At 71.0% G+C, this 51,387-nt stretch carries 41 protein-coding genes and 1 tRNA gene (1 of these 42 running past the window's edge); 9 read left to right on the top strand and 33 right to left on the bottom strand.

What is annotated here, in order from left to right; all coding sequences use genetic code 11:
• Nucleotides 1-120 precede the first annotated feature (120 nt).
• The 5 genes from AB0N84_RS09235 to sufB form a co-directional block, all read right to left on the bottom strand.
• On the bottom strand, nt 121-450 hold the full coding sequence (locus AB0N84_RS09235; RefSeq protein ID WP_069710842.1) for a metal-sulfur cluster assembly factor: 330 nt from the start codon (nt 448-450) through the stop codon (nt 121-123).
• The gene (sufC, locus tag AB0N84_RS09230) at nt 450-1,217 is read right to left on the bottom strand and encodes a Fe-S cluster assembly ATPase SufC (RefSeq protein ID WP_182047419.1); all 768 of its coding nucleotides are present in this window, start codon (nt 1,215-1,217) and stop codon (nt 450-452) included. Before sufC ends, AB0N84_RS09235 begins: the two co-directional genes overlap by 1 nt.
• 61 nt (nt 1,218-1,278) lie before the next feature.
• Complete coding sequence (locus tag AB0N84_RS09225) at nt 1,279-1,608, bottom strand: non-heme iron oxygenase ferredoxin subunit (protein WP_363545466.1); 330 nt, start codon at nt 1,606-1,608, stop codon at nt 1,279-1,281.
• Complete coding sequence (gene sufD, locus AB0N84_RS09220; RefSeq protein ID WP_182047420.1) at nt 1,605-2,906, bottom strand: Fe-S cluster assembly protein SufD; 1,302 nt, start codon at nt 2,904-2,906, stop codon at nt 1,605-1,607. The genes AB0N84_RS09225 and sufD overlap by 4 nt, the downstream gene beginning before the upstream one ends.
• Nucleotides 2,907-4,325, bottom strand: a complete 1,419-nt coding sequence (sufB, locus tag AB0N84_RS09215; RefSeq protein ID WP_069710839.1) for a Fe-S cluster assembly protein SufB — start codon at nt 4,323-4,325, stop codon at nt 2,907-2,909. It lies immediately after the preceding gene.
• A 255-nt stretch (nt 4,326-4,580) separates the two neighbouring features.
• Between sufB and AB0N84_RS09210 the strand changes: the two genes are divergently transcribed.
• Entirely contained in the window at nt 4,581-5,567 is a 987-nt protein-coding gene (locus tag AB0N84_RS09210; RefSeq protein ID WP_182047421.1) for a COX15/CtaA family protein, read from the top strand.
• Nucleotides 5,568-5,849: 282 nt separating this feature from the next.
• Here AB0N84_RS09210 and AB0N84_RS09205 read toward each other — a convergent pair whose 3' ends face one another.
• Nucleotides 5,850-6,794: a heme o synthase gene (locus AB0N84_RS09205; RefSeq protein WP_069710838.1), complete on the bottom strand. Its 945-nt coding sequence runs from the start codon at nt 6,792-6,794 to the stop codon at nt 5,850-5,852.
• Between the two features lie 371 nt (nt 6,795-7,165).
• Here AB0N84_RS09205 and tkt point away from each other — a divergent pair, with 371 nt between their 5' ends.
• The 5 genes from tkt (at nt 7,166) to pgl (ending at nt 14,040) form a co-directional block, all read left to right on the top strand.
• A complete protein-coding gene (gene tkt / locus AB0N84_RS09200; RefSeq protein ID WP_182047422.1) occupies nt 7,166-9,259 on the top strand; it encodes a transketolase in 2,094 nt (697 codons plus the stop codon).
• Nucleotides 9,260-9,414: 155 nt separating this feature from the next.
• Complete coding sequence (tal, locus tag AB0N84_RS09195) at nt 9,415-10,527, top strand: transaldolase (protein WP_363545439.1); 1,113 nt, start codon at nt 9,415-9,417, stop codon at nt 10,525-10,527.
• Between the two features lie 196 nt (nt 10,528-10,723).
• Entirely contained in the window at nt 10,724-12,262 is a 1,539-nt protein-coding gene (zwf, locus tag AB0N84_RS09190; protein WP_182047424.1) for a glucose-6-phosphate dehydrogenase, read from the top strand.
• Entirely contained in the window at nt 12,259-13,203 is a 945-nt protein-coding gene (locus AB0N84_RS09185) for a glucose-6-phosphate dehydrogenase assembly protein OpcA (protein ID WP_069710834.1), read from the top strand. The genes zwf and AB0N84_RS09185 overlap by 4 nt, the downstream gene beginning before the upstream one ends.
• Before the next feature lie 66 nt (nt 13,204-13,269).
• Nucleotides 13,270-14,040, top strand: a complete 771-nt coding sequence (gene pgl, locus AB0N84_RS09180; RefSeq protein ID WP_069710833.1) for a 6-phosphogluconolactonase — start codon at nt 13,270-13,272, stop codon at nt 14,038-14,040.
• Nucleotides 14,041-14,329: 289 nt separating this feature from the next.
• Here pgl and AB0N84_RS09175 read toward each other — a convergent pair whose 3' ends face one another.
• The 15 genes from AB0N84_RS09175 to polA all read right to left on the bottom strand — a co-directional run bounded on the left by AB0N84_RS09175 (nt 14,330) and on the right by polA (nt 35,366).
• On the bottom strand, nt 14,330-14,689 hold the full coding sequence (locus AB0N84_RS09175; protein WP_069710832.1) for an RNA polymerase-binding protein RbpA: 360 nt from the start codon (nt 14,687-14,689) through the stop codon (nt 14,330-14,332).
• Nucleotides 14,690-14,691: 2 nt separating this feature from the next.
• Nucleotides 14,692-14,943, bottom strand: coding sequence for a preprotein translocase subunit SecG (gene secG, locus AB0N84_RS09170; RefSeq protein WP_058727797.1), 252 nt, complete (start codon nt 14,941-14,943; stop codon nt 14,692-14,694).
• A 147-nt stretch (nt 14,944-15,090) separates the two neighbouring features.
• Nucleotides 15,091-15,870 carry a triose-phosphate isomerase gene (gene tpiA, locus AB0N84_RS09165; protein ID WP_289458802.1) on the bottom strand — a complete coding sequence of 260 codons (780 nt, stop codon included), beginning with the start codon at nt 15,868-15,870 and terminating at the stop codon, nt 15,091-15,093.
• Entirely contained in the window at nt 15,867-17,084 is a 1,218-nt protein-coding gene (locus AB0N84_RS09160) for a phosphoglycerate kinase (RefSeq protein ID WP_182047864.1), read from the bottom strand. The genes tpiA and AB0N84_RS09160 overlap by 4 nt, the downstream gene beginning before the upstream one ends.
• Nucleotides 17,081-18,091 carry a type I glyceraldehyde-3-phosphate dehydrogenase gene (gap, locus tag AB0N84_RS09155; protein WP_069710829.1) on the bottom strand — a complete coding sequence of 337 codons (1,011 nt, stop codon included), beginning with the start codon at nt 18,089-18,091 and terminating at the stop codon, nt 17,081-17,083. The genes AB0N84_RS09160 and gap overlap by 4 nt, the downstream gene beginning before the upstream one ends.
• 211 nt (nt 18,092-18,302) lie before the next feature.
• A complete protein-coding gene (whiA, locus tag AB0N84_RS09150; RefSeq protein WP_069710828.1) occupies nt 18,303-19,283 on the bottom strand; it encodes a DNA-binding protein WhiA in 981 nt (326 codons plus the stop codon).
• 76 nt (nt 19,284-19,359) lie between these two features.
• On the bottom strand, nt 19,360-20,277 hold the full coding sequence (rapZ, locus tag AB0N84_RS09145) for an RNase adapter RapZ (RefSeq protein ID WP_069710827.1): 918 nt from the start codon (nt 20,275-20,277) through the stop codon (nt 19,360-19,362).
• A 116-nt stretch (nt 20,278-20,393) separates the two neighbouring features.
• A complete protein-coding gene (gene uvrC, locus AB0N84_RS09140) occupies nt 20,394-22,499 on the bottom strand; it encodes an excinuclease ABC subunit UvrC (protein ID WP_363545430.1) in 2,106 nt (701 codons plus the stop codon).
• Complete coding sequence (gene uvrA, locus AB0N84_RS09135) at nt 22,500-25,511, bottom strand: excinuclease ABC subunit UvrA (protein WP_289458806.1); 3,012 nt, start codon at nt 25,509-25,511, stop codon at nt 22,500-22,502.
• 59 nt (nt 25,512-25,570) lie between these two features.
• A complete protein-coding gene (locus tag AB0N84_RS09130; protein WP_363545426.1) occupies nt 25,571-26,485 on the bottom strand; it encodes an SDR family NAD(P)-dependent oxidoreductase in 915 nt (304 codons plus the stop codon).
• On the bottom strand, nt 26,475-28,547 hold the full coding sequence (uvrB, locus tag AB0N84_RS09125; RefSeq protein ID WP_069711367.1) for an excinuclease ABC subunit UvrB: 2,073 nt from the start codon (nt 28,545-28,547) through the stop codon (nt 26,475-26,477). Before uvrB ends, AB0N84_RS09130 begins: the two co-directional genes overlap by 11 nt.
• Nucleotides 28,548-28,614: 67 nt before the next feature.
• Nucleotides 28,615-29,217: a dephospho-CoA kinase gene (coaE, locus tag AB0N84_RS09120; RefSeq protein WP_363545423.1), complete on the bottom strand. Its 603-nt coding sequence runs from the start codon at nt 29,215-29,217 to the stop codon at nt 28,615-28,617.
• Between the two features lie 90 nt (nt 29,218-29,307).
• Nucleotides 29,308-30,777, bottom strand: a complete 1,470-nt coding sequence (gene rpsA / locus AB0N84_RS09115) for a 30S ribosomal protein S1 (RefSeq protein WP_069710823.1) — start codon at nt 30,775-30,777, stop codon at nt 29,308-29,310.
• Between the two features lie 187 nt (nt 30,778-30,964).
• Complete coding sequence (locus AB0N84_RS09110; RefSeq protein ID WP_363545420.1) at nt 30,965-32,644, bottom strand: DUF885 domain-containing protein; 1,680 nt, start codon at nt 32,642-32,644, stop codon at nt 30,965-30,967.
• A gap of 49 nt (nt 32,645-32,693) precedes the next feature.
• Nucleotides 32,694-35,366, bottom strand: a complete 2,673-nt coding sequence (polA, locus tag AB0N84_RS09105; RefSeq protein WP_363545417.1) for a DNA polymerase I — start codon at nt 35,364-35,366, stop codon at nt 32,694-32,696.
• Between the two features lie 43 nt (nt 35,367-35,409).
• Here polA and AB0N84_RS09100 point away from each other — a divergent pair, with 43 nt between their 5' ends.
• Nucleotides 35,410-35,835, top strand: coding sequence for a hotdog fold thioesterase (locus tag AB0N84_RS09100; RefSeq protein WP_069710820.1), 426 nt, complete (start codon nt 35,410-35,412; stop codon nt 35,833-35,835).
• 4 nt (nt 35,836-35,839) lie between these two features.
• Here AB0N84_RS09100 and AB0N84_RS09095 read toward each other — a convergent pair whose 3' ends face one another.
• From AB0N84_RS09095 to AB0N84_RS09065, 7 genes are all read right to left on the bottom strand, one after another.
• A complete protein-coding gene (locus AB0N84_RS09095) occupies nt 35,840-36,310 on the bottom strand; it encodes a GNAT family N-acetyltransferase (RefSeq protein WP_363545413.1) in 471 nt (156 codons plus the stop codon).
• A gap of 136 nt (nt 36,311-36,446) precedes the next feature.
• Nucleotides 36,447-37,052: a response regulator gene (locus AB0N84_RS09090; RefSeq protein ID WP_022903868.1), complete on the bottom strand. Its 606-nt coding sequence runs from the start codon at nt 37,050-37,052 to the stop codon at nt 36,447-36,449.
• Nucleotides 37,053-37,151: 99 nt separating this feature from the next.
• Nucleotides 37,152-37,232, bottom strand: a tRNA-Leu gene (locus AB0N84_RS09085).
• Nucleotides 37,233-37,273: 41 nt separating this feature from the next.
• Nucleotides 37,274-37,831 (bottom strand): MOSC domain-containing protein, encoded by a 558-nt coding sequence (locus AB0N84_RS09080; protein WP_182047350.1) that lies wholly within the window; start codon nt 37,829-37,831, stop codon nt 37,274-37,276.
• Nucleotides 37,815-38,021 carry a hypothetical protein gene (locus AB0N84_RS09075; RefSeq protein WP_182047349.1) on the bottom strand — a complete coding sequence of 69 codons (207 nt, stop codon included), beginning with the start codon at nt 38,019-38,021 and terminating at the stop codon, nt 37,815-37,817. Before AB0N84_RS09075 ends, AB0N84_RS09080 begins: the two co-directional genes overlap by 17 nt.
• A gap of 60 nt (nt 38,022-38,081) precedes the next feature.
• Complete coding sequence (locus AB0N84_RS09070) at nt 38,082-39,629, bottom strand: HAMP domain-containing sensor histidine kinase (RefSeq protein WP_363545408.1); 1,548 nt, start codon at nt 39,627-39,629, stop codon at nt 38,082-38,084.
• The gene (locus tag AB0N84_RS09065; RefSeq protein ID WP_363545405.1) at nt 39,626-40,309 is read right to left on the bottom strand and encodes a response regulator transcription factor; all 684 of its coding nucleotides are present in this window, start codon (nt 40,307-40,309) and stop codon (nt 39,626-39,628) included. The genes AB0N84_RS09070 and AB0N84_RS09065 overlap by 4 nt, the downstream gene beginning before the upstream one ends.
• 146 nt (nt 40,310-40,455) lie before the next feature.
• On the opposite strand from AB0N84_RS09065, the gene AB0N84_RS09060 reads away from it, so the two are divergent.
• Both AB0N84_RS09060 and AB0N84_RS09055 read left to right on the top strand, forming a co-directional pair.
• Nucleotides 40,456-40,995 carry a hypothetical protein gene (locus AB0N84_RS09060; protein WP_363545402.1) on the top strand — a complete coding sequence of 180 codons (540 nt, stop codon included), beginning with the start codon at nt 40,456-40,458 and terminating at the stop codon, nt 40,993-40,995.
• 152 nt (nt 40,996-41,147) lie between these two features.
• Nucleotides 41,148-41,687 carry a DUF308 domain-containing protein gene (locus AB0N84_RS09055; protein WP_363545399.1) on the top strand — a complete coding sequence of 180 codons (540 nt, stop codon included), beginning with the start codon at nt 41,148-41,150 and terminating at the stop codon, nt 41,685-41,687.
• An 8-nt stretch (nt 41,688-41,695) separates the two neighbouring features.
• Here the strand turns inward: AB0N84_RS09055 and AB0N84_RS09050 are convergent, their stop codons facing one another.
• The 5 genes from AB0N84_RS09050 to lgt form a co-directional block, all read right to left on the bottom strand.
• Nucleotides 41,696-42,772 (bottom strand): VIT1/CCC1 transporter family protein, encoded by a 1,077-nt coding sequence (locus tag AB0N84_RS09050; protein ID WP_363545396.1) that lies wholly within the window; start codon nt 42,770-42,772, stop codon nt 41,696-41,698.
• 337 nt (nt 42,773-43,109) lie between these two features.
• Nucleotides 43,110-44,555 (bottom strand): pyruvate kinase, encoded by a 1,446-nt coding sequence (pyk, locus tag AB0N84_RS09045; RefSeq protein WP_069710813.1) that lies wholly within the window; start codon nt 44,553-44,555, stop codon nt 43,110-43,112.
• A gap of 141 nt (nt 44,556-44,696) precedes the next feature.
• A complete protein-coding gene (locus AB0N84_RS09040; RefSeq protein ID WP_069710812.1) occupies nt 44,697-46,154 on the bottom strand; it encodes a glutamate synthase subunit beta in 1,458 nt (485 codons plus the stop codon).
• 65 nt (nt 46,155-46,219) lie between these two features.
• On the bottom strand, nt 46,220-50,827 hold the full coding sequence (gene gltB, locus AB0N84_RS09035; RefSeq protein WP_363545392.1) for a glutamate synthase large subunit: 4,608 nt from the start codon (nt 50,825-50,827) through the stop codon (nt 46,220-46,222).
• Between the two features lie 268 nt (nt 50,828-51,095).
• Nucleotides 51,096-51,387: the 3' end of a prolipoprotein diacylglyceryl transferase gene (lgt, locus tag AB0N84_RS09030; RefSeq protein WP_363545389.1), read on the bottom strand. It continues 704 nt past the right edge of the window; only the last 292 of its 996 coding nucleotides appear in the window; its start codon lies off the right edge, out of view — the gene reads right to left on this strand; the stop codon is at nt 51,096-51,098.

Raw genomic sequence — 51,387 nt, 5'->3', positions numbered from 1 at the left:
GGTCTTGCGGCCGCCCCCCACTTTAAACGCGGCGCCCCCCACCCTGTAGACGCGCACCGACGACGGACGGGAGGCGCGGTGCCAGCCGGCACCGCGCCTCCCGTCCGTCCGTGGTGGCGTCTAGATCGAGAAGCCGAGCGCGCGCATCATCTCGCGTCCGTCGTCCGTGATCCGCTCGGGACCCCACGGCGGCATCCAGACCCAGTTGATCCGGAACGCGTCGACGATGCCGTCGAGCGCGTTGGCCGTGTCGCCCTCGATGACGTCGGTGAGGGGGCAGCCCGCGCTCGTCAGCGTCATGCTGATGACGAGTGCGTTCGCCTCGTCGTCCATCGCGAGGTCGTAGATGAGGCCGAGGTCGACGATGTTGACGCCGAGCTCCGGGTCCTGGACCTCCTTGAGGCCCTCGACGACCTCGTCGAACTTCTCCGGGGTGAGTGCGGCGATCATCAGTTGCCCGCCGCCGCGGCCTGCACGTAGCGGTCGTAGCCCTCGTTCTCGAGGCGCTCGGCGAGCTCCGGGCCGCCCTGCTCGGCGACCTTGCCCGCCACGAACACGTGCACGAAGTCCGGCTTGATGTAGCGGAGGATGCGCGTGTAGTGCGTGATGAGCAGCACGCCCAGGCCGGTGGCTGCCTTGGCACGGTTGACGCCCTCGGAGACGATCTTCAGCGCGTCGACGTCGAGACCGGAGTCGGTCTCGTCGAGCACGGCGAACTTCGGCTTGAGGAGCTCGAGCTGCATGATCTCGTGGCGCTTCTTCTCGCCGCCCGAGAAGCCCTCGTTGACGTTGCGCTCGGCGAACGACGAGTCCATCTTGAGGTCGGCCATCGACTGGCGGAGGTCCTTGACCCAGCCGCGCAGCGCCGGTGCCTCGCCGTCGATCGCCGTCTTGGCGGTGCGGAGGAAGTTCGACACCGTCACGCCGGGGATCTCGACCGGGTACTGCATCGCGAGGAACATGCCGGCGCGGGCGCGCTCGTCGACGCTCATCGCGAGGACGTCCTCGCCGTCGAGCGTGATCGAGCCGCCGACGACGTTGTACCGGGGGTGCCCGGCGATCGTGTAGGCCAGGGTCGACTTGCCGGAGCCGTTCGGGCCCATGATCGCGTGGATCTCGCCCTCGTTGATCGTCAGGTCGACGCCCTTGAGGATCTCCTTGACACCCTGGTCGGTGTCGATCGAGACCTGCAGGTCACGGATTTCGAGAGTGGACATTCACGTTCCTTCGGTTGAAGCGTCAGGTGCGGCGTCAGCCGCGGAAGCAGTGGGGCGCTGGTCAGTCGACCGGGACCGGGTCGTGCACGTCGACGTAGACGTCGCCGTCGCGGACCTCGACCCGGAAGACCGGCACGGGCTCGTACGCGGGGAAGTTCTGCGGCTTGCCGGTGGCGAGCGAGAACCGCGACCCGTGGGCCCAGCACTCGAGCGTGTCGCCCTCGACGAAGCCCTCGGCCAGCGAGATGTCGCCGTGGGTGCAGGTGTCCCCGATGGCGTGCACCGTGCCCGCGGAGTCTCTCACGATCGCGACGGCCGTCCCGTCGACAACCGCGCGCATCGGGCTGTCGACGGCGATCTCGGACTCGGCGCAGACCTTCTCGGCCATCAGGCGTCCGCCTGCTCGGCCTCGGGCTCGGCCGCCGCGACCGCGGTGCGGCCGTCGGCGAGCTCCTGTTCCACCGCGGCGATGAGGCGCTCCTCGAGCTCGGGCGCGCCGATCTTCTGGATGACCTCGACGAGGAAGCCGAGCACGACGAGACGACGGGCCTCCTCCTCCGGGATGCCGCGGGCCTGCAGGTAGAACAGCTGCTCGTCGTCGAAGCGACCGGTCGCACTCGCGTGGCCGGCGCCCTCGATGTTGCCCGTCTCGATCTCGAGGTTCGGGATGCTGTCCGCACGCGTGCCGTCGGTGAGGACGAGGTTGCGGTTCTGCTCGTACGAGTCGGTGCCGTCACCGGCGCGGCCGATGAGGACGTCGCCGATCCACACGGTGTGCGCGCCCTCGCCCTGCAGCGCGCCCTTGTAGTTGACGCGGCCGCGGGTGTTCGGTGCGTCGTGGTTCACGTACACCTGCTGCTCGATGTACTGCCCCGCGTCGGCGAAGTACACGCCGTACATCTCGGTGTCCGCGCCCTGCGCGCCGAGGTGCGTCGAGGGGTTGACCCGGACGACGTCGCCGCCGAGCGAGACCACCACGTGCTTGAGGAAGGCGTCACGGCCGACCTCGGCGAACTGCGTCGACACGTGCACGGCGTCGTCGTCCCAGTCCTGCAGGCTGACGACCGTGAGCCGAGCACCGTCGCGGACGACGATCTCGACGTTCTCGCTGAGGAGCGCCGAGCCGCGGTTGTCGATCACGACGATGCCCTGCGCGTGCTGCTCGGCCGTGATGACCGTGTGCGCCGCGCGGGGCTGTGTGCCGAAGTCCGAGCGGGTGATCGAGATCGACTCGTGCGCCTCGGTCGCCTTGACGGTGACCTTGAGGACCGCGTCACGAGCGGTCCACGCCGCGGCCGCAGCGCGGTCCTCGGGCAGCCCGGCGGAGCCGACGGCCGGGTCGTCGCTGCGACCCCACTCGACGTCCGCGCCCTCGGTCTGCCGGGCGAGGAACGGGTACGCCGAGCCGTCCAGGCCACCGTCGAGCAGCGGCTGGAGCTTCGCCAGCGGTGCGAACTTCCAGTTCACCTCGCGGCCGGTCACCGGCGGGAAGGCGTCGAGCTCACCGGACTGCGGGCGCTCCGAGCGGGTCTGCACGGGGACCTTCGCGTCCCAGCCGCCGTCGGAGTGGGCGCGAGCGCCGTGCTGCTCGGTGCCCTGCGCCGCTGCCGAGGGCTCGACCGGCTGATCGATGCGGGGCGCGGGGGTGGTCCCGTCGGTCGGTGTCGGGTTGGTACTGGTGTTCGACATCTAGCCGACGGATCCTTCCATGCTCATCTCGATGAGCTTGTTGAGTTCGAGCGCGTACTCCATCGGGAGCTCGCGGGCGATCGGCTCGATGAAGCCACGGACGATCATCGCCATCGCCTCGTCCTCCGGCATGCCGCGGGACATCAGGTAGAAGAGCTGCTCCTCGCTCACACGCGAGACCGTGGCCTCGTGCCCGAGCTGGACGTCGTCGACGCGGATGTCGATCGCCGGGTAGGTGTCGCTGCGGCTGATGGTGTCGACGAGCAGCGCGTCACAGCGGACCGTGTTCGCGGCGTGGTGCGCGGCCGGGTCCACGCGGACCTCGCCGCGGTACCCGGCGCGGCCGCCTCCACGGGCGATCGACTTCGAGACGATCGACGACGTCGTGTAGGGCGCCATGTGGACCATCTTCGCACCGGCGTCCTGGTGCTGGCCGGGGCCGGCGAACGCGACGGAGAGCGTCTCGCCCTTGGCGTGCTCGCCGGCGAGGTAGATCGACGGGTACTTCATCGTCACCTTGGAGCCGATGTTGCCGTCGATCCACTCCATCGTCGCGCCCTCGTGCGCGATCGCACGCTTGGTGACGAGGTTGTAGACGTTGCTCGACCAGTTCTGGATCGTCGTGTAGCGCACGCGGGCGTTCTTCTTCACGATGATCTCGACCACGGCCGAGTGCAGCGAGTCCGACTTGTAGATCGGAGCGGTGCAGCCCTCGATGTAGTGGACGTAGGAGTCCTCGTCCGCGATGATCAGCGTCCGCTCGAACTGGCCCATGTTCTCGGTGTTGATCCGGAAGTAGGCCTGCAGCGGGATCTCGACGTGCACGCCCTTCGGGACGTAGACGAACGAGCCGCCGGACCAGACGGCGGTGTTCAGCGCGGCGAACTTGTTGTCGCCGGCCGGGATCACGGAGCCGAAGTACTCCTCGAAGAACTCGGGGTGCTCGCGCAGCGCCGTGTCGGTGTCCATGAAGATGACGCCCTGCTCCTCCAGGTCCTCGCGGATCTGGTGGTAGACGACCTCGGACTCGTACTGCGCGGCGACGCCGGCGACGAGGCGCTGGCGCTCGGCCTCGGGGATGCCGAGACGCTCGTAGGTGTTGCGGATGTCCTCGGGCAGCTCTTCCCAGGTCTGGGCCTGCTTCTCCGTGGACTTCACGAAGTACTTGATGTTGTCGAAGTCGATGTCCGACAGGTCAGCGCCCCACGAGGGCATCGGCTTGCGGTCGAACAGCGTCAGCGCCTTGAGGCGGAGCTTGCGCATCCACTCCGGCTCGTCCTTGCGGGCGGAGATGTCACTGACCACCTCGTCGGAGATGCCGCGTCGAGCGGAGGCACCGGCACTGTCGGAGTCGGACCAGCCGAACTCGTACTGGCCGAGCCCTTCGAGTTCGGGACGGTCGATGAGCACGTCGGACATGGTCTCCTCGTTTCCTTCTCGCAGAAGCAGCGTCTCCGGGTGACAACCCGGGACGTCCGGACGCCATTCCACCGCGGACCTCCGACAGGAGGAGCCACGGCGCTGCTGCCCCGCAACGTCGATGGTTCCACGGAGTCTCGGGTTGCACCGGCGAACACGGCCCATTCGGAGCCGGCGCCTGCCTAGACTTGACTGCCGCTGAACCCTCGAATCCTACAGGTTCACCGCACGGAACAACAGGAAGGCACCACCCTCGTGACTCGCGTCGGACCCACCGTCGAGCAGGGCGTCCAGCCGGACACCCGCAACCCGCGGTGGTGGTCGCTCCCCCGCGCCGTCGACCGTCGCGTGATCTGGCTGGCCTGGGCCTCGTTCGTGGTCGAGGTCGTGCTCATCGGCACGGGCGGCCTCGTCCGGCTGACGGCGTCGGGCCTCGGCTGCCCGACCTGGCCGAAGTGCACCGCCGAGTCGCTCGTGTCGACGCCCGAGATGGGCGTCCACGGCGTCATCGAGTTCGGGAACCGGCTCCTCACCTTCGTGCTCGTCGTGGTCGCGATCGCGATGTTCCTGGCGGTCGTCCGGATGCGCCGGACGCGTCCCGAGCTGTTCTGGCTCGCGTTCGCCCAGGGCATCGCCATCCCGGTGCAGGCCGTCATCGGCGGCCTGAGCGTGCTGACGAACCTCAACCCCTTCGTCGTCGGCCTGCACTTCGTCGTCTCGACGACGCTCGTCGCGGTCACCGCGACCCTCGTCTACCGTTCGATGAACGGTCCGCGTGCCGCCGCCCGACTGGTGCCGGCCTGGTACACCGGCGTCGTCCGGGGCACCGTCGCCGCCACCGCGGTCACGGTGCTCGTCGGCATCCTCACCACGGGGTCCGGGCCGCACGCCGGGGCCGACGAGGCCGTCGACGGCGGCCGACTGCACCGCACGGGCTTCGACCCGCAGCTCATGGAGCACCTGCACGCGGTGCCCGCCTACGTCCTGTTCGGCCTCACGCTGGTCCTCGTCGTCGGGGCGGTGCTGCTGCGGACGTCGAGCCGGTGGGCGCTCCTGCTGCTGGTCGTCGAGTTCGTCCAGATCGCCGTCGGGCTGACCCAGGCGCGCACGGGCCTGCCGGTGGGCCTCGTGGGCACGCACATGGTGCTCGCGGGGCTGCTCGTCGGCGCCGTCACCGTCCTGGTGCTCTCGACGCGCGCGAGCGCCGGCCGCTCGGCCCACCGGGAGCCCGTCGCCGCCTGAGCCGCGCCGACGGCACCGCTCCACCGACATCCCACGCGTCGATCGACGCGTGGGATGTCGTCGTTCCGGAGCCTGCTCGGGCGACCGCGGCAGACGGCTTCGCCCCGACCACGTTACGGACGGGAGGCGCGCCACCCGCCCGCACCGCGCCTCCCGTCCGGTGGTCGGGCACCTGCACGCCCCACTCGCACCAGCGACAGCGCCACCGCACCTCGAGCGCGCCCGGACGCACGAGACGCCGCCGGGGACCGGCGGCGTCTCGTGCGCTGGGGCGGACCCGCGCTACAGCGAGAAGGTGAAGACCTGCGGCAGCAGCGGGTCGATGCCCACCGCGATGAAGAGCAGCGTCAGGTACGTGATCGAGCTGTGGAACACGCGCATCGGGTGGACCTGCTCGACGTGCTGGATCGCCCGCGAGTACAGGCGGTGCGACTCGACGACGAACCAGATCCCGCCGGCCAGCGCGACGACCGTGTAGAGCGGCCCCATGTTCGCGACCGGGATGAGCAGCAGCGAGCAGACGAGCGTCGCCCAGGCGTACAGCACGACCTGGAGCCCGACCACCGTGCGGCCGCGGACCACCGCGAGCATCGGGACGTCGGCGGCGTCGTAGTCGTCGCGGTACTTCATCGACAGCGGCCAGTAGTGCGGCGGCGTCCAGAGGAAGATCACCATGAACAGGATGACGGGCGCCCAGGTCAGCGAACCGGTGACCCCGGCCCACCCGATGAGCACGGGCATGCAGCCGGCCGACCCGCCCCACACGATGTTCTGCGGCGTGCGGCGCTTGAGCCACAGCGTGTAGACGCACACGTAGATGAGGATCGCGATGACGCTGAGCGCCGCGGCGAGCCAGTTCACGAGGAACCCGAGCACCGCGGTGGAGAGCACGGCGAGCACCCACGAGAACACCAGGGCCTCGCGGTCGGAGAGCTCCCCGGTGACGAGGGGGCGCGTGCTCGTCCGCTTCATCAGCCGGTCGATGTCGCGGTCGATGTAGCAGTTGAAGGCCGAGGCGGACCCGGCGGACATGGCGCCGCCGAGCATCGTCCAGAACACGAGCCACAGGTCCGGCACGCCGCGCTCCGCCAGGAACATCGTCGGCGCCGTGGTCACGAGCAGCAGCTCCATGACGCGGGGCTTCGTCAGCGAGACGTACGCCCGGACCTTGCGGGACAGCGACGAGCGGGGTCGATCGGTGTCGGGCCGGGTCGCGGTGGCAGTCAACAGGGGAACCTCAGTCCGTTCGCGTCAGCTCGCACGCTCGGTGGGCGGCTCCGTCACCGTCGGGGCGTGCGTCGACCCGGAATGAACACGGGCCGTCCCTAGTTTAGGCCATCGAGGCGCCGCGATGCTGCCCCGCCCCGCCGCCCGGGCCGACGCCCGACACGGCACCGTCGTCACCTGGACACCTTCTGTGTGCGTGGTCACTATGCTGGAGGGGCCTCCCGCAGTGCGCGCCCCGATGACGTCGGCCGCATCGAGCCGGTCGGCCGCCGTCGTACGGCGACACGACATCCGGCCCCGGGACGGCGATCATGTCCGTGCGATGGCACGAGCCCTCGCACATGTCGCAACAACGAAGGGTCAACATCCAAGTGGCTGAATTCACCTGGGACGCCATCGACAGGAAGGCCGTCGACACGGCGCGCGTCCTCGCCGCCGATTCGGTCGAGGCCGCCGGCAACGGTCACCCCGGCACCGCGATGAGCCTCGCGCCCGTCGCCCACCTGCTCTTCCAGAAGGTGATGCGTCGCGACCCCAGCGACTCCACCTGGATCGGCCGCGACCGCTTCATCCTCTCCGCGGGCCACGCCTCGATCCTCCAGTACGTGCAGTTCTACCTGCACGGCTACGGCCTCGAGCTCGAGGACCTGCAGCACCTGCGCAAGTGGGGCTCGAAGACCCCGGGTCACCCGGAGTACGGCCACACCGACGGTGTCGAGATCACCACCGGCCCGCTCGGCCAGGGCCTCGCCTCGGCCGTCGGCTTCGGCTACGCGCAGCGCTTCGAGCGCGGCCTGTTCGACCCGGAGACCGCCGACGGCGAGTCGCCGTTCGACCACTTCACCTACGTGATCGCCGGTGACGGCGACATGCAGGAGGGCGTCACGAACGAGGCCGCGAGCCTCGCGGGCCGCCAGCAGCTCGGTCGCCTGGTCGTCTTCTACGACTCGAACCAGATCTCGATCGAGGACGACACCGACATCGCGTTCTCCGAGGACGTCGCCGCCCGCTACGAGGCGCTCGGCTGGCACGTCCAGCACGTCGACTGGAAGAAGACCGGCGAGTACTCCGAGGACGTCGAGGAGCTGTACCGCGCCGTCGAGGCCGCCAAGGCCGAGACGACCAAGCCGTCGCTCATCGTCCTCAAGACGATCATCGGTTGGCCGTCGCCGACCAAGCAGAACTCCGGCAAGATCCACGGTTCCGCCCTCGGCGGCGAGGAGCTCAAGGGCCTCAAGGAGGTCCTCGGCTTCGACCCCGAGCAGACCTTCCACGTCGACCCCGAGGTCCTCGAGTACACCCGCGGTGCGATCACCAAGGGCCAGGCCGAGCACGCCGAGTGGACGAAGACCTTCGACGCGTGGGCTGCTGCCAACCCGGAGAAGAAGGCCATGCTCGACCGCATCAACGCGGGCGAGCTCCCCGAGGGCCTCGAAGAGGCGCTGCCGGTCTTCCCGACCGAGAAGGCCGTCTCGACCCGCGCCGCCTCCGGCAAGGTCATCAACGCCATCGCGCCGCTCATGCCCGAGTTCTGGGGCGGTTCGGCGGACCTCGCCGAGTCGAACCTGACCACGATCGAGGGCGCGAAGTCCTTCGGTCCGGCCGAGGCGTCGACGAAGACCTGGAGCACCGACCCGTACGGCCGCGTGCTGCACTTCGGCATCCGCGAGCACGCGATGGGTTCGATCCTGTCCGGCATCGTCCTGCACGGGAACACCCGCCCCTTCGGCGGCACCTTCCTGATCTTCAGCGACTACATGCGTCCGGCGGTCCGTCTCGCCGCGCTCATGAAGGCGCCGGCGATCTACGTCTGGACCCACGACTCCATCGCCCTCGGCGAGGACGGCCCGACGCACCAGCCGATCGAGCAGATCACCGCGCTCCGCGCGATCCCGGGTCTCGACGTCGTCCGTCCGGCCGACGCGAACGAGGTCTCGTACGCCTGGCTGGAGATGCTCAAGCACAAGGACCGCCCGGCCGGCATCGCGCTGAGCCGCCAGAACCTCCCCGTGTTCGAGCGCGGCGAGGGCGAGGCGTCCGGCGACACCTTCGCCTCGGCGAAGAACGTCGGCAAGGGTGCGTACGTGCTGGCCGAGGCGCCGAACGGCACCCCGGACGTGATCCTCATCGCGACCGGCTCCGAGGTCCAGATCGCCGTCGACGCCCGCGAGCAGCTCAAGGGCGAGGGCATCAACGCCCGCGTCGTGAGCGCCCCGTCGCTCGAGTGGTTCTTCGAGCAGTCGGAGAACTACCGCGAGCAGGTCCTGCCGAAGGCCGTCACCGCACGCGTCTCGGTCGAGGCCGGCATCGCGATGAGCTGGCGCGACATCGTCGGCGACAAGGGCCGCAGCGTGTCGATCGAGCACTTCGGTGCATCGGCCGACTACCAGCGACTCTTCGCCGAGTTCGGCTTCACCACGGAGCACGTGGTCGCAGCCGCCAAGGAATCGATCGCAGCGTCCTGACCCACGAGGGGCCGGATCCGGTACGCCGGGTCCGGCCCCTCTGCCGGGAGGCACGCAGCGGGCCGACCCGCGCCTCCCGGCCTCCAGACCACGACACCACGGCCCCGGTCGCGTCACGCAGACCGGGCCGGTCGACGAAAGAAGAAGAGAAACCCATGGCTGAGAACACCCCCACCGCCGCCCTCTCCGAGGTCGGCGTCAGCATCTGGCTCGACGACCTGTCGCGCGAGCTCCTCGAGACCGGCAAGCTCACCGAGCTCATCGAGCAGAAGAACGTCGTGGGCGTCACCACGAACCCGACGATCTTCGCGTCGGCCCTCGCCAAGGGCGAGCGCTACGACTCGCAGGTCAAGGAGCTCGCGGCGAAGGGCACCGACGTCACCGAGGCGATCTTCGAGATCACCACGCAGGACGTCGCGAACGCCTCCGACGTCTTCAAGCCGATCTACGACGAGACCAAGGGCTTCGACGGCCGCGTCTCGATCGAGGTCGAGCCGGGCCTGGCACACGACACGCAGAAGACCATCGAGCAGGCGAAGTTCCTGTTCGACAAGGTCGGCCGCGAGAACGTCCTCATCAAGATCCCCGCGACCCTCGAGGGCCTCGAGGGCATCACGGAGGTCATCGGTGCCGGCATCTCGGTCAACGTCACCCTGATCTTCTCGCTCGAGCGCTACCGCGCCGTCATCGACGCGTACCTGGGTGGCCTCGAGAAGGCCAAGGCCGCCGGCCACGACCTCTCGAAGATCCACTCGGTCGCCTCGTTCTTCGTGTCGCGCGTCGACTCCGAGATCGACAAGCGCCTCGACGCCGTCGGCACCGACGAGGCGAAGGCCCTCAAGTCGAAGGCCGGCATCGCCAACGCACAGCTCGCGTACCAGGTCTGGACCGAGCAGTTCGCCACCGAGCGCGCCCTGGGCCTGCTCGAGTCGGGTGCCAACACGCAGCGTCCGCTCTGGGCGTCGACCGGCGTCAAGGACCCGTCGCTGCCCGACACGCTCTACGTGACCGAGCTCGCCGCGCCGAACACCGTCAACACCATGCCGGGCAAGACGCTCGACGCCACGTTCGACCACGGCGAGATCCACGGCGACGCCATCGCCGGCTCGTTCGACGGCGCCCAGCAGGTCATGGACCAGATCGCCGCCCAGGGCGTCGACTACGACGACGTCGTGGCGCTGCTCGAGAAGGAGGGCGTGGACAAGTTCAACGTCTCCTGGGGCGAGCTCGTCGACACGGTGAAGACCGCGCTCGAGAACGCGAAGTAAGCAGGAACCGGAGCCGAAGCGTCGCGGGGACGGTACCACCGTCCCCGTGACGCGGGCACCCTCGGTCAGGACCTGCCCGCCGGGCGCGATGCGCGCCTCCCGGCCGGACCCGACCACCACGACGGCGGAGTCGCCGCTGCCACAGCAGCGCAGCGCTCCGCCGTCTCCGTTCGACCTACAAGGAGTTCACCGACTCATGTCACCGGTGGCTGTCACCCCGGAGCACAACCCGCTCCGACTGCCGACCGATCGCCGTCTGAACCGGATCGCGGGACCCAGCACCCTCATCATCTTCGGCGTGACGGGCGACCTGTCCCGCAAGAAGCTGATGCCCGCGGTCTACGACCTGGCGAACCGGGGGCTCCTGCCGCCCGGGTTCGCACTCGTCGGGTTCGCCCGCCGCGACTGGGAGGACCAGGACTTCTCCCAGCTCGTGCACGACGCGGTCCAGGAGCACTCCCGCACCCCGTTCGACGAGGCCGTCTGGAAGCAGCTCGAACAGGGCATCCGCTTCGTCCAGGGCTCGTTCGACGACCCCGAGGCGTTCCTCGAGCTGAAGCGCACCGTCGACGAGCTCGACGCGCAGCGCGGCACGCTCGGGAACCACGCGTTCTACCTGTCGATCCCGCCGAAGATGTTCCCGGTCGTCACCGAGCAGCTCAAGCTGTCCGGGCTGACCGAGAAGCGCGAGGGCTCGTGGAGCCGTGTGGTCGTCGAGAAGCCGTTCGGCTCCGACCTCCGCACCGCGCGCGAGCTGAACGCGATCGTCGAGAGCGTCTTCGCGCCCGACGACGTCTTCCGCATCGACCACTACCTCGGCAAGGAGACCGTCCAGAACCTCCTGACGCTCCGCTTCGCCAACCAGATGTACGAACCCATCTGGAACTCGAACTACGTCGACCACGTGCAGATCACGATGGCCGAGGACATCGGCGTCGCCGGACGTGCCGCCTACTACGACGGCATCGGCGCGGCGCGCGACGTCATCCAGAACCACCTGCTGCAGCTCCTCGCCCTCACGGCGATGGAGGAACCCGTCTCGTTCAAGGCCGCGGACCTCCGCGCCGAGAAGGAGAAGGTGCTCTCGGCCGTGCGGCTGCCGGAGGACCTCGCCACGGCGACGGCCCGCGGCCAGTACGCCGGTGGGTGGCAGGGCGGCGAGAAGGTGCTCGGCTTCCTCGACGAGGCGGGGATGAACCCCGAGTCGACGACCGAGACCTACGCGGCGATCAAGCTCGACATCGCGACCCGACGCTGGCAGGGCGTGCCGTTCTACCTGCGCGCCGGCAAGCGCCTGGGCCGTCGTGTCACCGAGATCGCGATCGTGTTCAAGCGCGTCCCCGAGGACGTCTACGGCAACACGCAGGCGCCGCTCGGGCAGAACGCGCTCGTCATCCGCGTGCAGCCGGACGAGGGCGTCACGCTCCGGTTCGGCTCGAAGGTCCCCGGCGTCGGCACGCAGGTGCGCGACGTGACGATGGACTTCGGCTACGGCCACGCGTTCACCGAGGCATCGCCGGAGGCGTACGAGCGACTCATCCTCGACGTGCTCCTCGGCGACCCGCCCCTGTTCCCCCGTCACCAAGAGGTGGAACTGTCGTGGAAGATCCTCGACCCGATCGAGGAGTTCTGGGCCACGCAGGGCCAGCCCGAGCAGTACCGTCCCGGCACGTGGGGGCCGTCGTCCGCCGACGACCTCCTCGCCCGCGACGGCCGGACCTGGAGGCGTCCATGAAGATCGACCTGCCGAACACCACGGTCTCGAAGATCCAGAAGAAGCTCGTCCACATCCGCGAGGAGGGCGGCGCCGTCGCCCTCGGTCGCGTCCTGACGCTGATCATCTCGACCGGCCTCGGCCACGAGGAAGAGGCGATCTCGGCGGCGAACGAGGCCTCGCGCGAGCACCCGATGCGCGTGATCATCGTGTCGAAGAACGACGGCGACACGAAGTCCCCCGGTCGCCTCGACGCGCAGATCCGCGTCGGCAGCGACGCGGGCGCCAGCGAGGTCATCGTCCTCCGCGCCTACGGCGAGACCGCCACGGACGAGGAGAGCCTGGTCACCGGCCTGCTCCTCCCCGACGCGCCCGTCGTCGCGTGGTGGCCGCAGACCGCGCCCGAGCAGCCCGCGGCGTCCGCGCTGGGCCGGATCGCGCAGCGCCGCATCACCGACGCCGCCGCGCAGAAGGACCCGAACGGCGCGATCGAGGCGCTCGGCCGCTCGTACGTCCCCGGCGACACCGACTTCGCGTGGACCCGTCTGACGCTCTGGCGGAACCAGCTCGCCGCGGCGCTCGACCAGCCGCCGTACGAGTCGATCACGTCCGTCGAGGTCTCGGGGGCGAGCGACAGCCCGTCCACGATCCTCCTCGCCGCGTGGCTCCGGCTGCAGCTGCAGGTCCCCGTCGCCGTCGTCACGTCGCCCCGTGCGACGGGCTCGAGCGGCATCCACGGCGTGAAGCTCGAGCGGGCGTCGGGTCCGATCGACCTCGAGCGCTCGCTCGTCGACGTCGCCACGCTGTCGATGCCGGGGCAGCCCACGCACGACCTGTCGCTCCCGCGGCGCAACCTGCGTGACTGCCTCGCAGAGGAACTCCGTAGACTCGACCCGGACGTCCTCTTCGGAGACGTCGTCAAGCACGGGGTGCCCCAGATCCGCGAGTCGATCGCGGGCTGACCACCCTCCCGGCCGGTCGGACGTCACCCGGCGTCCGACCAGCCGGCCCACCAACACGGGAGTCACGTGACCAACGAACGACGGGTGCTCGTACACCCGGACAAGCAGGCCCTCGGCGCATCGGTCGCCGCTCGCTTCATCACGAAGATCATCGACGTGCTCGACGAGCAGGAGCGTGCCGACATCGCGATCAGCGGTGGCTCGGTGTCGTCCCTGGTGCTCGCCGCCATCGGTCAGTCGCCGGCTCGCGAGAGCGTCGACTGGTCGAAGGTCCACGTCTGGTGGGTCGACGAGCGCTGGGTCGCCGAGGGCGACGCGGACCGCAACGTCACGGGCACGCAGACCGACTTCTTCGACCACGTCGACATCCCGCAGGCGAACATCCACCCGATGGCGCCGTCGGATGCCGGCCTCACCATCGACGAGGCCGCCGCGCAGTACGAGCGCGAACTGCAGGACGCCGCCCCCGAGGGTGCCGTCGCCCCGCGCTTCGACATCTCGCTGCTCGGTGTCGGGCCGGACGGGCACACGGCGTCGCTCTTCCCGGAGTTCCCGCAGCTGTCCGTCACCGACCGTGCCGTCCTGACGGTCGACGACTCCCCCAAGCCGCCGCCGCAGCGCCTGACGCTCTCGTTCCCGGTGATCAACGCCTCGCAGCGCGTCTGGGTGATCCTGTCCGGCGCCGAGAAGGCCTCCGTCCTCGGGCTCGCCCTGGCCGGCGCCGCGGTGGACGAGGTCCCCGTCGGCGGTGTGCAGGGCCGTAAGCGCACGGTCTTCTTCGTCGACCAGGACGCCGCACGAGAGGTCCCCGAGAACCTCATCGCGTCGACCTACTGATCGCGACCCCCTGACGGACGGGAGGCGCGGTGCCGGCTGGCACCGCGCCTCCCGTCCGTCGTCGGTGCCGGTAGCGCCTGCCCGCCGAGGTCCCTCCACCTCTGTCCCCGTGCCTGAGGTTCCGCAATCGTGCGCTCTCGCTGCGCAGACTCGCTTGCCGCGGAACCGCGACGTCATCCGCGCGGCGAGTCGCGGAACCCGAGTGAGCAGCGCCGGGCGCGGCGCCGCCTCCCGCAGACGACGAAGGCCCCCGCACCGATCGGTGCGGGGGCCTTCGTGACGTCTGGTGCTACTTGGCGGTACCGCGACGCTGGCGGAGCTGCTGCAGCGCGTCCTCGAGGAGCTGCGCTGCCTCTTCCTCGGTGCGGCGCTCCTTCACGTACGCGAGGTGCGTCTTGTAGGGCTCCGTCTTCGCGACGACGGGAGGGTTCTCCTTGTCGCGACCGGCCGGGAGGCCCGTGGACGGCGAGTCCACCGTCTCCGGGATCTCGTCGTCGGGCAGGTTCGCGGCGAAGTACCGCACGACCTCGTTGCCGAGGGCGTCCCAGTACGAGACGGCCACACGCTCTGCCTGGACCCCGCGGTCCTGCTCCCCCATGGGGCCTGCGCCGACGCGCGACCCTCGGATTGCACTGCCTCCGGATGCCATGTTCAGCTCCCCGCTGTGAACTTGTTGATGAGACCGAGCACGATGATCGACACGATCCAGACCAGACCGAGGATCACCGTGATGCGGTTGAGGTTGCGCTCGGCGACGCCGGACGCCCCGAGGTTGCTCGTCACGCCGCCGCCGAACATGTCGGAGAGGCCGCCACCGCGGCCCTTGTGCAGCAGGATGAGGAGCGTGAGCAGGAGGCTCGTGATCGCGAGCAGGACCTGCAGCACGACGGAGAGAATCGCCACGACGTACCTTTCGTGTCAGTCAGCCTTGCAAGTGTACCGGGCCGCCGGAGCGACCGGGGCCACCGGCACGGGTGTGGCCCGCGGTCGACGCGGGCCGGACGTGGTCCAGGCCGGTCACGCGGACGCGACCGGCCTGGACTGGGTGGATCAGAGTCCGACGTGCTGCCGGAAGCGCGCGATGGCCGCGAACTCCTGCACGTCGAGCGAAGCGCCACCGACGAGCGCGCCGTCGATGTCGGGCTCGCGGAGGAAGCCGGCGATGTTGCCCGACTTCACCGAACCGCCGTAGAGCACCCGCGTGGCCGCAGCGGCCTCGTCGCCCCACGCCGCGGCGACGGCCCGACGGAGGGCGGCGCAGTCGTCCTGCGCCTGCTCGGGCGTGGCGGCCTGGCCGGAGCCGATGGCCCAGACGGGCTCGTACGCCACGACGATCTCGGACGGCTGCACGGCGCCGAGGACCACGTTCAGCTGCTCGACCGGGACGACGCCCGCCCCGCGCTGCTCGCGCTCCTCGCCGGTCTCCCCGACGCAGACGACCGGCACGATGCCGTGCTTGACGGCGGCGGCGGTCTTCGCGGCGACGACCTCGTCGGTCTCCCCGTGCATCGTACGACGCTCGGAGTGCCCGACGATGACGTACTGCGCGTCGAGCGCGGCGAGGAAGGCCCCCGAGACGTCACCGGTGTAGGCGCCGGAGTCGTACTGCGAGAGGTCCTGCGCGCCGAAGCGGATCGACAGCTTGTCCGCCGAGATGAGCGTCTGCACGCTGCGGAGGTCGGTGAAGGGCGGGAACACCGCGACCTCGACGTCGTCGTGGTCGTGGCGGGCGTCCTTCAACGTCCACGCGAGCTTCTGCACGGTGGCGATGGCCTGGAGGTGGTCCAGGTTCATCTTCCAGTTACCAGCGATGAAGGGCGTGCGGCTCATCGGGACCACCCCAGTGCTTCGAGACCGGGCAGCGACTTGCCCTCGAGGAACTCGAGGCTGGCACCGCCACCGGTCGAGATGTGCCCGAACCGGTCGTCGGAGAACCCGAGCGACCGGACGGCCGCCGCGGAGTCACCGCCGCCGACCACGCCGAGGCCGTCGACCTCGGTCAGGGCCTGCGCGACGGTCTTCGTACCGGCCGCGAACGCCGGGAACTCGAACACGCCCATCGGGCCGTTCCAGAACACCGTCTTCGAACCGGACACCGCCGACGCGAAGCGCGTCGCCGTCTCCGGGCCGATGTCGAGACCGATGCCGTCCGTGCCGAACGACGAGGACTCGATCGCATCGGCCGCCACCGTCTCGTGCTGCGCGTCCGCGGCGAACCCGGAGGCCACCACGACGTCGGTCGGCAGGTCGATCGTGACGCCGAGCTCGTCGGCCTTCGACAGGTAGGCGCGGACGGTGTCGAGCTGGTCCTGCTCGAGCAGCGACTTCGCCACCCCGTGGCCCTGGGCCGCGAGGAAGGTGAAGAGCATGCCGCCGCCGATGCAGAGCGTGTCGACCTGCGGGAGCAGGTGCTCGATGACGCCGAGCTTGTCGCTGACCTTCGACCCGCCGAGCACGACCGTGTACGGCCGCTCCGGGTCCTTCGTCAGGCGCTCGAGCACCGTCAGCTCGGACTCGATGAGGGAGCCGGCCGCGCTGGGCAGCGCCGCGGCGAGTTCGTAGACCGAGGCCTGCTTGCGGTGGACGACACCGAAGCCGTCGGACACGAACGCGTCGCCCAGCGCTGCGATGCGCTCCGCGAACGCCTGGCGTTCCGACGCGTCCTTCGAGGTCTCCTCCGGGTTGAACCGGAGGTTCTCGAGCAGCAGGACGTCGCCGTCCCCGAGGGCCTCGGCAGCGGCGGTCGCCTCGTCGCCGACGGTCTCGCCGACGAAGGTGACCTCCTTGCCCAGCAGCTCGGAGAGGCGCTGCGCCACGGGGGCGAGCGAGTACTCCGGTGCCGGCGACCCGTCGGGCCGGCCGAGGTGCGAGATCACGATGACCCGCGCGCCGGCGTTCACCAGGGTGTTCAGCGTGCCGAGCGACGCCCGCACGCGGCCGTCGTCCGTGATCCGGCCGTCCTTGAGCGGGACGTTCAGGTCGCAGCGGACGACGACGCGCTTGCCGGCGAGGTCGCCGAGGTCCTCGAGGGTGCGGAGGCTCATGCCGAGAGTCGCTCGCCCACGTACTCGGTGAGGTCGACGAGGCGGTTCGAGTAGCCCCACTCGTTGTCGTACCACGAGGTGATCTTCACGAGGCCACCGATGACCTTGGTGAGACCGGAGTCGTAGATCGAGGAGTGCGGGTCCGTCGTGATGTCGGTCGACACCAGCGGGTCCTCGCTGTAGAGCAGGATGCCCTTGAGCGGGCCCTCGGCGGCCTCCTTGTAGGCGGCGTTGATCTCGTCGACCGTGACCGGGGACTTCGTCTCCAGGGTGAGGTCGGTGATCGAACCGGTCGGGACCGGGACGCGGAGGGCGTAGCCGTCGAGCTTGCCGGCGAGCTCCGGCATGACCTGGCCGATGGCCTTCGCGGCGCCGGTCGAGGTCGGGACGATGTTCAGCGCGGCGGCACGGGCACGACGCGGGTCCTTGTGCGGGCCGTCCTGCAGGTTCTGGTCGGCGGTGTAGGCGTGCACCGTCGTCATGAGACCGCGCTCGATGCCGAACTTGTCGTGGAACACCTTGGCGAGCGGCGCGAGGCTGTTCGTGGTGCACGAGGCGTTCGAGATGATGTTGTGGTTCGCCGGGTCGTACTCGCCCTCGTTCACGCCGAGGACGATGGTGACGTCGTCGCCGGTGGCGGGGGCCGAGATGATGACCTTCTTGGCGCCGGCGTCGATGTGCTTCTGCGCGTCGGCGGCCTTGGTGAAGAAGCCGGTCGACTCGATGACGATGTCGACGCCCAGCTCGCCCCAGGGGAGGTTGGCGGGGTCGCGCTCCGCGAGGACCTTGATCGGCTTGCCGTCGACGACGATGCTGTCGCCGTCGAGCTCGACGGAGACGCCGAGACGACCGGTGACGGAGTCGAACTTCAGGAGGTTCGCGAGGGCCGCGTTGTCGGTGAGGTCGTTCACCGCCACGATCTCGAGGTCGGAGCCCTTCGCGAGGGCGGCCCGGAAGAAGTTACGGCCGATGCGGCCGAAGCCGTTGATGCCGATCTTGACGGTCAATGGATCTCCTGGTGGGTGTGGAGCGCCCCGGGGGCGCTGCTTTCGGAGGTCGTGGGCCCGTCGGGCCCACGTGTGGTGGACGATACGCCCCGTAACGTCGCCGTAACGACCCTAGCAGTCGGACGCTGCGGACCACCGCCGTGTGACGGACGGGAGGCGCGGTGCCAGCTGGCACCGCGCCTCCCGTCCGCACCGGTCGTCAGAGCCGCGATCAGACGCCCTCGAGCTCCTCCGGCACGCTCGCCTCGGTGCCCGGGATGCCGTCGTCGACGGCCTTCTTGTCGGCCATCGCGAGCAGTCGGCGGATGCGACCGGCGATGGCGTCCTTCGTCATGGGCGGGTCGGCGTGCTGCCCGAGCTCGTCGAGCGACGCGTCGCGGTGCTCGAGGCGCAGGGAGCCGGCGTACTTCAGGTGGTCCGGGACCTCGTCGCCGAGGATCTCGAGCGCGCGCTCGACCCGGGCGCACGCGGCGACGGCGGCCTGCGCCGAACGACGGAGGTTCGCGTCGTCGAAGTTCACGAGGCGGTTGGCGGTGGCGCGGACCTCGCGGCGCTGGCGCATCTCCTCCCACTCGGCGGTGGTGCGGGCGGCACCCATCACGGTGAGCATCTGCCCGATCGCCTCGCCGTCGCGGATGACGACGCGGTGGACGCCCCGGACCTCGCGACCCTTCGCCGCGATGCCGAGTCGCGACGCGGCGCCGACGAGTGCCATGGCGGCCTCGTTCCCGGGGCACGTGACCTCGAGGGCCGCGGCACGACCCGGGTCGGTCAGCGTGCCCGAGGCGAGGAAGGCGCCGCGCCAGATGGCGGCGAGGTCCTCGCGGTTGCCCGTGGTGAGCCGGTTCGGCAGCCCGCGGACGGGGCGACGACGGGCGTCCATGAGACCGGTCTGGCGGGCGAGCGTCTCCCCTGCCTCGAGCACGCGGACCAGGTAGCGGGTGCCGCGACGGGAGGAGGCGGACGACCCCACCGACGCCTCGCTCCGCACGCCGTACAGCTCCGCCAGGTCCTTGCGCACGCGGTGGACGATGATCCGGGTGTCGAGTTCGACCTCGACCGCGATCCTGCCCGAGATGACGTGCAGGCCGCCCGCGAACCGCAGGATGGTCGCGAGTTCGGCGGCGCGGACCGTGTTGCGGTTCACGACGACCCTGGCCAGTTCGTCCTTGACCTCGGCAGTCAACGGCACAGCATCATTCCTAACGTTTCTTCTGGTGGGGTCCGCGGCTCCGGCGCACGTCCGTGTGGAGCGGCCGGAGGGACGGTCACTCCCGGCCGAGATCTCGGTTCTTCACACGCACGGCGACGTCGGGCATCCCGCGGAGGAGGTTCGCCAACTCGGCGACGACGGCGACCGAGCGGTGCTTGCCGCCGGTACAGCCGATGGCGATCGTAGCGTGTCTTTTGTTCTCGCGCTGGTAGCCGGCCAGCACCGGCTCGAGCACGGCGGCGTACCGCTCGACGAACGACCGGGCTCCCGGCTGCGCCAGGACGTACTCCGAGACGGGCGCGTCGAGGCCGGTGTGCGGGCGGAGTTCCGGCACCCAGTAGGGGTTCGGGATGAAGCGGACGTCGGCCACCATGTCGGCGTCGGCCGGCAGTCCGTACTTGAAGCCGAAGCTCATCAGCGTGACCTGGACGCCGACGAAGTGGTCGTCGGCGAACCGGTCGGTCACGGTGTTCGCGAGTTGGTGGATGTTGAGGTCCGAGGTGTCGATGACGACGTCGGCGGCCTCGCGGAGCCCGGACAGCCGCGACCGCTCGAGCCCGATGCCGTCGAGGAGCGTGCCGTCCCCCTGCAGCGGGTGCGGTCGCCGGACCTGCTCGAAGCGGCGGACGAGCACGGCGTCGGTCGCCTCGAGGAAGAGCACCCGGACCCTCGCGGACGCACTCGTCCGGACCTGCTCGACGGCCTGCTCGGGGTCGGTGAAGAACCGGCCCCCGCGGACGTCGACCACCGTGGCGATCTTCGGGATCTTCTCACCCGCGCGGTCGGCGAGCTCGGTGAGCGGACCGAGCATCTGCGTGGGCAGGTTGTCGACGACGTACCAGCCGAGGTCCTCGAGCGCCTTGCCGACCGTCGACCGGCCGGCGCCGGACATGCCGGTGACGATCAGGATGTCGTGCTGCTGCTGCGCGCGGGCCGTCTCGGTCGGGGTGCTCGTGTCGCTCGTGTCGCTCATGTGTGGGAGGGCTCCGTCGTGGCGGCCCGGGCGTCGGCCCGGGGAGGTCTCGGCTGCTGGTCCAGGCTATCGCCCGCGGCGCGGGCCGGGCCGGGGCCCGGTCGTCCCGGAGGCGGTCACAGCGGGCGGTGCGGGCCGTCCGCCGTGACGTCGGGGACGCGGACGGGACCGGCCGGACGGGAGGCACCGGTCGGGTCCGTCCCGCCGGTCACGTCGGTCGGCGGGATCGCCTCGGTCCGCGCGGTCGCGTCGGTCGGTGCGGTCTCGTCGGTCGGGGCGCTGGCGGTCGGTGCGCTCCCGGTCGGTGCGCTCCCGGTCGGGGTGCTCTGCGGCGTCTGCGCCAGCTTCGTGACGACCGCGGCGGCCGTCGCGGGTCCGACGCCGTTCACCTCGGCGATCTGGTCGGCCGTCGCCTCGCGGAGGCGCGCCACCGACCCGAAGTGCTTCAGCAGCGCGTTGACCCGCGTCGGGCCGAGGCCCGGGATCTCCGACAGCTGCGACCGCACGTCGCGCTTCCGTCGCGTCCGCTGGTGCGTGATCGCGAACCGGTGCGCCTCGTCGCGGATCCGCTGGATCAGGAACAGCGCCTCCGAGTTCCGCGGCATGATCACCGGGAAGTCGTCGTCGGGCAGCCAGAGCTCCTCGAGGCGCTTCGCGATGCCGACGAGCGCGATGTCGTGCACGCCGGCCTCGTCCATCGCCCGCTTCGCCGCCTGCACCTGCGGTTGCCCGCCGTCGACGATGAGCAGCTGCGGACGGTAGGCGAACCGCTTCGTCGGTTTCGTCCCCTCGACGACCTCGTCGCTCGTCGCGTCCGGGACGTCCGGTGCGGCGGCGTCCTCGTCGAGACGTGCCAGCCGCCGCGACAGCACCTGGTACATGCTGTCGGTGTCGTCGGTCGTCTCCGCGATCGTGTACCGCCGGTACTGGTCCTTCCGCGGGAGCCCGTCCTCGAACACCACCATCGAGGCGACGACGTTCGTGCCCTGGAGGTGCGAGATGTCGTAGCACTCCATGCGCAGGGGTGCCTCGGTCATGCCGAGGGCGTCCTGGATGTCGGCCAGCGCCGCCGAGCGGGTCGTGTAGTCGGCACTCCGCTTCGTCTTGTAGAGCATCAGCGCCTGCGCCGCGTTCTGGGCGGCGGTGCGGGCGAGGCCGGCACGGTCCCCGCGCTGCGCGGTGCTCAGCTTCGTCCCGCGGCCGCCCCGACGTTCGCTGAGCCACTGCTGCAGCGCCTCGGCGTCCTCCGGGAGTTCCGGCACGACGACCTCGCGCGGGACGTCGTCGCTCGTGGCGTACTGGCCCTGCACGATCTGCTCGACGAGGTCGCCGGTGCTGATGTCGAGCTCCTTGTCGACCACCCAGCCCCGCACACCGCGGATGCGGCCGCCCCGCACGGAGAACAGCTGCACCGCGGCCGCGAGCTCGTCCTCGGCGACACCGAACAGGTCGAGGTCGACCGAGTCGCGCAGCACGACCGCGGACTTCTCGAGGACCGCCTCGAGCGCACCGACCTGGTCGCGGTACTTCGCGGCCTGCTCGTAGTCCATGGCGTCGGCCGCGGCCCCCATGCGCTGCCGCAGCGTGGTGATGACGCGCCGGTCGTAGCTGCCCATGAACCGCACGAACTCCTCGACCACCGCACGGTGCTCGGCGATCGTGACCTTCTGCGAGCAGGGGCCGCCGCACTTGCCGATCTGCCCCGGGAAGCACGGCTTGCCGGTCTGCATGGCCTTCTTGTACGACGAGTCCGAGCAGGTCCGGATCGGGAAGACCTTGATCATCAGGTCGATGGTGTCGTGCACCGCCCAGATCTTCGGGTACGGCCCGAAGTACTTGGCGCCCTTGATCTTCCGGTTCCGCGTGACCATCACCCGGGGCGACTCCTCGCCCAGGGTGATCGCCATGTACGGGTACGACTTGTCGTCCCGGAACTTGACGTTGAAGGGCGGGTCGAACTCCTTGATCCACGTGTACTCGAGCTGGAGCGCCTCGATCTCGGAGCCGACCGTGGTCCACTCGACGCTGCGCGCCGTCAGGACCATGCGGCGCGTGCGCTCGTGCAGCGTCGGCAGCGGTGCGAAGTAGTTGCTCAGCCGCGCGCGGAGGTTCTTCGCCTTGCCGACGTAGAGCACCCGACCGGCCTCGTCACGCCACCGGTACACACCTGGGTCGGTCGGGATCTCCCCCGCCTTCGGCCGCCAGGAGACGGTGTCCGCCACCTACCGAGCACCCGCCTTCTGCTTCTGCGTCGCCTGGCGCGCACCGACGGCCTGCTGCTTGCCGACGCGGGCGTCCTGGGCGTCGAAGATCTCGCGCAGGAACACGCCCGTGTGGCTCTCCGGGACGTCGGCGACGTGCTCGGGGGTGCCGACCGCCAGGACCGTGCCACCGCCCGCGCCACCCTCGGGACCCATGTCGACGAGCCAGTCGGCCGACTTGATGACGTCGAGGTTGTGCTCGATGGTGATGACGGTGTTGCCCTTGTCGACCAGGCTCTGCAGGACGAGCAGGAGCTTCCGGACGTCCTCGAAGTGCAGACCCGTCGTCGGCTCGTCGAGCACGTAGACCGTGCGGCCGTTCGACCGACGCTGGAGCTCGGTCGCGAGCTTGACGCGCTGCGCCTCGCCTCCGGAGAGCGTGGTGGCGCTCTGCCCGAGCCGGACGTAGCCGAGCCCGACGTCGACGAGCGTCGCCATGTAGCGGTGGATGGCGGAGATCGGCTCGAAGAACTCGGCCGCCTCGCTGATGGGCATGTCGAGGACCTCGGAGATGTCCTTGCCCTTGTAGTGCACCTGCAGCGTCTCGCGGTTGTACCGGGCACCACCGCAGACCTCGCACGCCACGTAGACGTCGGGCAGGAAGTTCATCTCGATCTTGATCGTGCCGTCGCCCGAGCAGTTCTCGCAGCGACCGCCCTTGACGTTGAAGCTGAAGCGCCCGGGCTGGTAGCCGCGTGCCTTCGCCTCGGGCGTCTCGGCGAAGAGCTGCCGGATGCGGTCGAACACGCCCGTGTAGGTCGCCGGGTTGGACCGCGGGGTGCGGCCGATCGGCGCCTGGTCGACGTGCACGACCTTGTCGAGCTGGTCGAGGCCCTTCACACGCGTGTGCTTGCCCGCGATGTGCCGGGCGCCGTTGAGCTGGTTCGCGAGCACCTTGTAGAGGATGTCGTTGACCAGCGTCGACTTGCCCGACCCGCTGACGCCGGTGACCGCGGTGAAGACGCCGAGCGGGAAGTCGACGTCCACCTGCTTGAGGTTGTTCGCGCGGGCACCCTGCACGCTGATGACGCGCTTCGGGTTGATCTTCCGACGCTCGGACGGCACCTCGATCGCACGGCGGCCGGCGAGGTAGTCACCGGTCACGGACTCGCGGTTGGCGATGATCCCCTCGTACGACCCGGAGTGCACGACCTTGCCGCCGTTCACGCCGGCGCCCGGTCCGATGTCGACGACCCAGTCGGCCGTGCGGATGGTGTCCTCGTCGTGCTCGACGACGATGAGCGTGTTGCCGAGGTCCTTCAGCTTGACGAGCGTGTCGATGAGCCGACGGTTGTCCCGCTGGTGCAGGCCGATGCTCGGCTCGTCGAGGACGTAGAGCACGCCGGTCAGACCGGAGCCGATCTGCGTCGCGAGCCGGATGCGCTGGGCCTCGCCGCCGGAGAGGCCGCCCGCGCCGCGGGCCAGCGTCAGGTAGTTGAGCCCGACCTCGAGCAGGAACTCGAGGCGGGCGCGGATCTCGCGGAGCACCGCGGCGGCGATGTGGGCCTCGCGGTCGGTGAGCGTCAGCTCGTCCATGAACCCGTAGGCCTGGTCGAGCGACATGTCGGTGACGTCGGCGATGCTGCGGCCGTCGACCGTCACGGCCAGGACCTCGGGCTTCAGGCGCGTGCCGTCGCACACCGGGCACGGGACCTCGCGCAGGTAGCCCTGGAAGCGCTGTCGCTGCGAGTCCGACTCGGCCTCGGCGAACTTGCGCTCGATGTAGGGCATGACGCCCTCGAACCCGCTCGTGTAGCGCATCTCGCGTCCGAAGCGGTTCTTCCACGAGACCGACACCTGGAAGTCCTTGCCGGTCAGGATCGCGGCCTGCACGGTCGGATCGAGCCGGTTCCACGGGGTGTCCAGGTCGAACCCGAGGTCCTTGCCCAGACCGGAGAGGAGCTTCTCGAAGTACGAGTACAGCCCGCTCGTGCCCGTCCACGGCAGCAGCACACCGTCGCGGAGCGATGCCTCGGGGTCGCCGAGCACGAGGTCCGGGTCGACGGACATCCGCGTCCCGAGGCCCGAGCACTCGGGGCACGCGCCGAAGGGCGCGTTGAACGAGAAGGTGCGGGGCTCGATCTCGGTCAGCGCGAGCGGGTGGTTGTTCGGGCAGGACAGGTTCTCGGAGTACGTCCGGACCGCGCCGGGGCCCTCGTGGTCGACGAGGTCGATCGCCACCGTGCCGTTCGTCAGGCGCAGCGCGGTCTCGAGCGAGTCCGTCAGCCGGCCGAGGATGTCGTCGCTCGCCACGAGCCGGTCGACGATCACCGCGATGTCGTGCTTGACCTGCTTCTTGAGCTTGGGCGGGTCGCTCAGCTGCACGCGCTCCCCGTCGACGATCGCGCGGGCGTAGCCGGACGCGGCGAGCTCCTGGAAGAGGTCGACGAACTCGCCCTTCTTCTTCGAGACGACGGGCGCCAGGACCTGGAACCGCGTGCCCGACTCGAACGCCATGAGCTGGTCGGCGATCTGCTGCACGCTCTGCTTGCTGATCACCTCGCCGCAGACGGGGCAGTGCGGGACACCGATGCGCGCCCACAGCAGGCGCATGTAGTCGTAGACCTCGGTGATCGTGCCCACGGTCGACCGCGGGTTGCGGTTCGTCGACTTCTGGTCGATCGACACCGCGGGCGACAGGCCCTCGATGAAGTCGACGTCCGGACGGTCAACCTGACCGAGGAACTGCCGCGCGTACGCGGACAGCGACTCGACGTAGCGGCGCTGGCCCTCGGCGAAGATCGTGTCGAATGCGAGCGAGGACTTGCCGGAGCCCGAGAGCCCGGTGAAGACCACGAGCGAGTCACGGGGGATCTCGAGGTCGACGTCGCGGAGGTTGTGGACACGGGCACCGCGCACGCTGAGCGTCGAGGTGCTGTGCGGCGCGGTCCCGCCGGGGAGGTGGAGGTCGGCGGGCTCGCCGAAGGCGCTCCCGCCCGGGGTCGCGGTTCCGCGGTCAGAAGTGATGGTCATCGCAGACGATTGTACGAAGCCCGACCGACATCCGTCCCGGCGTGGCGGACCGGATCGACTCAGACGAGTGCGTCGAGAGCGAACGCGACGCCCGTGGCCCGCTCGCTCGCGGTCCAGAGCCGTGCCGCCGCCGTGCGGTCGTGCGCCCGCGACCGCGCCGGCACGGTCGCCGGCGCACCGGCGAGCTGCAGCGGCCCGTCCGGTCCCCAGTACTCCCCCGACCGGACCCCGTCGCCGACGGCCGCGTGCACGAGCGGGCGGGCACCGGCGTCCTTGCCCTGGGCGATCCACCCGGATCCGGCGCGCATCCAGGCGGGCTCGGACCGGGCCGGCGCGACGTCCGGACGCGCGGGCCCGGCGGCGTCGAGCGCGAGCCCCGGGTGCGCGACGACGCTCCGGACCGCCGAACCCGCGTCGCCGAGCCGCTGCGCGAGCTCGAAGCCGAACAGCATCACGGCGAGCTTGCTCCGGGCGTACTGCCGGTGGCCGTCGTAGCGACCGACCGCCAGGGGGTCGCGCCGGTCGAGGGTGACGAAGCGGTGCGCGATCGACCCGAGGTGCACCACGCGGCCGTCGTCCTGGTCGAGCAGGGGCAGCACCAGCGCGGTCCAGGCGAAGTGCCCGAGGTGGTTCGTGCCGACCTGCAGTTCGAGTCCCTGGGCGGTCGACCGCTGCTCGGACGACCCCACGACACCCGCGTTGTTGAGCAGCGCGTGCACCGGTCCCAGTTCCGCGAGGGTCGCGGCGGCGGCGTGGACGCTGTCCAGGTCGGCGAGGTCGAGGTGGAGGTGCACCAGGTCGGCGTCGTCCACGTGCGCCCGGATGCTCCGCTCGGCCGCGAGACCGCGGTCGGGGTTCCGGGTCGCCAGCACGACGCGGTGACCCTGCGCCGCGAGCTGCTCCGCGGCGTGGTACCCCAGGCCCGCACTGGCGCCGGTGACGACGACGGTGCGACGGCCGGCGTCACCGGACATGGCCGGCCGACTCCATCTGCCGAAGGGCCTTCTTGAGGTCCTGGACCTCGTCGCGCAGGCGGGCCGCGAGCTCGAACTTCAGCTCCGCCGCCGCCTGGAGCATCTGGTCGTTGAGGTCGCCGATGGTCGCCTCGAGCTGGGTCGCGCCCTCGCCGGCGATGCCCTCGCGTCGTAGGTTCGGCGTCGGCGAGCGACGTCCGTCGGCACCCGGGCGGCCCTGGAGCAGCGCCTTGGTGTCGTCGCTCTCGCGCTGCAGGACCTCGGTGATGTCCGCGATCTTCTTGCGGAGCGGCTGCGGGTCGATGCCGTGCTCCAGGTTGTACGCGACCTGCTTCTCGCGACGCCGGTCGGTCTCGTCGATCGCCTGCCGCATCGAGTCCGTGATCTTGTCCGCGTACATGAGCACCTGCCCGGACACGTTGCGGGCGGCGCGACCGATGGTCTGGATGAGCGACGTCGAGGACCGCAGGAAGCCCTCCTTGTCGGCGTCGAGGATCGCCACGAGCGAGACCTCGGGCAGGTCGAGCCCCTCGCGGAGCAGGTTGATGCCGATCAGCACGTCGTACACGCCCTGCCGCAGCTCGGTGAGGAGCTCGACGCGCTTGAGGGTGTCGACGTCGGAGTGGAGGTACCGGACCCGCACCCCCGCGTTGCCGAGGAAGTCGGTGAGCTCCTCGGCCATGCGCTTCGTGAGCGTCGTGACGAGCACGCGCTCGTCACGCTCGGAGCGCAGCTTGATCTCCTCGAGCAGGTCGTCGATCTGGCCGTCGCTCGGCTTGACGACGATCTCGGGGTCGACCAGGCCGGTCGGGCGGATGATCTGCTCGACGACACTGTCCGTGACCCCGAGCTCGTACTTGCCGGGGGTGGCGGACAGGTACACCTTCTGCCCGACGCGCTCGAGGAACTCCTCCCACGTCAGCGGGCGGTTGTCGAGAGCGCTCGGCAGGCGGAACCCGTGCTCGACGAGCGTGCGCTTGCGCGAGGCGTCGCCCTCGTACATGGCGCCGATCTGCGGCACCGTGACGTGCGACTCGTCGATGACGATGAGGAAGTCGTCCGGGAAGTAGTCGATGAGGCAGTGCGGGGCCTCGCCGGCGTCGCGGCCGTCCATGTGGCGCGAGTAGTTCTCGATGCCCGAGCAGAACCCGATTTGCTCCATCATCTCGATGTCGAAGGTCGTGCGCATCCGGAGCCGCTGGGCCTCGAGCAGCTTGCCCTGGCCCTCCAGTTCGGCGAGACGGTCGGCCAGTTCGTCCTTGATGCGCTCGATCGCACGGTGCATGACGTCGGTGTCGGCCACGTAGTGCGACGCCGGGAAGATCGAGACGCCCGGGAGGTCGGCGATCACGTTGCCGGTCAGCGGGTGCAGCGACGAGAGGGCCTCGATCTCATCACCGAACATCTCGATGCGGATCGCGTGCTCCTCGTACATCGGGATGATCTCGATGGTGTCGCCGCGCACCCGGAAGGTGCCGCGCGCGAAGTCGACGTCGTTGCGCTGGTACTGCATCCCGACGAACTTGCGGACGAGCTGGTCGCGCGAGATGGTCTGGCCGACGTGCAGGGCGATCGACGCGTTCATGTACTGCTCCGGCGTCCCGAGACCGTAGATGCAGGACACGGTCGAGACCACGACGACGTCGCGGCGACTCAGCAGCGAGTTGGTCGTCGAGTGGCGGAGGCGCTCGACCTCGGCGTTGACCGAGGAGTCCTTCTCGATGAACGTGTCCGTCTGCGGGACGTACGCCTCGGGCTGGTAGTAGTCGTAGTACGAGACGAAGTACTCGACGGCGTTGTTCGGCAGCAGACCTCGGAACTCGTTCGCGAGCTGCGCGGCGAGCGTCTTGTTGTGGGCGAGGACGAGCGTCGGCCGCTGGACCTGCTCGATGAGCCAGGCCGTCGTCGCGGACTTGCCCGTACCGGTGGCGCCGAGCAGCACGACGTCGGTCTCACCGGCGTTGATGCGGCCGGCGAGTTCGGCGATCGCCGCCGGCTGGTCGCCGCTCGGCGAGTACTCGCTGATGACCTCGAACGGACGGATCGCCCGCGTGGGCTCGATCGACACTGCCATGCCTGCAACGGTAGTCGGCGCCGCCGACACCGGACGGCCCTGATCGCCCACAGCGTCAGCGGGTCAGGCGTGCCCAGACGTCGTCGGCGGACCGGATCGTCTCGTCGACCGTCCCCGTGGCGTCGACGACGTGGTCGGCGAGGGCCAGCCGCTCGGCGTCGGACGCCTGTGCCCCGACCCGCCGCTCGGCCTCGTCCCGCGTGGCGCCGCGGAACGCCACCAGCCGCTCGACCCGTTGCTCGGCCGGTGCGTCCACCACGACGACGGCGTCGAAGGCGATCGGACGCCGGCCGCGGGCCTCGGCCAGCAGCGGGACGTCGTACACGACGAGCGCCTCCGGGTCGGCGGCCTCGGCGGCGTCGAAGGCCTGCTGCGCGAGCCGCCACACCTCCGGGTGCGTGATCGCCTCGAGGTCCCTCCGAGCGTCGGCGTCCGCGAACACGATGCTGCCGAGGGCGGGGCGGTCGAGCGAGCCGTCGGCTGCGAGCACGCCCGGCCCGAACCGCTCCGCCACACGGGCGAGCCCGGGGCTGCCGGGTGCGACCGCCTCCCGCGCCAGCCGGTCCGCGTCGACCACGACGGCACCGTGCTCCGCCCAACGACGGGAGACGGTGGACTTGCCCGCGGCGATGCCGCCTGTCAGACCGATGATGCGCACCGCCCCAGGCTACCCAGCACGCCGTGGAACGCCGGAAGCCCGGCACCCCGTGAGGGGTGCCGGGCTTCCGGGACGGTGCGACCCGCTCGATCAGTTGTTCGAGCTGAGCTTCTCGCGGAGCGCCGCGAGCGAAGCGTCGTCGGCCAGGGTGCCCTGACCGTTCGTCTCGCTCGTGAACGACGACGACGAGGAGGTCGACGCGCTGGCCGGCAGGTCGAAGTTGCCCTGCGCCTCGTCGGCGATGGTCTTCGCGACCTGCGCCTTGTGGGCCTCCCAGCGCGACTGGGCGGCCGCGTACTGGCCCTCCCACTCGGTGCGCTGGGTGTCGTAGCCCTCGAGCCACTCGTTCGTCTCCGGGTCGAAGCCGTCCGGGTACTTGTAGTTGCCCTGGTCGTCGTACTCGGTCGGCATGCCGTAGAGCGCCGGGTCGAACTCGGTGCCCTCCGGGTCCACGCCCTCGTTCGCCTGCTTGAGGCTGAGCGAGATGCGGCGACGGTCGAGGTCGATGTCGATGATCTTGACGAAGACCTCGTCACCGACGGAGACGACCTGCTCGGCGAGCTCGACGTGCTTGTTCGAGAGCTCCGAGATGTGGACGAGACCCTCGATGCCGTCCGCGACGCGGACGAAGGCACCGAACGGCACGAGCTTCGTGACCTTGCCCGGCGCGATCTGACCGATCGCGTGGGTGCGGGCGAAGACCTGCCACGGGTCCTCCTGCGTGGCCTTGAGCGAGAGCGACACGCGCTCGCGGTCCAGGTCCACCTCGAGGATCTCGACGGTGACTTCCTGACCGACCTCGACGACCTCGCTGGCGTGCTCGATGTGCTTCCAGGAGAGCTCGGAGACGTGGACGAGACCGTCGACGCCACCCAGGTCGACGAACGCACCGAAGTTGACGATCGACGACACGATGCCCTTGCGGACCTGGCCCTTGTGGAGGTTGTTGAGGAAGGTGGTGCGCGACTCGGACTGCGTCTGCTCGAGCAGGGCGCGGCGCGAGAGGACCACGTTGTTGCGGTTCTTGTCGAGCTCGAGGATCTTCGCCTCGAGCTCCTGGCCCAGGTACGGGGTCAGGTCGCGGACGCGACGCAGCTCGATGAGCGAGGCGGGGAGGAAGCCGCGGAGACCGATGTCGACGATCAGGCCGCCCTTGACGACCTCGATCACCGTGCCGGTCACGACGCCGTCGGACTCCTTGATCTTCTCGACGTCGCCCCACGCGCGCTCGTACTGCGCACGCTTCTTCGACAGGATGAGGCGACCTTCCTTGTCCTCCTTCTGGAGGACCAGGGCCTCGACCTCGTCGCCGACCTCGACGACCTCGTTGGGGTCGACGTCGTGCTTGATCGAGAGTTCGCGCGAGGGGATGACACCCTCGGTCTTGTAGCCGACGTCGAGGAGGACCTCGTCGCGGTCGATCTTCACGACGGTTCCGGAGATCAGATCGCCGTCGTTGAAGAACTTGAGGGTCTTCTCGACCTCGGCCAGGAAGTCATCAGCCGAGCCGATGTCGTTGATGGCGACCTGCTTGGGAGCCTTGGTCGTGGTGGTTGTCATGTAGAGATTGCTCCGAACGGACATGAGTCGGGCCGTGACGGCGAGGGAGCGACCCCCTGGTCCGCACCGAACGTCGGTGCGAGCCGTCATGGCAGTGGTTGGTTGGCGCGGATTGCGCCGATTGAGTCTAGCCGCAGGGCCGTGGGCCCCACAACCGGGCGTGTCGCGCGTGTCGCGGGTCCCCCGGTCAGTCGAGCAGCGCACTCCGCAGCGTGTCGAGTCCGACGCCGCCGAGCGCGAGTGCGCGGTGGTGGAAGGCCTTGAGGTCGAACGCCGTACCCTCGCGGGCGGCGAGCTCGTCGCGGATCGACTCCCAGACGCGCTGCCCGACCTTGTAGGACGGTGCCTGCCCCGGCCACCCGAAGTACCGGGCGACCTCGAACTGCACGAACTCCGGCGCCATGTTGACGTTCTGCCCCATGAAGTCGAGCGCGTACTCCCACGTCCAGCCGCCGCCGTCGGGGTTCGTCTTCTGCAGGTGCACGCCGATGTCGAGCACGACACGGGCGGCTCGCATGCGCTGTCCGTCGAGCATGCCGAGCCGGTCGCCGTCGTCGTCGAGGAACCCGAGCTGCTCCATGAGCCGCTCGGCGTAGAGCGCCCAGCCCTCCACGTGACCGGACGGTCCGGCGAGCTGACGCCGCCAGGTGTTGAGCTCCCCGCGGTTGTGCACCGCCTGGCTGATCTGCAGGTGGTGACCCGGGACGCCCTCGTGGTAGACCGTGGTCTTCTCGCGCCAGGTCCCGAACTCGGTCACGCCCTGCGGCACCGACCACCACATCCGGCCGGCCCGCGAGAAGTCGTCGGACGGGCCGGTGTAGTAGATGCCGCCCTCCTGGGTGGGGGCGATCCGGCACTCCAGTCGCTTGATCGGGTCGGCGATGTCGAAGTAGGTGCCGTCCATCGCGCGGATGGAGGCGTCGCTCGTCTCCTGCATCCACCGCTGCAGGGCGTCCGTGCCGTGCAGGATGCGGGCCGGGTCGGCGTCGAGGACCTCGATCGCCCGGGCCACCGACGCGCCGGACTCGATGCGGTCGGCGATGCGCTCCTGCTCCTCGCGCATCCGGGCGAGCTCCTCGATCCCCCACTCGTACGTCTCGTCGAGGTCCACGACCGCCCCGAGGAAGCGGCGGGAGTGCAGCTCGTAGTCCTCGCGCCCGACGGCGTCGACCGGCGTGGCCAGGGGCAGGAGCTCGTGCTCGAGGAAGCCGCCGAACGAGCGGTACGCGGCCGCCGCGACCTCGGCGCCCCGGGCGAGCTCGGAGCGGAGCGACTCGGGCAGCGGACCACCGCCCTCGAGCGTCGCGCCGTCGACGAGCTGCCGGAAGAAGCCGTCCTCGGCGCCGTTGCGGGCGGCCTGCTCGGCGACGAGCGCGACCTGGCGACGTGCCGGCGTGACCTGCTCACGGGTGCCCTGCAGCAGGGTCTCGCGGTGTCCCTCCAGTGCCTCGGGCAGCGCGTACAGCCGTCCGGCGACGTCCTGCCAGTCGTCCGTCGTCGCCGTCGGCATGAGGTCGAGCACGTCGCGGAGCTCCTGGGCGGGGCTCTGGATGACGTTGAGGTCGCGCAGGTGCAGTCGACGGTCGTGCGACTCCAAGACGAGGTCGAGCTCGGCACCGAGGTCGGTCTTCGTCACGCGGTCGACGGCGTCCACGGCGTCCGTCGCGTCGAGCGTCCGGCGCGCTGCACGGGCCGCGTCGGCGAGGGCGTCGGCACCCGCGGGGGACGTGTCGCCGTACCCGTCGGTGCGACCCGGAGCCCCGATGTACGTCGCGACGGTCGGGTCGAGGTCGACGAGGGTGGTGACCCAGTCCTCGGCGACGCGGTCGACGGCGGAGGGCTGGCGGACGGGTCGGTTGTCGCTCATGCCCCGACCCTACCCACGGGTCGGGGGCGCGCTGGTGCGGTCCCGCGCGTCAGTGCGCCGCGGCCTCCCAGTTCGAACCGACGCCGACGGAAACGTCGAGCGGCACGCTCAGCTCGGCGGCTCCGCCCATGCGGGTCCGCAGGACCTCCTCGACCCGCTCCTGTTCGCCGGGCGCGACCTCGAGGATGAGCTCGTCGTGCACCTGGAGCAGCAGGCGGGAGGCCATGCCGCCCTCGCGGAGGTCCTCGTCGACACCGAGCATCGCGATCTTCATGATGTCCGCCGCAGAGCCCTGGATCGGCGCGTTCAGCGCCGCGCGCTCGGCGTTCTCGCGGAGCACGCGGTTCGGGCTCTTGAGGTCCGGGAAGGGGCGCCGACGACCGAAGATCGTCTCGGTGTAGCCGTCCTCACGCGCCTGCTCGACGACGCCGCGCAGGTAGTCGCGGACCGAGCCGAAGCGCGCGAAGTACTCGTTCATCAGCGTCCGGGCCTCGGACTGCTCGATCCGGAGCTGCTTCGACAACCCGAACGGGCTCAGGCCGTACGCCAGGCCGTAGGACATGGCCTTGACCTTCGTGCGCATTTCCGGGCTGACGTCCACCGGCTCCACACCGAAGACGCGCGCGCCGACGAAGCGGTGCAGGTCCTCGCCCTCGTTGAACGCCTGGATGAGGCCCGGGTCGCCGGACAGGTGCGCCATGATGCGCATCTCGATCTGCGAGTAGTCGGCGGTGACGAGCGTCGTGTACGGCTCCGCGACCGCGAAGGCCGAGCGGACCCGCCGCCCGACCGCGGTCTTGACGGGGATGTTCTGCAGGTTCGGGTCGTTCGACGAGATGCGGCCCGTGCTGCTGCCGGTCTGCTCGTAGCTCGTGTGGATGCGGCCCTCGACGACCGCGGCGTCGAGGGTGTCGACGATCTGCCGGAGCTTCGTGGCGTCGCGGTGCTGCAGCAGCAGACCGAGGAACGGGTGCGGGTGCTGCTCCTGCAGGTCCGCCAGGCTCGCGGCATCGGTGGAGAAGCCCGTCTTCGTCTTGCGGGTCTTCGGCATCGCGAGCTCGGTGAACAGGACCTCCTGCAGCTGCTTCGGCGACCCCAGGTTCACCTCGTGCCCGATCTCCGCGAAGGCCTGCTGCGCGAGCTCGGCGGCACGCTCCCCCAGGTCGTGCGACAGCCCGGTGAGCACCGGCCGGTCGATGCCGACGCCGACGGTCTCCATGCCCGCGAGGACCGGGACCAGCGGGAGCTCGATGGTGTCGAGCACCCGGAGCGAGGACTCGTCGACCCGGGCGCGCAGCGCGGTGTCGACCCGGAGCACGTACCAGGCGTGCACGCCGATGTTCACCGGGTCGGTCTCGGGGACGAGCTGGTTCGGGTCGGCGGTGGGGAGTTCCTCGCCGAGCTCCTGGTACACGAGGTCGGCGAGGGGCTGGCCCTGCTTGCCGGGCTGCGCGAGCCACCCGGTGAGCCGGGCGTCGCCCGCGATGCCGCGCACCGTGATGCCGACGGTGGCGAGCGCCTTGATCGCGGTCTTGGCGTCGTGGAAGTGCTTCGGGGCGTCGGAGGCGAACCACGCGGCGAGCTGCTCGTAGTCCTTCGCGCCGCTCCCGCCCGGCACGAGCACGGCGTCGTCGTGGGTGGCGATGCCGATCGCGCTGAGCCGACCGTCGATGACCTCGACCGCGACCCCGAAGCCGTTCTCGGCGTCGTTCGCGCCCTTGCGCTCGAGCCAGTGGCCGAGCTCCTCGTCGATGATCGTCGTGACCTTCGGCGGGGTCGGGGCGCCGCTGTCGACCGTGCCGGGAGCGTCACCCGCCTCGCTCGGCTCCCCGTTGCCCGCGACCTTGAAGACACGGTCGAGCAGGGTGCGGAACTGCAGCTTCGCGAAGAGGTCACGCACGGCCTGCTCGTCGAGCGGTCGCAGGGCGACGTCGCCCGGACCGACCGGCAGCTCGACGTCGTTGACGAGCCGGTTGAGCTTCCGGTTCCGGATCGCGCGGTCCCGCTGCTCGCGGAGGTTGTTGCCGACGACGCCCTTGATCTCGTCGGCGTGCTCGAGCACCCCGTCGAGCGAACCGTACGCGGTGATCCACTTGACGGCGGTCTTCTCCCCGACCTTGTCGATGCCGACCAGGTTGTCGCTCGTCTCACCCACGAGCGCCGCGATGTCCGGGTACTGGTGCGGCTCGATGCCGTACCGCTCGTACACCTTGTCGCGGTCGTAGCGGGTGAGCTCGGAGACGCCGCGGACCGACGGGTAGAGCAGCGTGACGTCGTCGTTCACGAGCTGGATCGAGTCGCGGTCGCCGGACACCACGTACACCTGGTAGCCCTGCTCGGAACCCTGCCGGGCGAGGGTCGCGAGGATGTCGTCGGCCTCGTAGTCCTCCTTGGTCACCGTCGTGATGCCCATCGCCTCGAGCGCCTGCTGCAGGAGCGGGATCTGGCCCTTGAACTCCGCAGGGGTCTCGGACCGGGTGCCCTTGTAGTCCTCGTACTCCCGCGTGCGGAAGGAGAACCGGGAGATGTCGAACGCGACCGCGAGGTGGGTCGGCTTCTCGCGCTGGAGGAGCATGAGCAGCATCGAGATGAAGCCGTGGATGGCGTTCGTGTGCTGCCCCTCGCGGTTCACGAAGCTGTCGACCGGGAGCGCGTAGAACGCCCGGAAGGCGAGCGAGTGGCCGTCGATGACCATGAGGGTAGGCTTTGCGGAGTCCGACACCAGGACAGCCTACCGACGCGATCCGACACGGGAGTCCTCGAGCGTGACCGACGAAGCGACCACGACCGACGCCGTCGACCCCCGCCTCGCGGACCGGGGTCTCGGTGAGCTCGCCGAGAAGATGGGAATGGTCGTCACCGAGCTCACGGCCGAGCGTGCCGTCGGGTCGATCCCCGTCGAGGGCAACCGCCAGCCGGTCGGTCTCCTGCACGGCGGCGCCTACGTGGTCCTCGCCGAGAGCCTCGGGTCCATGGCCGCGAACGTGCACGCCGGCCCGGGCCGCTACGCCGTCGGCATCGAGCTCAGCGCCTCGCACTCGCGCAGCGCGACGAGCGGCCGGGTCACCGGCACCTGCACCGCGATCCACCTGGGCGGCACGCTCACGACGCACGAGATCGTGCTGACCGACGACGAGGGCCGCCGCTGCTCGACCGTCCGCATCACCAACATGATCCGCGAGCGGCGCTAGCGGTTCAGTCCTCGGGCGGTCGCTGCAGCAGCAGGCGCGCGTCCCCGAAGCCGAGCCGTCGGTAGAGCGCCTCGCCGACGACGCTCGAGTGCACCGCGGTGCGCTCCGCGCCGAGCTCGTCGGCGAGGTCGAGCAGGGCCGTGACGAGGCGTCCGGCGACGCCTCCGCCGCGCAGGTCGGGGTGCACGTAGACGGTCTGCAACTCGGCGGTCACGCGTCCGCGCGGCCGGTGCGGCGCCGGCGGCCGAGGGTGCACGGCGAGCCACGCCATCCCCAGCACGACCCCGTCGCGCTCGGCAACCACGCACCGGTGCGAGTCCGCGTGCTCCGCGGCGAAGGCCGTCATCGCGTCGCGGTACTCGTCGGGGGTCACCGTCGGGACGGCGCCGTCCTCCTCGACGCTCCACCGCCACCGCAGGTCGGCCACCGCCGTCATGTCCCCCGGCCGGGAGGAACGGATCACCACGTCGTCCATGCCCCCACCCTGCCAGGTGGCGGGCTCGGCGGCGGGGCCGACCCGCGCCTCCCGTCCGGCTCCTGCCGCGGCCGGGACGCAACAGCGCCGCCGGACGAGGTCCGACGGCGCTGCCGCGTGAGCGAGCGGGTGCTCGTTACTTCTTGGCGCTGAGCTGCTCGATGATCGCCTTCGCGACGTCGTGCATGGTCAGGCGGCGGTCCATCGAGGCCTTCTGGATCCAGCGGAACGCCTCGGGCTCGGTCAGGCCCATCTTCTCGTTGAGCAGGCCCTTGGCGCGGTCGACGAGCTTGCGGGTCTCGAAGCGCTCGACCAGGTCGGCGACCTCGGCCTCGAGCGTGATGATCTGCTGGTGCCGCGAGAGGGCGATCTCGATCGCGGGCAGCAGATCGTTCGGGGTGAACGGCTTGACGACGTAGGCGAGCGCGCCGGCCTCGGTCGCACGCTCGACGAGGTCCTTCTGGCTGAACGCCGTGAGGAGGACCACCGGAGCGATGTGGTTCTTGGAGAGCTTCTCGGCCGCGGAGATGCCGTCGAGCTGGGGCATCTTGACGTCCATGACGACGAGGTCCGGGCGGAGGTCGGTCGCGAGCTGGACGGCGGTCTCGCCGTCGCCGGCCTCGCCGACCACGTCGAACCCGTTGTCGCGGAGGATCTCGACGATGTCGAGACGGATGAGCGACTCGTCCTCGGCGACGACGACGCGACGCGGTGCTGCTGGGGTTGCTTCTGTGTCACTCACGAGCGAGAGCCTACTAGACGGAGCAGGACTGGTTCGTCAGATGCCCAGCAGGAGTGCCGAGATCCAGCGCCGTGAGCGTCGGGCCGTGAGCATCGTTCGTACGAGTGGCGGGACTCGAACCCGCACGCCGTGAGGCAGAGCATTTTGAGTGCCCCGTGTCTACCGTTCCACCACACTCGCGAGGACACCAGGCTAGCAGGGACGCACCCCGGCCCGGGTCGTCACACCGGCACGAGCGGCTGCGGCTCGCCCGCCGGGAGCTCGACGCGGATCCGGTCGCCGGCGCGCACCACACCGCCCGTCACCACGACCGCCATCACCCCGCCCTTCCGCTCGACCGAGCCGTCCTCGGCCCGTCCCAGCACGGCACGGAGCAGCCCGGGTTCGAAGTCGTTGATCTGCTGGCAGGGGTTCCGCAGACCGGTGACCCGGACGCAGGCGTCATCGCCGAGGTGCAGCAGCGTGCCGGTCGGCAGCCCGAGCAGGTCGACGCCGCGGGTGGTGACGTTCTCGCCCATGTCGCCCGGGGCGACGCGGTGTCCCGACCGGGCGACCTCGTCGAACACCTCGGCGTGCAGCAGGTGCACCTGTCGGAGGTTCGGCTGCGACGGGTCCCGTGCGACCCGGGAGCGGTGCTGCACGGTGGTCCCGGCGTGCGCGTCGCCCTCGATCCCCCACCCCGCGACCAGGGTGACCTCGTCGACCACCGGCTTGCTGAACCGGTGCTCGTCGTCGCGACCGACGGCGACGACCCGCGCTGCCTCAACCGTGGTGCCCACCCCCGAGGTCGGAACCGGAGTGGTGCCCGTGCGTCGTGCCGTCCGACGGGGTCGTGCTCCCCTGCATCGTGCCGCTCGGGTCCGGGACGTCGTGCCGACGACCAACGGACGTCCAGCCGAGGAAGCGCGCGGTCCACCCGAGCACCGCGACGACGATGCCGGCGATCGTGAGGAGGAGGACGGGGTCCATGGTCCGACGCTAGCGACCTCGGCGGCCGGGCACCAGGGGGCTGGTCGCCGGGATCCGGCGTCAGGCGGGTCGCCCGGCCACGACCTCGCGCAGGTCGACCTCCGACGGTCCGGCGTCGACGGCGGCACACCGCGGGACCACGAGGACGAACACCGCACCACCGAGGTCCCCCTCTGCGCCGTGGACGAGCGTGCCGCCGTGCGCGACGGCGATGCCCCGTGCGATGGGGAGCCCGAGGCCCGCCCCGCCGGAGCGCACGTCCCGGGCGTCCTCGAGTCGCACGAGCCGGTCGAAGACCCGCTCGCGCTCGGTGGACGGAATTCCGGGCCCGTCGTCCTCGACGGTCAGCACCGCCGACCCGGACGCGGTCGACAGGGCGACCCGGACGGTGCCGGTGCCCGCGGTCGCTCGGGCGGCGTTGTCGACGAGGTTGCCGAGGACCTGCGCCAGGCGGTCGGGGTCGACCTCGGCGGGCACCGGCCCGTCGGGCAGGACGGGCAGCAGGGCGATCCCCGGCAGCCGCAGCTCGAGCCGGTCGACCTCCGTCCGGAGCCACGCGACCAGGTCGGTCCGGTGCCGGTCGAGTGGGATGCCCCGGTCCAGTCGCGCCATGGTGAGCATGTCGTCGACGAGCCGTGCCGCCCGGTCGGCCTGCCGCACGACGTGCACGGCGAGGACCTCGTCGGTCGCCCGGTCGTCGCCGCCGCTCCGGACGAGCGTGTCCGCCGCGGCCCGCACCCCGGCGACGGGGGTCCGCAGTTCGTGCGCCGCGTCGGAGAGGAAGGTGCGGACGCGTTCCTCCGCGGCCACCGCCTGGGCCTCGGCACCCTCGACCGCGTCGAGCATCTCGTCGAACGCGGCGGCCACCCGACCGATCTCGGTGTCGGTGCGCGAGGGCCGGAGGCGGCGCCCGCGGTCCCCGTCGGCGATGGATCGCGCCGTCGCCGTGACCTCGTCGAGCGGACGGAGCGCGCGGCGGACGACCAGCACGACACCGATGACGGCCACCCCGAGGAACGCCGCCGACGCACCACCCATCACCCAACCGAGCTGCGTCAGGGTCTCCTGCACGTCACGCGTGCCGGCGGTGAGCGTGATCCGCGTGCCGTCGTCGAGCTCGGACCGCAGCGTCAGCACCCCGTCGTCCTCCTGCGTGCTCGAGGACACGACGGTCGCGCCGGACCCCGTGCCACCGGACAGCGTCCCCGTCGCGTCCGACGTGCCCGACGATCCCCCGCGCGCGGCACCGTAGCGGTCCCGCGCCGCCGGGCCGGGCAACCCGGCCGGGTCGGGCGGACCGGACCGCAGCTGGTCCGGTGTCGGACCGGCCTCGACCGCGGCTCCGTCGGGCTGGACGATGCGCACCGAGAGCCCCTGCGCCGACAGCCGGTCGGCCAGGTCGTCCGCGTCGAGCACGCCGACGAGCGCTGCCGCGGCCGCCGCCCGGTCGCGCAGCCGGTCCTCGACCTGAGCGCGCAGTCGTGCGCCGAGCACCGCCTCGACCGCGACGACGAGCGCGGCGAGCAGGACGGCGAGCAGGACGAGCACCGCGACGACCGTCCGAAGCCGGAGGGACGTCGTGCGGAGTCGACCGGCCGTGGCGCTCACGCGGCACCCCGGTCGACCGCGAGCCGGTAGCCGAGCCCACGGACCGTGTGGACGAGGCGCGGGCCGTGCGCCTCCATCTTGCGGCGCAGGGCGCTGAGGTGCACCTCGACGAGGTTCGGCGCGATGTCCTCGTAGCCCCACACCTGCGTGGTGATCTGCCCCTTGGACACCGTCCGCCCGCGGCTCTCGGCGAGGAAGCGCAGCAACCGGAACTCGGTCGCGGTCAGGTCGAGCAGCACGCCGGCGCGTCGGACGGTCGCCGCGTCCGGGTCGAGGACCAGGTCGGCGACCTCGATCACCGACGGCACCCGACCGCGTCGGCGCAGCACCGCGGTGACCCGCGCCACGAGCTCGGCCATCGCGAACGGCTTCACGACGTAGTCGTCGGCGCCCTCGGCGAACCCGCGCAGGCGGTCGTCGAGCTCGTCGCGCGCGGTCATCATGACCACGGCGGCGTCCGAACGCGTGCGGATGCGGGCGGCGAGCAGGATGCCGCTCGGACCGGGCAGCATCCAGTCGAGCAGGACGAGGTCGGGGGCGGCCCGGTCGAGGTCCTCGACGATCGCCCGGCCGTCTGGGGCCTCGGCGACGAGGAACCCCTCGGCGCGGAGGGTCGCCGTGACGGAGGTGCGGAGGGAGTCGTCGTCCTCGACCACGAGGATGCGTGCGGGAGCGGTCACGGCGGACACCGTAGGTCGGCGGTGCCTGCACGGAGCAGGGAGCCGGCTGGAAGAACACTGTGCTTCAGTCCTGCTTCAGGTACGGATCCGAGCGTCGTCCACGTCGCCGGAGCAGACGGCTCCGCGACCGACCGAGGAGGACCACCATGCAGGACGAACGACACGACGAGACCACGGGCCGCACGGGCGACCGCCGCCGCACCCTCCGCCGGGTGGGGATCGGCTCCGCGGCGGCGGCCGCGCTGCTGCTCGGCGGCATCGGGGTGACCGCCGCGGTCGCCGACGGGTCCGGCACGCCGAACGCGCCGACGAGCGCACCGACCAGCGCCCCGTCCGGTGCTCCGAGCGGCGCCCCCTCCGGCGCGCCGAGCGGAGCGCCCTCCGGCGGCCCCGCGGACGGGCCCGCTGCCGGCGGCTCCGGACCGGGTGCGGCGCCCGCGCCCGGCTGCGTCGCGATGCCCCCGGCCGACGGCGTGCAGCCCCCGCAGCCGAAGGACGGCGCGAAGCCCACCCCGCCGGAGGACGGCGCGAAGCCCACGCCGCCGAAGGACGGCGCCGAGCCCACCCCGTCGAAGGACGGCGCCAAGCCCACGCCGCCGGCCGACGGTGCGAAGCCCACGCCGCCGGCGGACGGCGGGGCCGACGGGACCGCCTCGCCGACCCCGGCCCCGACCTCGGGATCCTGAACCGCGGGGTTGTGCGCGGGAGGCGCGCGTCCGTCGGCCGACCGGTCGACGGGTGTCGCGCCTCCCGGCCGCTGCCCGGTGCGACACCGGACACCGGCCCGGCCCGCCGGGTACCGTCGGTGTCCTCGCGGGACCGAGTGGGAGGAGCGCCCGTGGACTCTCGTGCCGTGCGCACGTTCCGCGCGTTCGTCGTGGTGACTGCCGTGGTCGCGATCGGCCTCGGCATCGTCGCGGTCGTCTGGCCACGACCGTCCCTGGTCCTCGTCGCCCTGGTGTTCGGTGTCTACCTCGTCGTCGCCGGGGTGCTGCGCGTCGTGGCCTCGGTTCGGGGGCACGGCACGGCACCGGCGTGGCGGTGGACCTCCGGCGTCGTCGGCGCGCTCGTGGGCCTCGCGGGACTCGTCACACTGCTCGACCCGGCGGTCCCGCTGCTCGTCTACGCGGTGCTCGCCGGGGTGGCCTTCCTCCTCGAGGGCGTCGCCGCCCTGGTGGGAGCGTTCGTCGGGCACCCGGGGTCCTCGCGACTGCCGTCGGCGGTGAGCGGCGTCCTCTCGCTCATCGGCGGCGTGGTGGTGCTCACGGCGCCCGGTCTCGCCCTGACGGTCTTCACCGTCTTCTCCGGCATCGCGCTCGTCGTCGTCGGGTCCGCGACGCTGCTGCTCCTGCCGCCGCGGGCCGCGCTGCGACGCTGACGGGCGCGCTAGGCCGAACCCGTCCCGAACAGCAGTCCGAGCCCGTAGGTCACGATCGCGGCGCCGAACCCGATCCCGAGCTGCCGGAGCGCGCGCCGGAGCGGGGACGCCCCGCTGAGCACGCCGACGACGGCGCCGGTACCGAGGAGCGCGATGCCGACGAGCACCGCGGCCAGGACGATCGCCGGCCACCCCTCGAGTCCGAACAGGTACGGCAGCACCGGGATGATCGCGCCCGAGGCGAAGAACAGGAAGCTCGAGACCGCCGCACTCGTGCCGTTGCCGACCGCCTCGTGGTCGTCGACCGCCGTGGCCGCGGTGATCGTCCGACCGCCGAGGACCTCGTCCGCGTGCGCCTGCGCGTCCGCCTCGGTCATCCCGCGCGCCCGGTAGACCAGCGCGAGCTCGTTCGCGTCGACGTCGAGGTCGGCGACCGCCCGACCGGCCTCGGGGTGCGGGGCGGAGGCGTCGAGCAGCTCGCGCTGCGACCGCACCGACACGTACTCCCCCGCGCCCATCGAGAGTGCGCCGGCGAGCAGGCCCGCGACGCCGCTCAGCAGGACGAAGTGGCGGTCCGCCCCGGAGGCGCTGATGCCGATGATGAGGGCGAGGTTCGACACGAGGCCGTCGTTCGCCCCGAAGACCGCAGCCCGGAAGGTGCCGGACAGCCGCATGCGCCCGCGGTTCGCGAGCCCGCGCACGACCTCGCCGTGGATGCGCTCGTCCGCCGCCATGCGGGCCGTCGCGTCGTCGTCGTCGGCGTAGGGCGAGCGGTCCTCGGCACGCTGCATGAGCGCCAGCACGAAGACCGAGCCGAACCGCTTCGCCAGGGTGGCGAGCACGCGCGTGCGGAGGCTCCCGCGGAGCGGTCGTCCCACGTCGTCGCCGAGCAGGTCGAGCCAGTGCTGCTCGTGGCGCCCCTCGGCCTCGGCGAGGGACGCGAGGATCTCGCGCTCCTCGCCGGTCCGACGCGCGGCGAGGTTCCGGTAGACCGCCGCCTCCGCGCGCTCGTCGGCCAGGTAGCGGCGCCAGCGACGGACGTCGGCTGCGGTCGGGGCGGTGCGGGGGTCGTCCTGGAGGCTCACACCGGCAATCCTGCCCGTTCCGTCCGACGGCCGGTCACCGGCACGGCGCGGTGGCCGGTACGCGTCGAGCCGTCGACCCGTCGGACCGGGCCCGGACCCGCAGATCCCGAGACGGGAGCGTCCGCGCGAGACGCCCTGGCGAACACGAGACGCACCTGGATCCGGGTGCGTCTCGCGGAGCGAGCGGCGTTCCGCGAAGCCGGCGCCGTCTCGCGGCCCTAGCGGCGGAGCGGCTGGCCGGGGCCAGGGGCGCGACGCGACGGGGCGCGGACCGGAGGCGGCGCGCGGTGCTGCGCCGTGCCTCCCGTCCGCGCCCCGTCGGCGTGGTGACCGGGTGTCAGTCCCGCACGTACGCGGGTGCTGCCTCGGCGTGCGCGTCACCGACGCGGTGCACGCGGAGGTCGTTCGTCGACCCCTCGATGCCGGGAGGGGAACCCGCCGTGACGATCACCCGGTCGCCGGGAGCGGCGAGGCCGTTGGCGAGCAGCACGTCGTCGACCTGCGAGAACAGCTCGTCGGTGTGCGTCTTCCGGTCGACCAGGAACGAGCGGACGCCCCAGGTGAGCGCCATGCGGCGACGGGTCGCCTCGTTCGGCGTGAAGGCGATGATCGGCAGGCCGTGGCGCAGGCGCGACATGCGGCGGGCGGAGTCGCCGGACTCGGTGAACACGCAGAGGTACGAGGCCTCGGTGAACTCCGCGATCTCGACCGCGGCGAGCGTGATGGCGCCGCCGAGCGTGCGCGGCTTCGTCCCGAGCGGCGCGATGCGCTCCAGGCCGTGGTCCTCGGTGGACTCCACGATGCGGGCCATCGTGCGGACGGTCTGCACCGGGTACTCGCCGACGCTGGTCTCACCCGAGAGCATGACCGCGTCCGCGCCGTCGAGGACGGCGTTCGCGACGTCGGAGGTCTCCGCGCGGGTCGGGATCGGCGACGAGATCATCGACTCGAGCATCTGCGTCGCGACGATGACCGGCTTCGCCATCCGACGCGACAGCTCGACGGCACGCTTCTGCACGATCGGCACGGCCTCGAGCGGGAGCTCGACGCCGAGGTCACCGCGGGCGACCATGATGCTGTCGAACGCGTCGATGATCTCCTCGAGCGCGTCGACCGCCTGCGGCTTCTCGACCTTGGCGATGACGGGGAGGCGCTTGCCCTCCTCGTCCATGATCTCGTGCGCGCGCTCGACGTCCTTCGCGTTGCGCACGAACGACAGTGCGATGAGGTCGGCACCCTGGCGGATCGCCCAGCGCAGGTCGGCCTCGTCCTTCTCGCTCAGCGCGGGGACGTTCACGGCGACGCCGGGCAGGTTGATGCCCTTGTTGTTCGAGACGGTGCCGGCGACGACGACCTCGGTGCGGACGCGCACGCCGTCGGTGTCGAGCACGCGGAGCCGGACGCGGCCGTCGTCGATGAGCAGCGGGTCGCCGGGCTTGACGTCCTGCGGGAGGCCCTTGAAGGTCGTGCCGCAGATCTCCTTCGAGCCGGGGACGTCCTCGGTGGTGATGGTGAAGACGTCGCCGACGTCGAGGTGGTGGGGGCCGTCGGCGAACTTCGCCAGGCGGATCTTCGGGCCCTGCAGGTCGACCAGGATCGCGACCGGCTTGCCGAGGTCCTCGGCCGCGCGGCGGACGTTCTCGTAGTTGGCCTCGTGGACGCTGTAGTCACCGTGGCTGAGGTTGAGGCGGGCGACGTCGACGCCCGCTTCGATGATCTCCTTGACGGTCTCGTAGTCCGACGTAGCCGGACCGAGCGTCGAAACGATCTTTGCGCGTCTCAATGGATTCCTTCGTGTGGTGGATGGTGCCGGGGTTCCGCGCTGTGGGGCCGCGCGGAACGGGAGCAGGCCACCAGCACCCTATCGAGTGCCGGTGGCCTGCTGGTCACTGTCGGTCCGGTGTTCCGTACGGGTTCACGCTGGTCACACCGTGAGCGCGCGGTCGGTGGCCTTGACCGGTGCCGGGAGGATCGTCGAGCCCTCGAGGTACTCGTCGACCTTCGACGCCGCGGCACGGCCCTCGGCGATCGCCCACACGATGAGCGACTGGCCGCGGCCGGCGTCCCCGGCGACGAACACGCCGGGCTCGTTCGTCGAGTAGTCGGCCTGGCGCGCGACGGCGCCGGACACCGTCACCGGCAGGCCGAGCTGCGGCTCCAGCGTCTCGGTCTCCGGGCCGGTGAAGCCCATCGCGACGAGGACGAGGTCCGCCGGGATCTCCCGCTCGGTCCCGGCCTTCGGCACCCGACGACCGTCGAGGTACTCGGTCTCCGCGACCCGCAGCGCGCGGACCTCGCCCGCGGCGTTGCCGAGGAACTCGACGGTGGACGCGAGGAAGTGCCGCTCGCCGCCCTCCTCGTGCGCGCTCGTGACCTCGAACACGGTCGGGAACATCGGCCAGGGCTGCTCGGACGGACGCTCGAGCGGCGGCTGCTTGCCGATCGCCAGGTTGGTCACGCTGAGCGCGCCCTGGCGGTGCGCCGTGCCGATGCAGTCCGCGCCGGTGTCGCCGCCGCCGATGACGACGACGTGCTTGCCCTCGGCGGTCACCTGGTTGTCCACCGTCGTGCCGGCGTTCGCCTTGTTCTGCTGGACGAGGTACTCCATGGCGTAGTGCACGCCCGCGAGGTCGCGCCCCGGGATCGGCAGGTCGCGCGGCACCGTGGCACCGGTCGCGACGACGACCGCGTCGTAGCGGGACTTCAGGTCGTCCCAGGTGATGTCGACCCCGATCTCGACGCCCGCGCGGAAGCGGGTGCCCTCGGCCTGCATCTGGGCGAGGCGCGCGTCGATCTGGCGCTTCTCCATCTTGAAGTCCGGGATGCCGTAGCGGAGCAGGCCGCCGATCCGGTCGTCGCGCTCGTACACCGCGACGGTGTGGCCGGCACGGGTGAGCTGCTGCGCGGCCGCGAGGCCCGCGGGGCCCGAGCCGACGACCGCGACCGTCTTGCCGGTCAGGCGCTCCGGCGGGTGCGGGGTGACCCAGCCGTTCTTGTACGCCTCGTCGATGATCGAGACCTCGACCTGCTTGATGGTGACCGGCGGCTGGTTGATGCCGAGCACGCAGGACGCCTCGCACGGGGCGGGGCAGAGCTTCCCGGTGAACTCCGGGAAGTTGTTCGTCGCGTGCAGGCGCTCGATCGCCTGGCGACCCTCGCCGCGCCACGTCAGGTCGTTCCACTCGGGGATGAGGTTGCCGAGCGGGCACCCCTGGTGGCAGAACGGCACGCCGCAGTCCATGCAGCGACCGGCCTGCCGCTTCAGGGCGCCGGACTCCTGCTGCTCGTAGACCTCCTTCCAGTCCATGAGCCGCAGCGGGACGGGACGGCGGGGCGGGAGTTCGCGCTCCTGCACCTTGAGGAAGCCCTTCGGGTCAGCCATGGTGCGCCTCCTGTTCGAACCGGGTCGTGGTCGTGGTCGTGTGCGTGGTCGTGTGCGCGTGCCGGTCAGCCACCGGTCACCTCCAGGATGCGGTTCCAGACGACCGTGCCGTCCGGGTCGAGGCCCTCGTCGACCGCCTGCCGACGGGTCTCGAGCACGGCCGCGTAGTCGCGCGGGAGCACCTTCACGAAGTCGCCGAGGTCACCCGACGCGAGCAGGTCGGCCGCGAGGGTCGACCCCGTCTCGGCCTCGTGCTGCCGCAGCAGGTCGGTGACGATCTCGACGTCGGCACTGTCGAGCTCCTCGAGCCGGAGCTCGCCGCTCGCCAGGGCCTCCGCGTTGACGTGCTCGCGACGCAGGCCGCGGACGTACGCGGTGCCACCGGACATGCCGGCACCGAGGTTGCGACCGGTCTCCCCGAGGACGAGGGCGAGGCCGCCGGTCATGTACTCGAGCGCGTGGTCGCCCACCCCCTCGACCACCGCGGTGGCCCCGGAGTTGCGCACGAGGAAGCGCTCGCCCACGATGCCGCGGATGAACATGCTGCCCTGGGTCGCGCCGTAGCCGATGACGTTGCCGGCGATGACGTTCTCCGACGCGTCGAAGGCCGACTCGGAGTCCGGCCGGACGACGATCGAACCACCGGACAGGCCCTTGCCGACGTAGTCGTTGCTGTCGCCGACCAGCCGGAGCGTGATCCCGGCGGGCAGGAACGCGCCGAGCGACTGCCCGGCCGACCCGCGCAGCGTGATGTCGATCGACCCGGCCGGCAGGCCGTGCTCGCCGTGCCGGAGCGTGACCTCGTGCCCGAGCATGGTGCCGACGGCGCGCTCGGTGTTGCGGATCGGCAGGTCGAGCGCGACGGTGCCGCCGTGCTCGAGGACGTCGGCGGTCCGCTGGACGAGCTGGACGTCGAAGTGCTCGTCGAGCTCGTGGTCCTGCTCACGCAGGTGCCGGCGGGGCTCGTCGCGGTCGAACCGCGGGCCGTGCAGCACCGGCGCGAGGTCGAGCCCGGACGCCTTCCAGTGCTCGACAGCACGGTCGGTGTCGAGCGCGTCGACCTGGCCGATCGCCTCGTCGAGCGAGCGGAATCCGAGCTCGGCGAGGAGCTCACGGACCTCCTGCGCGATGAACTCGAAGAAGTTCACGACGAACTCGGGCTTGCCCGTGAAGCGCTTGCGGAGCTCCGGGTTCTGCGTCGCGACGCCCACCGGGCACGTGTCGAGGTGGCAGACGCGCATGAGGATGCAGCCCTCGACGACGAGCGGTGCCGTCGCGAAGCCGTACTCCTCGGCACCGAGCAGCGCCGCCACGACGACGTCGCGGCCGGTCTTCATCTGCCCGTCGACCTGCACGACCACACGGTCGCGCATGCCGTTGAGCATGAGGGTCTGCTGCGTCTCCGCCAGCCCGATCTCCCACGGCGTGCCCGCGTGCTTGAGCGAGTTGAGCGGCGACGCCCCGGTCCCCCCGTCGTGGCCCGACACGAGGACGACGTCGGCCAGCGCCTTCGTCACGCCCGCGGCGACCGCGCCGATGCCGGACTGGCTGACGAGCTTCACGTGGACGCGAGCGGACGGGTTCGCCCGCTTCACGTCGAAGATCAGCTGCTTGAGGTCCTCGATCGAGTAGATGTCGTGGTGCGGCGGCGGCGAGATGAGCCCGACGCCCGCGGTCGCGTGCCGGGTGCGCGCCACCCACGGGTACACCTTGGTCGGGGGCAGCTGCCCGCCCTCGCCCGGCTTCGCGCCCTGCGCCATCTTGAGCTGGACGTCGGTCGCGTGGGTCAGGTACATGCTCGTCACGCCGAAGCGGCCGGACGCGACCTGCTTGATCGCGCTCCGCCGCTCGGGGTCGAGCAGGCGCTCGACGTCCTCGCCGCCCTCGCCGGTGTTCGACCGCCCGCCGAGGCGGTTCATCGCGATGGCGAGGGTCTCGTGGGCCTCCTGCGAGATCGAGCCGTACGACATCGCACCGGTGTTGAACCGCTTCACGATCGACTCGATCGGCTCGACCTCGTCGAGGGCGATCGGCTCCCGCTGGCCGGTACGGAACCGGAACAGCCCGCGGAGCGTCATGAGGTCCTCGGACTGGTCGTCGACGGCCTGCGAGTACTCGCGGAAGATGTCGTACCGCCGCGCACGGGTGGCGTGCTGCAGCCGGAACACCGTGTCGGGGTTGAACAGGTGCGGCGGTCCCTCGCGACGCCACTGGTACTCGCCGCCCGTCTGCAGGCGCTCGTGCGAGAGCACCGCGCCGTCCTGCGGGTACGCCTGGGCGTGCCGCTCGGCGTTCTCCTTCGCGATGACGTCGATGCCGACGCCGCCGAGGATCGACGAGGTGCCCGTGAAGTACTTGTCGACGAGCTCCTGGCTGAGGCCCACGGCCTCGAACGCCTGGGCGCCCGCGTAGCTGGACACCGTCGAGATGCCCATCTTCGACATGATCTTCAGGACGCCCTTGCCGAGCGCCTTGATGACGTTCTTCACCGCCTGTTCGGGCGTGATCCCGGTGATCATCCCGGACCGCACGAGGTTCTCGCAGGTCTCCATCGCCAGGTACGGGTTGATCGCCGAGGCGCCGTAGCCGATGAGGGTCGCGACGTGGTGGACCTCCCGCACGTCGCCGGCCTCGACGATGAGCCCGACCTTCATGCGCTGCTCGGTGCGGATGAGGTGGTGGTGCACGGCGGCGAGCAGCAGCAGGCTCGGGACCGGCGCCTGCTCGGCGTTGCCGTCACGGTCGGACAGCACGATGAACTGCTTGCCCGACTCGATCGCCTGGTCGACCTCGTCGCAGACCGCCGCGATGCGCTTCTGCATCGCCTTCTTGCCCGCGTCGACCCGGTACAGGCCCTTGATCGTGACCGTCAGGTGCCGACCGGACGTGGTCTCGAAGTGCTGGATCTTCGCGAGCTCGTCGTTGTCGATGACCGGGAAGTCGAGCACGATCTGCTTCGCGTGCTCGGGACCGGCGCTCAGGAGGTTCCGCTCCGGGCCGAGCCCCATGCCCATCGAGGTGACGACCTGCTCGCGGATCGAGTCGAGCGGCGGGTTCGTGACCTGCGCGAACTGCTGCGTGAAGTAGTCGAACAGCAGCCGCGGGCGCTCGGAGAGCACGGCGATCGGGGTGTCGGACCCCATCGCACCGAGCGGCTCCGCACCGGTCTGGGCCATCGGACGCAGCAGGATGCGGACCTCCTCCTCGGTGTAGCCGAAGGCGCGCTGACGACGGGTGACCGACGCCGGGGTGTGCACGATGTGCTCGCGGTCCGGCAGGTCGGCGAGGTTGATGCGGCCCTCGTCGAGCCACTGCGCCCACGGGCCCGACGCGGCCAGCTCGCGCTTGACCTCGTCGTCCTCGATGATCCGGCCGGCCTCGGTGTCGACGACGAACATCCGGCCCGGGCGCAGGCGGCCCTTCCGGACGACCTTCGCCGGCGGCACGTCGATGACGCCGGTCTCGGACCCCATCACGACGAGCCCGTCGTCGGTCACGAGGAAGCGACCCGGACGCAGGCCGTTGCGGTCGAGCGTCGCGCCGACGATCGCACCGTCGGTGAACGTGATCGCCGCCGGCCCGTCCCACGGCTCCATGAGCATCGAGTGGTACTCGTAGAACGCCCGCAGGTCGGCGTCCATCCCCACCTGGTTCTCCCAGGCCTCCGGCACCATCATCGACACCGCGTGCGGCAGGCTGCGCCCGGTGAGCGTGAGCAGCTCGAGGGTCTCGTCGAAGGACGCCGAGTCGCTCGCGCCGGGGCTGACGATCGGCAGCAGCGGGGCGAGGTCGCCGAGCAGCTCGCTCTCGAGCTGCGACTGCCGGGCGCGCATCCAGTTCCGGTTGCCGCGCACGGTGTTGATCTCGCCGTTGTGGGCGAGGGTGCGGAACGGCTGTGCGAGCGGCCACGACGGGAACGTGTTCGTCGAGTACCGCGAGTGCACGATCGCGAGCTTCGACGCGAACCGCTCGTCGCTGAGGTCCGGGTAGAACGGCTCGAGCTGCAGCGTCGTGACCATGCCCTTGTAGACCGTGGTCCGGCTCGACAGCGACATGAAGTAGACCTCGACGTCGTGCTCGGCGCGCTTGCGCAGCCGGAACGCCTGCCGGTCGAGGGCGATGCCACTCCAGGCCGCGCCGTGCACGTCGTGGCGGGTGGAGGCGACGAAGAGCTGCTCGAAGGCGGGCATCGCCGCGCGGGCGAGCGTGCCGAGGACCTCCGGACGGACCGGCACGTCGCGCCACCCGAGGACCTTCAGGCCCTCCTCGCGCGCGATGCGCTCGACTGCGCCCTTGACCGCGTGCCGCTCGTCGTCGTCCAGCGGCAGGTAGGCCGTCCCGACGGCGTACTCCCCCGCGGCGGGCAGCGCGAAGTCGACCTCGTCGCGCAGGAACGCGTCCGGCACCTGGCAGAGGATGCCGGCGCCGTCACCCGTGCCCGCGTCGGAGCCGACCGCGCCGCGGTGCTCGAGGTTGCGCAGCGCGCCGAGCGCGGCGTCGACGATGTCGTGCCCGGCGGTGCCGCGGAGCGTCGCGACCATCGCGAGGCCGCACGCGTCCTTCTCGTTCGCGGGGTCGTAGGCACCCACGGCGTCGGGCACGGCCGAGAAGCGACGGTGCGCCGGCGGCAGGGGCCGCGACGAGCGGGGGGCAGGGACTGGCTGGAGCGCCATGGGGAACCGTCCTCACGAGGAAGTGGAACAGGGACGTCGGTGGCCCGGTGGTGCGTTCCGCCCGAACGGGCGGGACTGGTGCCCGTGCGCGTCGCCGATGCGGGTCCGCCGGCGTCGCGCGAGGTGGTGGGTCGCTCGTGGCGGCCCGACCGCGGTGCGGGTGCCCGTGCACGGTGGGTGCCGTGCGCGGTGTGTTGCGGTGTGCTGTGACCCGGTGCGGGTCGGTCCGGCGCCGGGGCCGGACCGGTGCGCACCCGTGGTCGGCGTGCTACCGAGCGCTGCCCGTCGCGGGCACCGGATCGGCCTCGGCGGCGGCCGCGGGAGCGTCGTCGTCGTGTTCCGACCAGGTGTCGTCCGAGTCTACATCGGTGCTCCGACGCGGCTCGCGACCGGGCACGTACGGGCTCGGCTCGGCGCCGGTGTGCCGTCGCGTCTGCACGAGGAAGATCACGATGCCGAGCAGGATCGCCGCGAAGGACATCCAGACGTTCGTGCGGACGCCGAAGAACGTCTCGCTCGTGTCGACGCGGATCGACTCGAGGACCGAGCGGCCGGTGCCG

This window comes from Curtobacterium sp. NPDC089185 (genome assembly GCF_040685235.1).
Taxonomy (GTDB): Bacteria; Actinomycetota; Actinomycetes; order Actinomycetales; family Microbacteriaceae; genus Curtobacterium; species Curtobacterium citri.
The sequence above is the reverse complement of the archived record's forward strand: the minus strand, read 5'-3'. Positions and strand labels throughout refer to the sequence as shown.

Bases quoted from the DNA above. Each gene is read 5' to 3' on its own strand.
- AB0N84_RS09235 (WP_069710842.1), bottom strand. From the start codon at position 450: ATGATCGCCGCACTCACCCCGGAGAAGTTCGACGAGGTCGTCGAGGGC.
- sufC (WP_182047419.1), bottom strand. From the start codon at position 1,217: ATGTCCACTCTCGAAATCCGTGACCTGCAGGTCTCGATCGACACCGAC.
- sufD (WP_182047420.1), bottom strand. From the start codon at position 2,906: ATGTCGAACACCAGTACCAACCCGACACCGACCGACGGGACCACCCCC.
- sufB (WP_069710839.1), bottom strand. From the start codon at position 4,325: ATGTCCGACGTGCTCATCGACCGTCCCGAACTCGAAGGGCTCGGCCAG.
- tal (WP_363545439.1), top strand. From the start codon at position 9,415: ATGGCTGAGAACACCCCCACCGCCGCCCTCTCCGAGGTCGGCGTCAGC.
- zwf (WP_182047424.1), top strand. From the start codon at position 10,724: ATGTCACCGGTGGCTGTCACCCCGGAGCACAACCCGCTCCGACTGCCG.
- AB0N84_RS09185 (WP_069710834.1), top strand. From the start codon at position 12,259: ATGAAGATCGACCTGCCGAACACCACGGTCTCGAAGATCCAGAAGAAG.
- AB0N84_RS09175 (WP_069710832.1), bottom strand. From the start codon at position 14,689: ATGGCATCCGGAGGCAGTGCAATCCGAGGGTCGCGCGTCGGCGCAGGC.
- tpiA (WP_289458802.1), bottom strand. From the start codon at position 15,870: ATGAGCCGCACGCCCTTCATCGCTGGTAACTGGAAGATGAACCTGGAC.
- AB0N84_RS09160 (WP_182047864.1), bottom strand. From the start codon at position 17,084: ATGAGCCTCCGCACCCTCGAGGACCTCGGCGACCTCGCCGGCAAGCGC.
- rapZ (WP_069710827.1), bottom strand. From the start codon at position 20,277: ATGAGCGACACGAGCGACACGAGCACCCCGACCGAGACGGCCCGCGCG.
- uvrA (WP_289458806.1), bottom strand. From the start codon at position 25,511: ATGACCATCACTTCTGACCGCGGAACCGCGACCCCGGGCGGGAGCGCC.
- AB0N84_RS09130 (WP_363545426.1), bottom strand. From the start codon at position 26,485: ATGTCCGGTGACGCCGGCCGTCGCACCGTCGTCGTCACCGGCGCCAGT.
- rpsA (WP_069710823.1), bottom strand. From the start codon at position 30,777: ATGACAACCACCACGACCAAGGCTCCCAAGCAGGTCGCCATCAACGAC.
- AB0N84_RS09110 (WP_363545420.1), bottom strand. From the start codon at position 32,644: ATGAGCGACAACCGACCCGTCCGCCAGCCCTCCGCCGTCGACCGCGTC.
- AB0N84_RS09095 (WP_363545413.1), bottom strand. From the start codon at position 36,310: ATGGACGACGTGGTGATCCGTTCCTCCCGGCCGGGGGACATGACGGCG.
- AB0N84_RS09075 (WP_182047349.1), bottom strand. From the start codon at position 38,021: ATGGACCCCGTCCTCCTCCTCACGATCGCCGGCATCGTCGTCGCGGTG.
- AB0N84_RS09060 (WP_363545402.1), top strand. From the start codon at position 40,456: ATGCAGGACGAACGACACGACGAGACCACGGGCCGCACGGGCGACCGC.
- AB0N84_RS09040 (WP_069710812.1), bottom strand. From the start codon at position 46,154: ATGGCTGACCCGAAGGGCTTCCTCAAGGTGCAGGAGCGCGAACTCCCG.
- gltB (WP_363545392.1), bottom strand. From the start codon at position 50,827: ATGGCGCTCCAGCCAGTCCCTGCCCCCCGCTCGTCGCGGCCCCTGCCG.